This window comes from Pseudomonas sp. JL3, assembly GCF_031570575.1.
Classification (GTDB): domain Bacteria; phylum Pseudomonadota; class Gammaproteobacteria; order Pseudomonadales; family Pseudomonadaceae; genus Aquipseudomonas; species Aquipseudomonas cucumis.
Genome location: NZ_JAKWJK010000008.1, coordinates 111,747 through 167,677 on the forward strand (window position 1 = coordinate 111,747; position 55,931 = coordinate 167,677).

The following is a 55,931-nucleotide window of genomic DNA, read 5'->3' on the forward strand; positions in this document are numbered from 1 at the left end:
GGGGCCATCGAACTGGTTCAGGACAAAGCCACCCGCAAACGTTACGAAGGCAAGGGCGTCGGTATGATCTGCCGCACGTTCTGCTTCGAAAACGGCCTGATCATGCGCGCCGTCGGCGATACCATGATCATTGCTCCGCCACTGGTGATTACACCGGCTGAAATCGACGAGTTGGTGACCAAGGCACGCAAGTGTCTGGACCTGACCCTGAGTGCGTTGCAGGGCTAAGTGCTAGGCTCTGAGCGAGGTGCGAAGATTGCACTTCGCTCAGTGCAAACAAAGGACGGGTCTTTCCTTGAAAGCCTGCCTTGGATCTTGCCAGACTACCGGTTGTTCGGATGCCCAGTAACAGGCCGCTGAGCACGTGGTTAAAAAGAAAAATTGGAGCATTACCCATGAAGGCATTAGGTATGAAGATAGCTGGCAAGACCCTCCTCGCCATGTCCCTGATGGGCGTGATGGCGGGCGCCGTTCAGGCTGACGACAAAGTGCTGCACGTGTACAACTGGTCCGATTACATCGCACCGGATACCGTCAAGAAGTTCGAGGCCGAGTCGGGTATCAAAGTCGTCTACGACGTGTTCGACAGTAACGAAACCCTTGAAGCCAAGTTGCTGGCGGGCAAGTCCGGCTACGACATCGTTGTGCCGTCGAACAACTTCCTGGCCAAGCAGATCAAGGCCGGCGTTTACCAGAAGCTGGACAAGTCCAAGCTGCCTAACTGGAAAAACCTGAACCCGGACCTGCTCAAAGCGGTATCGGTGAGCGACCCGGGTAACGAACACGCGTTCCCTTACATGTGGGGTTCGATCGGTATCGGTTTCAACGCCGAGAAGGTCAAGGCTGCACTGGGTGCCGATGCGCCAACCAACTCCTGGGACTTGCTGTTCAAGCCTGAAAACGCTGCCAAGTTGAAGTCGTGCGGTATCAGCTTCCTCGATTCGCCAACCGAGATGATTCCAGTGGCGTTGCATTACCTGGGCTATCCAACCGACAGCCAGGACAAGAAACAACTGGCTGAAGCCGAAGCGCTGTTCCTGAAGATTCGTCCTTCGGTGGGCTACTTCCACTCGTCCAAGTACATCTCCGACCTGGCCAATGGCAACATCTGCGTCGCCGTGGGTTACTCGGGTGACATCTACCAGGCCAAGGCTCGCGCTGCTGAAGCCGGTGACAAGGTGAAAGTCAGCTACAACATTCCGAAAGAAGGTGCCGGCAGCTTCTACGACATGGTCGCCATCCCTAAAGATGCCGAAAACGTCGAAGGCGCCTACAAGTTCATGACCTTCCTGCAGAAGCCGGAAATCATGGCCGAGATCACCAACGCCGTGCGTTTCCCGAACGGTAACGCGGCGTCTACTGCGCTGGTCGATAAAGAAATCACCAGCGATCCAGGCATCTACCCGCCAGCGGAAGTACTGGCCAAGCTGTACGCGATTGCCGACTTGCCGGCCGCGACCCAGCGGATCCTGACTCGCAGCTGGACCAAGATCAAATCCGGTAAATAAGCCGGTTTGAGGCAACTACCTGTTGCCGTCGTCTGCGCGACGGCGGCAACAGGAATAATTAAATGCGAGAAAGTTTTGCTGGAACGGTTTTTCGAGGGTAAGTTGCGCGCCGGTTTTGTTGTCAGGCAGCCATGGCTGTCATGTAACGCGGGGCAACTTGGGCCCAACTAATTTTAGAGGACCTCCACGTGCCTATTTTTTCTTTGTTGCGCAATGCTCTGCTGGTCGGCGCCGGGCTGACACTTGCTGTCAGTGTTCAGGCCGCTGGCACAGTGCATATTTATAACTGGTCGGACTACATCGGTGAGACCACCCTGGCCGACTTCCAGAAAGAAACCGGCATCAAGCCGGTGTATGACGTATTCGATTCCAATGAAACCCTGGAAGGCAAGTTGCTGGCCGGGCGTACCGGTTATGACGTGGTCGTGCCGTCCAACCACTTCCTTGGCAAACAGATCAAGGCCGGGGCTTTCCAGAAGCTCGACAAGTCGAAGCTGACCAACTACTCCAACCTCGATCCGGTACTGCTCAAGCGCTTGGAGAAGAATGATCCGGGTAATCAATACGCCGTGCCGTATCTGTGGGGCACCAACGGCATCGGTTACAACGTCGAGAAAGTCAAAGCCGCACTGGGCGTCGACAAGATCGACTCGTGGGCCGTGCTGTTTGAGCCGGAAAACATCAAGAAACTTTCCGGTTGCGGTGTGGCGTTCCTCGATTCAGGGGATGAAATGCTTCCGGCCATGCTGAACTATATGGGCCTGTCGCCAAACAGCGAGGACCCTGAAGACTACAAGAAAGCCGAAGCCAAACTGCTGGCGATTCGGCCTTATGTGACCTACTTCAACTCGTCCAAATACATCTCCGACCTGGCCAATGGCGAGATCTGTGTGGCCGCCGGTTTCTCCGGTGATGTGTTCCAGGCCAAGGCGCGGGCCGCCGAAGCCAACAAGGGCATCGACATTGCCTACGTGATTCCCAAAGAGGGCGGCAACCTCTGGTTCGACATGCTGGCCATTCCCCGGGACGCTACCAATGTCAAAGAGGCTCATGCCTTCATCAACTATCTGCTCAAGCCTGAGGTGATCGCCAAGGTCAGTGATTCCGTCGGCTACGCCAACCCCAACCCGAAGGCGGGCGAGTTGATGGATCAGGCCGTACGCACGGATGAGGCGGTCTATCCCTCGCAGGCTGTCGTCGACAAGCTGTATGTCAACACAGAGTTGCCACCCAAGATTCAACGACTCATGACGCGCAGCTGGACCAAGGTCAAGTCGGGCAAATAGCTTCAACCTATCCAGGTTCGCCACCTTGAGCGAGCTGCACATTCTGTTGGGAGTTTCGTAAATGGCAGTTGCCTCCGGCGCCTATAAGAAAGCCCTCGAGGGCGACCAGACACCTAAACAGGTGCTGGTCAAAATCGACCGGGTCACCAAAAAGTTCGACGAGACGATTGCCGTGGACGACGTGTCCCTGGAAATCAAGAAAGGCGAAATCTTCGCCCTGCTCGGCGGCTCGGGTTCGGGCAAATCCACCTTGCTGCGGATGCTGGCAGGTTTCGAACGGCCCACGGAGGGGCGCATTTTCCTCGATGGCGTAGACATCACGGACATGCCGCCGTACGAGCGGCCGATCAACATGATGTTCCAGTCCTACGCCCTGTTCCCGCACATGACGGTGGCGCAAAACATCGCCTTCGGCCTCAAGCAGGACAAGATTCCGTCGGCTGAAGTCGACGCTCGCGTGGCCGAGATGCTCAAGCTGGTGCAGATGAGCCAGTACGCCAAGCGCAAACCCCATCAATTGTCCGGCGGTCAGCGTCAGCGTGTGGCGCTGGCGCGTTCATTGGCCAAGCGGCCGAAATTGTTGCTGCTCGACGAACCAATGGGCGCGCTGGACAAGAAACTGCGCTCGCAAATGCAACTGGAACTGGTCGAGATCATTGAGCGGGTCGGCGTGACCTGCGTGATGGTGACCCACGACCAGGAAGAGGCCATGACCATGGCCGAGCGCATCGCGATCATGCACCTGGGCTGGATCGCCCAGATTGGCAGCCCGATCGACATCTACGAAACCCCGACCAGCCGTCTGGTCTGCGAGTTCATCGGCAACGTCAACATCTTCGAAGGCGAAGTGGTGGACGACGCCGAAGGCCATGCGCTGATCACCTGCAAGGATCTGGACCGCAGCATCTATGTGGGTCACGGTATCAGCACCTCGGTGCAGGACAAGTCCGTCACTTACGCGATCCGTCCGGAAAAGCTGCTGGTGACGGCCGACATGCCGACCTGCGAATACAACTGGTCCAGCGGCAAGGTGCATGACATCGCCTACCTCGGCGGCCACTCGGTGTTCTACGTCGAATTGCCGAGCGGCAAACTGGTGCAATCCTTCGTCGCCAACGCCGAGCGCCGCGGCCAGCGGCCAACCTGGGGTGACCAGGTTTACGTGTACTGGGAAGACGATAGCGGCGTGGTGCTTCGCTCATGAACCTGCGCAAATTCAAACGCCGGCTCAATCGAATAATTCCCGGTGGCCGTCAGCTGGTCATCGGGGTTCCGTTCATCTGGCTGTTCCTGTTCTTCATGCTGCCGTTCTTCATCGTATTGAAGATCAGCTTCGCCGAAGCCGACGTGGCCATTCCGCCGTACACCGAGATCTACAGCTTCATCGACCAGAAGCTCCAGGTGCTGCTTAACCTGAGCAACTACGCGATGCTGGGCGATGACGAGTTGTACATCGCCGCTTACCTTGGCTCGCTCAAGATGGCGCTGATCAGCACCGTCCTCTGTTTGCTGATCGGCTATCCGATGGCCTACGCCATTGCCAGTGCCCGTAAAGAGCTGCAAACGGTGCTGGTGCTGCTGATCATGATGCCGACCTGGACCGCGATCCTGATCCGCGTGTATGCGTGGATGGGCATCCTCAGCAACAACGGCCTGCTCAATGGTTTTCTGATGACCATGGGCTGGATCGACGAACCGCTGCAGATACTCAATACCAATCTGGCCGTGTACATCGGCGTGGTGTATTCGTACCTGCCGTTCATGATCCTGCCGCTCTACGCCAACCTGGTCAAACACGACACCAGCCTGCTGGAAGCCGCGTCGGACCTCGGTTCGAGCACCTTCAACAGTTTCTGGAAGATCACCGTGCCGCTGTCGAAAAACGGCATCATCGCCGGCTGCATGCTGGTGTTCATCCCGGTGGTGGGTGAGTTCGTGATCCCGGAACTGCTCGGCGGTCCGGAAACCCTGATGATCGGTAAAGTGCTCTGGCAAGAATTCTTCAACAACCGTGACTGGCCGGTGGCGTCTGCCCTGGCTGTGGTGATGCTGGCAATCCTGATTGTGCCGATCATCCTGTTCAACCGTAGTCAGGCCAAAGAAATGGAGGGCAAGGAATGAAGCGCTTCCGTTTCTCAAGTTTCATGCTGGTAGCGGGTTTGCTGTTCATCTACGCGCCGATGCTGATCCTGGTGATCTACTCGTTCAACGCCTCGAAACTGGTGACGGTGTGGGGCGGCTGGTCGATCAAGTGGTACGTGGGGTTGATGGACAACACCCAACTGATGGGCTCGGTGGTGCGCTCGCTGGAAATCGCCTGCTACACGGCGATTGCCGCAGTGGCACTGGGGACGCTGGCGGCCTTCGTGCTGACCCGTATCACCCACTTCAAGGGCCGCACGCTGTTCGGTGGTCTGGTCACCGCGCCGCTGGTAATGCCGGAAGTGATCACCGGCCTGTCGTTGTTGCTGCTGTTCGTGGCCATGGCACAGATGATCGGTTGGCCACAGGAACGCGGCATCGTCACCATCTGGATCGCCCATACCACCTTCTGTGCAGCGTATGTGGCAGTGGTGGTATCGGCGCGCTTGCGTGAGCTGGACCTGTCCATCGAAGAGGCAGCCATGGATCTGGGCGCGCGGCCGTGGAAGGTGTTCTTCCTGATCACCATCCCGATGATCGCGCCGTCGCTGGCGGCGGGTGGCATGATGTCGTTCGCCTTGTCGCTGGATGACCTGGTGCTGGCGAGCTTCGTGTCCGGCCCCGGTTCCACGACCCTGCCGATGGAAGTGTTCTCGGCGGTGCGCCTGGGCGTGAAGCCCGAGATCAACGCCGTGGCCAGCCTGATTCTGCTGGCGGTGTCGCTGGTGACGTTCCTGGTCTGGTACTTCAGCCGTCGTGCCGAAGAAATTCGCAAGCGTGCGATCCAGCAGGCTATCGAAGAAGGCGCCGCCGACTCCTGGAAACAACCGGACGTGCGCCGGGCGCAGGCGCCGGAAGCGGCTTGATCCACGCATGATCGTTCCCACGCTCTGCGTGGGAACGCCTCAACGGACGCTCCGCGTTCGGCTCTTGATGGGACGCGGAGCGTCCCGGGCTGCATTCCCACGCAGAGCGTGGGAACGATCGGGTCAAACGACCCAAGGTGATTTGCGGATGATCTCGACAAAGTTCATCGGCTTGAAGCCCGGCTCGCTGTCCACCAGTACATCCGCGTTCACGGTGCCAAACGTGCTGTCCGGCTTATGTTTGAAGCCATTGGCGAACGCACACAGAATGCACTCCTTGAACCCTTCTCCCCGTGGATGCGCATGCACCACTGCTTCACGCTGCACGGTCGAAAACCGGGTCGTAGGTCAATTGCTTGCGCTCACCGCTCAAGGCTCCGAACAGAAACACCCGGCGTGAGTGGTGGAACAGCAGATCGGACTCGACGTCGCGAATGTATTCCGTGGTGGTCCTGGCCAATGCGCTGTCGGGGATGTTGATACCGGCGATGATGCTGCTCATGGTGCTGTCCTCATGGGGAACGCCGTGGCGGCGCTGATGGGGTCAGTCTGTTCGCGCAGCCGAAACCGGACAATCGATCCATGGCTGCGATCTTTTCAATGTGAAGGTGAACGTTAACCATGAGTAAAACCATTGCCATCGTGGTGTTCCCAGGCGTCCAGTCGCTCGACGTCACCGGCCCCATGGATGTATTTTCCGAAGCCAACCGTTTCCTGGCCCCGGAGGATCACTATCGGCTGGAGGTGATCGGTGTCGAGCATGGGGTGATGGCGTGTTCCAATGGTTTGTCGCTCAACGCCCACCGGCACTTCAGTGAAGCGCTGGAGGCTTATGACCTGCTGTTGGTGGCGGGCGGGCCGCAGTTGCCGTTCATGAATTTTGGCGCGGCGTTCGATGCCTGGTTGGGCGATGCCTGTGCGCGGGCGCAACGGTTTGGTTCGATCTGCAACGGCGCCTTCATGCTCGCCCGGGCCGGATTGCTCGACGGGCGAACCGTCACCACCCACTGGGGCGATGCCGCGGCGCTGGCGCAGTTGTGCCCATCGACTCAGGTCGAGGCCGATCGCTTATACGTGCAGGACGGCGAGCTTTACACTTCGGCCGGGGTCACTGCAGGGATCGATCTGTCGCTGTATCTGCTGGCCCGGGATCACGGGCCGGACGTGGCACTCAGCGTGGCCAAGCGGCTGGTGGTGTTCACCCAGCGCTCGGGCGGGCAATCGCAGTTCAGCCCGTTCCTCACGCCCCATGCCGAACCGACTTCGGCGGTGGCGTTGGTCCAGCTCTATGTGTTGGCCAACCTCAATGGCGACTTGACTATCGCTGATCTGGCCAACGCCGCCAACATGAGCACGCGCAACTTTTCCCGGGTGTTCGCCAAGGAGGCGAAAATCACCCCGGCGGAATTCGTCGAACGGGCGAGGGTGGACGCAGCGCGGGTGATGCTCGAAAGCACTCATGCGCCGCTGAAAACCGTAGCGTACCAGTGCGGGTTTCGCGATGCCCAGCACATGCGCAGTGTGTTCAACCGCAGGCTGGGAGTGACGCCGCAGCAGTTCAGGTTGAATTTTGCGGTGATGGTTTAGCGGCAATTTGTGTTGCTTGTCAGGGCCTCTTCGCGAGCAGGCTCGCGATGGGGCCCGCCGGGCCAACAAAAAATCTACTGGGTAGCCCGCGCCGGCAACAGCTTCAACGTACTGCGGGTATTGGCCGTCACTTCTTCATCATTGAAATGCGCCTGGTAATAAACCCCTTCGATATACGCCTCGGCCTGATCGGCATAGTGGCCGTCGAACGGCACGCCGCTCTGGCCGACCGGGTTGATGGTCAGGCTGTGGGCCGGGTCGGCGAAGTCGATCAGCCGTCGTGTCGACGGGCCGTAAGTCACAGGCCACGGCGCCGGGCCGATCTTGGCCGAGAGGTTATTCGGCACTTCGTGGGTGCCGGGCGCCGCGAATGGCCCGACGTTGAAGATGCGCTCCAGCGGTTTCTGCATCCCCAGTGGATGGCCGTGAGTCAAGGTATGCGCCTTGCCCCACTGCCATTGTATGGAATCGGCGCCCAGGGTCGTCTTGAGATGAGCCATGCTCGCTTGCCAGGCCACCTTGACCGTGTCGGCGCGGGTTTCCTTGCCGGGGGTGTTGCGGTTGTCCCACCACGGCGAATCGGCGGAGGCCGCCAGGCGCGGCAGTGCGGCATCGATCACCCGGGTCGGGAGCAGTGTTTCGAAGAAGTCATTGCCCAGTTCATCGCGCATCGCCGCGTCGGTGAGATTGAACAAGAACTGGTTGAACAGCGTGGCGCTGATGGAGTCCAGCGGGTAATCGCCGCTCCACTGCGCCAGTTGCTCCACTAGTTTGAGCTCGGCGGGATCGCTCACCACTTCACGCAGTACCGGCAGCAACGGTGCCAGCAAACGCGGACCGTAGTCGGTGGTGGTGCCCAGTTGCAGCTTTTGGTTGGAGTCGTTGTCCCACTTCACGTTCTTGTCGCTGAGTTGACGATTGAGCTGCTGACCGCGATCGGCGAGGTTGTAGTAACCGGGAATTTCCATGCCGGTCGGCGACACCGGCTGGAAGTTGGCCGAGACGATATAGCCCCGCGCCGGGTTCTCTTCCTGTGGGTTGGCGCTGAACGGGTAAAAACCTTCCTTGTCCGCCTGAGGGGTGCTGCCGTCGAGGATGAAACCGGGCTTCACCCCGGCCGGGCGCTTGGGCAGCAGCGCCGAGGCCCACCAACCGATGTCGCCCTTGGCGTTGGCGTAGACGATGTTCAGTCCCGGAGCCTGAACCTTGGCCGACGCAGCGCGAGCCTTGGCCAGGGTGTCGGCGCGGTTGAGCTGGTAGAAGCCGTCGAGGATCGGATTCGGGGTCTCGAGGAAGGCCCACCACATGGCGACCGGCGTCTTGCCGGCGGCGGTGCCGAGTGCATCGTTGATGATCGGGCCATGGGGCGACTGGCGCAGGGTCAGCGTGACCGGTGACTGGCCTTTGACCGCGATCTGTTGTTCGGTGTTGACCATGTCGACCCACTGGCCGCGATACCAGACCTGGTTCGGGTTGTCCGGGTTGACCTTCTCGGCGATCAGGTCCAGATCGTCGTTCTGGAACATCGTCAGGCTCCAGCCGAAGCCCAGGTTGTGGCCAAGAAACGCAAACGGCACCAGCGCCTGATGGTAGCCATACAGCTCGAAACCCGGCGCTGACAGATGCGCTTCGTACCACACCGACGGCACCGAGAAGCGAATGTGCGGGTCACCGGCCAGCAGTGGCTTGCCGCTTTTGCTGCGGTTGCCGGAAATCACCCAGGCATTGCTGCCTTCGAATTGCGGCAGGCCATTGTCGGCCAGCGCCTGCTCACTCAAGCGGGCGAGGGCGTTCAGACCCTTCCAGTCATTGGCGGTAAGGGCCGGTGCAGGGTTGGCGCGCCCTTTGTCCAGCACGCCCTTGGGCTGCCAGTCGAGGTCGAAGATGTTCAGGTACTCGGCGCTCAGTTGGTCGCGCACGTAAGTCAGCAACGGTTCGGTGCGAAACGCCGCGGCAAAGCTGTAGGCCATGTAGCCGGCGATGCTGATGCTGTCTTCGGCGGTGAAAGGGCGCTTGGGGATCCCCAGCACGTCGAACTCTACCGGCGCAGCGTGGCTGTCCTGATATTGATTGATGCCATCCAGATAGGCTTGCAGAGCCTTCCACGCCGGCGACTGACGATCCAGCGCGGCCACATAGCTTTCAGCCCGTTCGCGAATGCGCAGGCTGCGAAACAGTTTGTCAGTGTCGATCAGTTTCGGGCCGAGGACTTCGGCCAGCTCACCACGGGCCAGGCGCCGCATGGCTTCCATCTGGAACAGTCGGTCCTGGGCATGCACGTAGCCGAGGGCTCGGTAGAGGTCGGTTTCGTTTTCGGCCCGGATATGCGGCACGCCGCGCACGTCGTAGCGCACGGTCACCGAGCCTTGCAGGTGCTGCAATTCAACCCGGCCCTGGCGCGTCGGTTGCTTGCTGTACACATACCAGCCGCCCCCGGCGACGAGTACGACGATCAGCAAGGCAAGTACGGTGAGGACGCGTTTCATGCTGACTCCTTGTTCTTTCGGGATTGCCGCCCGTGTGGGCTGCAAACGTGTAGCACAGACCTCCTGTGCCGGGCATCGCGGTCCTGGAAAAGTCAGGAATGCCTTACTTCACCTCAGCAGGCCACGGGCAGTAGCAACCCACCGCCAGCGTGTGGGTGGCGTTCACCGCCCGGCCTTCATTCAGCGCTTGCAGAATAGGCTCGATAAGGCTGTTGCTCGAATTGCAGGTCAGGCCTTCGCTGTACGGACCGAAATACGCCAGCCTGCCACTGCGGTCCCAGATCGCTACCGCCGGGCTGGCGGGGATCTGTTCGGAACCTGGCAGGACAGTAATGGTTTTAAGGCGACTCAACGTGCTGGGCAATTGACCGTGGCTGCCGGGCTTTTGGACCGCATAGAACTCGACGCCCTGCGGTAGATACTGCTCAACCAGTTCGGTCAGGTGTTGTTGGTTGCCGACATTGCATGGGCAGGCCGGGTCCCAGAAGTGCACCAGGCGGATGGCGCCGGGGCCGGCGAGTTCGTCCGGCAGGCGCAATGGGTCGCCGGAGAACACCGCGGTGTGCGAACTGAAGGCGCGCAAGTAGCGCCCCTGAAACCAGTCATAAGCGGCCCACAGCACGCCGGCACACACAAGGGCGAGCAGGCTGGCAAGCAGTGTGGTGCGGTAGGCCGGACGCATGGGTTTCAATCCTCGAAGGTCGGCTAGCTTGCCATGCTTGCCGCGACAGATGAATATCGCAGGCCTATAAAGTCCGTTTCGCGCTCTGGAATAGCCCATGTCCGCCACTTTCGACCCCGATCATTTGCGTGCCAGCCTGCGGCCATTGGCCGAGTGGCAGCCGCTGTCGACGGAGGCCATGGCCTATCAGCATTTTTATGGGCTGGATTTTCCCCTGCGAACCTTGCGCAGTGGCCTGGGGCGTTTCGAGGTCGATGGCTATGAAGTGGTCAGCCAGCTCTGGTGGCCCGAGCGGGCGAAGGCGACGCTGTTTTTGTTTCATGGCTTCTACGATCACACCGGGCTCTATCGGCATGTGATCGAGTGGGCGCTGGGCCAGGGTTTTGCGGTAATCGCCTGTGACCTTCCAGGGCATGGCCTGTCCAGTGGCGAACGGGCGAGCATCAAGGATTTCGCCGAGTATCAAAGCACACTGCAAGGGCTGTTGGCCGAGGCGCAATCGCTGGCCCTTCCGCAGCCCTGGCACTTATGCGGGCAAAGCACTGGTGGGGCGATCGTGATCGATCATGTGCTCAATCAGGGCGCGAACAGTCCCGCTCAGGGGCAAGTGATTCTGCTGTCGCCACTGGTGCGGCCGCGAGCCTGGGGCTGGTCGCAGCTCAGTTATTACTTGCTCAAGCCGTTCGTCAAAGGCATCGCCCGGCGTTTCAGCGAGAACTCCAACGACCCTGAATTCCTGACGTTCCTGCAAGCCGATCCGCTGCAACCGCTACGTCTGCCCACGGCGTGGGTCGGTGCGCTGGGACGGTGGATCAAGCGCATCGAAGCGGCACCGAGCAGCCCTCGGCGACCGCTGATTGTGCAGGGGCAGGCGGATATGACCGTGGATTGGCAGCACAACCTTGACGTATTGCGAGGCAAGTTCGATCGGCCTCAGGTGCTGATGTTGCCTGAGGCACGGCATCATCTGGCGAATGAGTCACCGGGATTGCGGCAGGAGTATTTCGGGTTTTTGACCAAGCGGATGAAGGGACGGAATCTGTAGCGGCCATCGCTGCAGATTACTGGGCAAGGCTCGACGTACTCTGCCCCACCGCCAACCCCGCCCGAATCGCCGCCAGTGCCGCTTGATAGTAAGCCTTGCCTTCAGTGGACTCGGCAAACGTGGCGAACTCTTCCAGTTCTTCATCCGACAGGTCGCGATAGACATACAGCAGCGTGTTGTTCAGGTCAGCGCCGATCTGCTCCATCAGGCGCTGGCGCTGACCGTTCAACATGCCTTGAGCCTGACCGCCGTCGAGCAGGCCGGGGATCATCGAGCTCAGGCTGTCAGCCGCCACGCCCGCGATCGCCAGGCTGACTTCGGCGCCGGCCTCGCGGGCGGGCAGGGCCTGGGCCAGGTGACCGATGATGAGTTGACGGGTATCGCTGGCCTGCATTTTCGGCAAGCCCTTGGCGTTTTTCGCCAATTGATCGCGACGGGTCGCCAGCAGTTCGGCGGCGACGATTTTCTTGCCCAGGGGCGATTGAAAGAAGGTCAACGCAGGTTTCGGATCGGCAAGTTTTTTGCGCAGCTGCGCTTCGGCACGCTGGTCCATGGCCTTGGGGGCGAAACGCTGATTACTGTTGTTGACCAGGGCCTGAAACACCGCTGGCGGCAGGCTATTCTGGTAACGCTGCTGAGCAGCCAAGAGAGCATCGTTGAAATGCGCGCGTTGTTCTGGCCAACCGGCGACCTTGTACAACTGGTCGTGGCCGTCCGCCCAAGCGGGCAAAACGCAGAACATCAGCAGTGAAAAAAGCAAGCGACGCATAGGGACTCCTGTCAGCAGGCGACTATTCTCCGTGCGGCATTCGTACTTGTCGAGAATTCGTATCAGGTTGCGTGCCTTATCCGACCAATCCTCCGCTGCGCGGCTCTGTCGGATTTGCGGGCACAGGAATACTATGCGCGCCATGCAAATATCCTCTGATCATCCGCTGCTGTTACGTATCGTCGACGACCTGGCTGAGCGCGGCTGGTCGCAGCAGAATATTTTCCTGCCTCTGGATCTGACCCGGGCGCTGGCGGCCGAGTGCCGCAAACGTGCCGCTGAGGGCGAACTCGCCCCTGCCGCCGTGGGGCGCGGGCCGTTTTCGGAGATCCGCGAGGGCATTCGCGGTGACCATATCCAATGGCTCGAACCCGGTCAGGTCGAGGCCTGCGACAGCTATCTTGGGTTGATGAACAGCCTGCGTGAGGCGATGAATCGCGGTTTGTTTCTGGGCCTGGAAGATTTCGAGAGCCATTTCGCCCTGTACCCACCTGGCGCTTTTTACCTCAAGCATGTCGACCGGTTCCGCGATGACGACCGGCGCATGGTCTCGGCGGTGATCTACCTCAATGACGGCTGGCTGCCCGAGCATGGCGGGCAGCTGCGCATGTACCTCGACGAAGGCGTCGAGCACGATGTGGTGCCTACCGGCGGATGCCTGGTGGTGTTCCTGTCGGGCGAAGTCCCCCACGAAGTCCTGCCCGCGACCCGAGATCGCCTGTCGTTGACGGGCTGGTTCCGCCGTCGTGGCAGCGAGCCGTTCTGATCATGCAAAAGATTCTGGTAAGCCGCTGTTTGCTCGGTCACCGCGTCCGTTACGACGGTGGCGCCAGTGGACCATTCAATCTGTTGGAACAGTGGATTGCCGAAGGCCGGGTGGTGCCGTTATGCCCGGAAGTCGCCGGTGGTTTACCGACGCCAAGGGCCGCGGCGGAGATTCCGGGTGGGCAGGGCGGTGAAGTGCTTGATGGCCTTGCATCGGTCATCACCACCGAGGGCGAGGACGTCAGTGCCGAGTTTCTTTCGGGGGCTTGTCAGGCGCTGGAGCTGGTGCAACAGCACGGCATTCGTATCGCCGTGCTCAAGGCCAACAGCCCGTCTTGCGGGAATCTGTTGACCTATGACGGGACGTTCAGTGGCGTGAAGGTCAGCGGTGAGGGGGTTACCGCAGCATTGCTCAAGCGCAATGGTGTTCAGGTGTTCAGTGAGCTGGAGTTGCCACAAGCGGCGCAGGCCTTGGCAATACTCGACTAACAATCCACGAAACAACCCTGTGGGAGCGGGCTTGAATCAGGGTTTCGGCGCCACGCTCGTATCCGCCCCGAACCACTTCTGCGACAACGCTTCCAATCGCCCATCTCCCTTGATCCGCTGCAACGCGTTTTCGAGGCTGGCGTGAAATGCCGGGTTGCCCTTCTGAAATGGAATCGCCAGGCTCACCGGGCGGCCGGCCTTCGGCTCCTCTTCCTTCAGTGTCTGCACCAACATGAGTGGGCGCGGCTGCTCTTCTTTTTGCGCTAACAATTGCGCGTCGGCGTAGCTGTAAGGTGCGCTGAAGTCGAAACGATCCTTCAAGTCCGGGGTCAGTGCTATGTGGTTGATGGCCACGTCGTACTTGCCGCTTTCGACACCAGCCAGCAAGTCGACAGAATCGGTGACGACGAAGTCGGCCCTTACATCCAGTTCATCGGCCAACAATTGACCCAGCTCGACCTCGAAGCCGGTCAGTTTGCCGTCATCCTTGAAATTGAAGGGGGGTGTATTGGCCTCAAGGGCAATACGCAATTCGCCGCGGTCGTTTACATCGTCAATCAGTTCGGCATGAGCCAAAGGGCTCAAAAGGGGTAGCAGGCAGATCAGGCCAGGCAAAAAGCGCATGGTCACTCCTTTGAGTTCATTTATTGCGACGCGCTGTTCAGGCTCGCTTTGCTATGGTTGTCGTGTGCCTTCGACAACGAATGGCCGTGAAGTTGTCACGGTCGAGCGAATTTTACGGAAAAACTGGAGAAGAGAATGAAAAGCTTTATGTCACGTGCAGCGTTGGCTGGCCTGTTGATGGGTGCATCGATGCTGGCAACGGCTGCTACACCGGCTCCCAAAGGTGCAGAAGTGTCCATCGTTTCTCCTGCGGACGGAGCCACGGTTCCGCAAACCGTCGTCGTCAAGTTCGCTGTCAAGAACATTGCGCTAGCGCCTGCGGGCGATGTCACCAAAAACACCGGCCATCACCATTTGTTGATCGATGTCGATAAACTGCCAGCCGCCGGTGCACCAATCCCCAACGATGCCAACCACCTGCACTTCGGCAAGGCGCAGACCCAGGCTGAAGTAAAGCTGACGCCGGGCAAACACACCTTGCAGCTGGAGCTGGGTGATAGCGGCCACATGCCGTTCGATCCGCCTATCGTGTCGGAGAAAATCACCGTCAACGTTAAGTAACATTCGTCACACCCATGAAAAAGGAGACCCGAAGGTCTCCTTTTTTTGTCACTCAAGTCTCTATCAGAACAACACGCGGCAACGAATGGTGCCGTTGATGTGCTGCAGCTTCTCTTGCGCCATTTCCGAGTATTCGGCATCGACGTCGATCACGACGTAGCCGACTTTTTCGTTGGTCTGCAGGAACTGACCGGAAATATTGATGCCGTTTTCGGCGAACACCTTGTTGATTTCGCTCATCACACCCGGAATGTTCTCGTGGATGTGCAGCAGGCGGTGCTTGCCAGGGTGAGCCGGCAGCGCCACTTCCGGGAAGTTCACGGACGATACCGAAGTACCATTGTCGCTGTACTTGACCAGTTTTTCCGCCACTTCCAGACCGATGTTGGCCTGCGCTTCAGCGGTGGAGCCACCGATGTGCGGGGTCAGGATCACGTTGTCCAGGCCACGCAGCGGGCTTTCGAACTCTTCTTCGTTGGAGCGTGGCTCCACCGGGAAGACGTCGATGGCCGCGCCGATCAGGTGCTTGTCCTTGATCGCGTCCGCCAGGGCGTCCAGTTCGACCACAGTGCCGCGAGCAGCGTTGATCAGAATGCCGCCCTTCTTGATGGCGCGGATTTCCTTCTCGCCGATCATCCACTGGGTGGCAGCGGTTTCCGGAACGTGCAGGGTGACGATGTCGGACATGCCCAGCAGTTCGTGCAGGTTGCCGACCTGGGTGGCGTTACCCAGTGGCAGCTTGGTCACGGTGTCGTAGAAATACACCTGCATGCCCAGACCTTCAGCCAGGACCGACAGTTGCGTACCGATCGAGCCGTAACCGACGATGCCCAGCTTCTTGCCACGGATTTCGAAGGAGTTGGCGGCGCTCTTGATCCAGCCGCCACGGTGGCAGGAAGCGTTCTTCTCAGGGATGCCGCGCAGCAACAGGATCGCCTCGGCCAATACCAGCTCGGCAACGGAGCGAGTGTTGGAGTACGGCGCGTTGAATACCGCGATGCCGCGTTCGCGAGCCGCGTTGAGGTCGACCTGGTTGGTGCCGATGCAGAAACAGCCGACAGCCACCAGTTTCTTCGCGTGATCGAAGATCTCTTCGGTCAGTTGAGTGCGGGAGCGAATGCCGATGAAGTGCGCATCAGCGATCTTTTCCTTCAGCTGGGCTTCCGGCAGAGAACCGGTGAGGTACTCGATGCTGGTATAGCCCGCCGACTTGAGAACGTCGACAGCCGATTGGTGGACGCCTTCGAGAAGAAGGAACTTGATCTTGCTCTTATCGAGAGAAGTCTTGCTCATCTGCGTAAACCTGTATCCCGGAGAAAAATGGCAGGAGATAGCCAGCAGACGCTGACCCGGACGGCAGGAAAGCCGTCGCCGCAGAATGGCCGTTGGGCACGATGCTGCGGGGTCGGTATGCTAGCATATGCACCCCGCTAAACACTCATTCCTGCGACGTGAAGCGTTCTCAGGATGACCATGAATTGTTCGAGAGTTCTGTCGATGACCAATCCTGCGCTGATTGATGAGCTGAAGACCTTGGTTGAGCCTGGCAAGGTGCTGACCGACGCCGACTCCCTGAATGCTTACGGTAAGGATTGGACCAAACATTTCGCCCCGGCCCCGACGGCCATTGTGTTCCCCAAGACCACCGAGCAGGTCCAGGCTATTGTCCGCTGGGCCAATGAACACAAGGTGGCGCTGGTGCCGTCCGGCGGTCGTACCGGGCTTTCGGCCGCGGCCGTGGCAGCCAATGGCGAAGTGGTCGTGTCTTTCGACTACATGAACCAGATCCTCGATGTGAACCTGACTGACCGCACGGCTGTTTGTCAGCCAGGCGTGATTACCGAGCAATTGCAGAACAAGGCCGAAGAGCACGGTCTGTACTACCCGGTGGACTTCGCGTCGGCAGGTTCCAGCCAGATTGGCGGCAATATCGGCACCAATGCCGGCGGGATCAAGGTGATTCGCTACGGCATGACCCGCAACTGGGTGGCCGGCATGAAAGTCGTCACCGGCAAGGGCGATTTGCTGGAACTGAACAAAGACCTGATCAAGAACGCTACTGGCTACGACCTGCGTCAGCTGTTCATTGGCGCCGAAGGCACCCTCGGCTTTGTGGTCGAAGCCACCATGCGCCTGGACCGTGCGCCGAAAAACCTCACCGCGATGGTCCTCGGCACCGCCGATTTCGATTCGATCATGCCGGTGTTGCACGCATTTCAGAGCAAACTTGACCTGACTGCCTTCGAATTCTTCTCCGATAAAGCCTTGGCCAAGGTCATGGCGCGCGGTGATGTGCCGGCACCGTTCGAATCCGATTGCCCGTTCTACGCGCTACTGGAATTCGAAGCGACCACTGAAGAAGTGGCCAACCACGCCCTGGAAACCTTCGAGCACTGCGTCGAACAGGGCTGGGTGCTGGACGGCGTGATGAGCCAGAGCGAAACCCAGTTGCAGAACCTGTGGAAGCTGCGCGAATACATCTCCGAAACCATTTCCCACTGGACGCCCTACAAAAACGACATTTCGGTCACGGTGTCGAAAGTCCCGGCGTTTCTGAAGGAAATTGACGCGATCGTCGGCGAACACTACCCGGATTTCGAAATCGTCTGGTTCGGCCATATCGGCGACGGCAACCTGCACTTGAACATCCTCAAGCCGGATAACCTGAGCAAGGACGAGTTCTTCGCCAAGTGCGCGACCGTCAACAAGTGGGTGTTTGAAACCGTCGAGAAGTACAACGGTTCGATTTCCGCCGAACACGGCGTGGGCATGACCAAGCGTGACTACTTGACCTACAGTCGCTCGCCGGTTGAGATCGAATACATGAAAGCCGTCAAAGCGGTGTTCGACCCGAACGGCATCATGAACCCGGGCAAGATTTTCGCTGTTTGATTCTTCGAACTTTAAGAGCACGAAGCAGGAGTCGGTAATGAGCTATCAGCACCAGTATGTCGACGGTACGCGTATTCATTTCCCGCTGGGGAAAGTGGTATGCATCGGCCGCAACTACGCCGAACACGCCAAGGAACTGGACAATCCGGTGCCTACCGAGCCACTGCTGTTCATCAAGCCGGGCAGTTGCGTGGTGCCGCTGGAAGGCGGTTTCAGCATTCCGACCGAGCGTGGCTCGGTGCATTACGAAGCGGAAATCGCCGTGTTGATCGGCAAGCCATTGTCGACCAAGCCGAGTCGTGAAGAAGTGCTGGACGCCATCTCCGGCATCGCCCCGGCTCTGGACCTTACCCTGCGCGACAAGCAGGCCGAGCTGAAAGCCAAGGGCCTGCCATGGGAAATCGCCAAGTCCTTCGACGGTGCGGCAGTGATTGCGCCGTTCGTGGCTGGCAGCACCTTCGCCGACCTGACCGACATCGGTATCCGCCTGACCATCAATGGCGAAGTGCGCCAGGATGGCAACAGCAAGGACATGCTCAATCCCATCGTGCCGATGATCCAGTACATGGCCGGCTGCTTCTCGCTGCAGGCCGGTGACGTGATCCTCACCGGTACGCCGGTGGGCGTTGGTCCGCTGAATGTCGGTGACGAACTGGTGCTCGAATTGCCGGGCGCCAGCCGCTTCACCAGCAGCGTGCGCTGACCCGACGCAAAACCCTGTGGGAGCGGGCTTGCCCGCGATGAGGCCGTAACAGTCAACATTGATGTTGAGTGTCAGACCGCCATCGCGGGCAAGCCCGCTCCCACAATGGTTTCTAGTGGTCGCAAATTTCTGTATCCACACAGGGCAATCCCGCCATTTCCCGTTTTTTTCACATCATGTCCGGATAATTCCAGGGCTTCTGGCGTCTGAGCCAGTCCCAATGTGCTATTACCCATAGCCTGAATTTCTGGAACGCATCCCTGCATGGCCACCCCACCGTTGTCCAAGCTGAAAACTGCCCGCCGCTCGCGCTTTGTAATGCGTTGGTATTCCTGGCTTTTGCTGGTGGCGGCTGCCGTGTATGGCCTCGTGTTTGCGATGCACTGGGATGATCGCGGCGTGCTCTGGGTGATGGAGCGCTTCGAAAGTCTGGCCGAACGAAAAGAGAGTATCTGGCTGCCGGATTACCGAGTGGTCATCGACGCCAAGCGGCTGCCAGGTATGGAAAAGGACGAAGCGTCAGACGTGTCTTATGACCCGCAGACCAAAACCCTGTTTGCGGTGATGGGCAAGAACCCGTTTCTGGTCGAGCTGACGTTGCAGGGCGATGTGTTGCGCAAAATGCCGCTGGTGGGTTGGAGCAACCCGGAAGGGGTGGCGGTCATGGGCAATGGTTTGCTGGCGATCACCGATGAGCGCGCGCACCTGCTGTCCATCGTCAAGGTCGATGCCGATACTCGCGAACTGAATATCGCCAGTTTCCCGAAATACGACCTGGGCCCGTCGAAAGACCAGAATAAAGCCTTCGAAGCGATCGTGTGGGATGCGCGCAACCAGCAACTGCTGCTGGGAGAAGAGCGTCCGCCAGCGCTGTTCAGCTGGAAAAGCGACGGCAGCCAAATCCTCAAGGGCGACAAGCAAAAGCTGTCCAGCGACGAACTGGATATCCGCAACCTGTCGGCCCTGGCCATCGATTCGCGCACCGGCCATACCCTGGTGCTGTCCGCCGATTCGCATCTGTTGCTGGAGTTGGACGAGAAAGGCGATCAGGTCAGTTTCATGACCTTGCTGGGTGGTTTCAATGGTCTGAAGAAAACCATTCCCCGTGCCGAAGGTATGGCCATGGACGAAGCGGGCACGCTGTACATAGTGAGCGAGCCGAACCTGTTCTATCGCTTTGAAAAACAACGGTAGGAGCAGCCTTCGGCAGCTCCTGCGAGTTCGGTCATTGTGGTCGAAGGCCACTGGCCATTAAGCTTGAATTCATGCAGCCGTGGTATTTCATCCTCCCGTCTTGTTTCCGAGCTCGCCTGAATGCGCCGACTTGCCCGTCCCAAACCCTTGATGCTGATCTTGTCGGTAATTGCGCTGATTGTGCTGGTTGCCGTCGGCCAGTACCTGCGTCTGTTCGAGCGCACCTGGTTCAATGTGCAGACGCTATGGCAGCCGATGAATGCTCAGTCGATTGGCCTGGATCAGTATCAGGTAGCGATCGAGGCGCGAGTCATTGACGGTCTGGACGATGATGTTTCGGCGCTGACCTTCGATCCCGTGCGCAAAAGCCTGTTCACGGTCACCAACAAAAATGCCGAACTGATCGAATTGTCCCTGGAGGGCAAAATCCTGCGGCGTGTGGCGCTGATCGGGTTTGGCGATCCGGAGGCGGTGGAATTCATCAGCGCTGACACTTACGTGATCACCGACGAGCGCGAACAGCGGCTGATCAAGATTCATCTGGAGAAGGACACGATGTTCCTCGATGCCGCCGACGCCGAACAGATGACCCTCGGCGTGCACATGAGTGGCAACAAGGGGTTCGAAGGGTTGGCCTATGACTCGGTGGGCAAGCGCTTGTTTGTCGCCAAAGAGCGCGATCCGATGCTGATTTACGAAGTGCAGGGTTTTCCGCATTACAACCCGGAGAAGTCGTACGCGGTGCATGTGGTGAACAACCCAAAACGCGATGCCGGAATGTTTGTTCGAGACCTGTCGAGCTTGCAATACGACGAGCGCAGCGGCCATCTGCTGGCGCTGTCCGATGAGTCGCGGCTGATTCTGGAGCTGGATGTCGACGGGCGGCCGCTGACCACCCTGTCATTGAGCAAGGGCCGCCAGGGATTGCAGAAAACTGTGCCGCAAGCAGAAGGCATCGCCATGGATGACGACGGCACCCTGTACCTCGTCAGCGAGCCGAATCTTTTCTACGTCTTCAAAAAGCCAGCACAACCCTAACCAACATCCCAAAACACTGTGGGAGCGGGCTTGCCCGCGATGGCGGCCTTTCAGTCAACATCAATGTTGAATGTGACGGCCTCATCGCGGGCAAGCCCGCTCCCACAGGTATTTCATTTGCCCACAAATCGGGGCGATTTCGCTTACTGGGCGCGCAGGGTTTTCACACCTTCGCTCGTCCCCAGCAGCAACAAATCAGCCGGGCGGGCTGCGAACAAACCGTTGGTGACCACGCCGACGATGGCATTGATCTGTGCTTCCAGTTCCACCGGGTTGGTAATCTGCATGTTGTGCACGTCGAGGATGATGTTGCCGTTGTCGGTCAGCACGCCTTCACGGTAAACCGGGTCGCCGCCGAGCTTCACCAGTTGGCGGGCCACGTGGCTGCGGGCCATCGGGATCACTTCCACCGGCAAAGGGAATGCACCGAGGACCGGCACCAGTTTGCTGGCGTCGGCGATGCAGATGAAGGTCTTGGCCACGGCCGCGACGATTTTCTCGCGGGTCAGGGCCGCGCCGCCGCCCTTGATCAGGTGCAGGTGCTCGTCGCTTTCATCGGCGCCATCGACGTAGAACTCAAGGTTGCTGACAGTATTTAGCTCATACACCGGAATGCCATGGCCCTTGAGGCGGGCGGCGGTGGCTTCGGAACTGGCGACCGCGCCATCGAACGCGCCTTTGTGCTTGGCCAGGGCATCGATGAAACAGTTGGCGGTGGAGCCGGTGCCGACCCCGACGATGCTCTTGTCGTCGAGTTTTGGAAGGATGAAGTCGACGGCGGCCTGGGCTACGGCCTGTTTGAGTTGATCCTGGGTCATGCGGGCTCCGAAGTGCCGAAAGGGGACGAAAGGCCGGCATTATAGGCTTCGCGATGGGGAAGGTCATTGCCCGATTGGCGGGTCAAATGCGCACATCGCTCGACTCCTGTACCTGTTGGAGTGAGGTTTGCCTACGCGAAAGCGATCTAACCGCCAACATTTATGTTGGATGTTAAGACCTCTTCGCGGGCAAGCCTCGCTCCTACAAATGTCATGATCCTCCCTGGTGAACCTAAAACCTCTTGATTCGTATGGTCGCCCGCCCAAAAGCCGGGTTAGACTCCTTGGCCCTGCCCAACCCGCTCAGTGATGCTTTCCGATGCTCGAACAGTACGTCAAAAAGATCCTCACCTCGCGCGTTTATGACGTTGCCGTAGAAACCCCATTGCAGACTGCCCGCCAGCTCTCCGAGCGGCTGGGCAACGATATCTTGCTCAAGCGTGAAGACTTGCAGCCGGTGTTCTCGTTCAAGATTCGCGGCGCCTATAACAAGCTGACGCAGTTGAGCGATGAAGAACGTGCTCGCGGCGTGGTCACCGCGTCGGCGGGCAATCATGCGCAAGGCCTGGCCCTGGCGGCCAAAGTACTGGGCGTGAAAGCGACCATCGTGATGCCTAAGACCACCCCGGAGATCAAGGTCGAAGGCGTGCGTTCGCGCGGCGGCAAAGTGTTGTTGCACGGGGATTCGTTCCCGGAAGCCCTGGCCTACTCGCTGAAACTGGTCGACGAAAAAGGCTACGTCTACATTCACCCTTACGACGATCCCCACACCATTGCCGGGCAGGGCACGGTGGCCATGGAGATCCTGCGCCAGCACCCGGGGCGCCTGGATGCGATCTTCGTTCCGGTGGGCGGTGGCGGGCTGATCGCCGGTATTGCGGCGTACGTGAAATACCTGCGCCCGGACATCAAAATCATCGGCGTCGAACCGGATGACTCCAACTGCCTGCAAGCCGCCATGGCGGCCGGCGAGCGCGTGGTGTTGCCAACCGTGGGTCTGTTCGCCGATGGCGTGGCGGTGGCGCAGATCGGTCAGCATACCTTTGACATCTGCAAAGATTACGTAGACGAAGTCCTCACCGTCAGTACCGACGAGATCTGTGCGGCAATCAAGGATATCTACGACGATACCCGCTCGATCACTGAACCTGCTGGTGCTTTGGGCGTGGCCGGGATCAAGAAGTATGTCGAACAACGCGGCATCACGGGTCACACCTTCGTGGCCATCGATTCCGGTGCCAACGTCAACTTCGACCGCTTGCGTCACGTGGCCGAGCGTGCCGAGCTGGGCGAGGGGCGCGAAGCCATCATCGCCGTGACCATTCCCGAGAAACCAGGCAGTTTCAAGGCGTTCTGCGAAGCCATCGGCAAGCGCCAGATCACCGAATTCAACTACCGCTACAACACCGGCAGCGAAGCGCACATTTTTGTCGGCGTGCAGACGCATCCGGACAGCGACCCGCGCAGTGTGCTGCTCGCCAGTCTCACCCAGCAGGGTTTCCCGGTGCTCGACCTGACCGACAACGAGCTGGCCAAGTTACACATTCGCCATATGGTGGGCGGCCGTGCTGTCCATGTGGTCGATGAAGTGGTGCTGCGCTTCGAATTCCCGGAGCGTCCGGGCGCGTTGTTCAACTTCCTCAACAAGCTCGGCGGGCGCTGGAACATTTCGATGTTCCACTACCGCAACCACGGCGCGGCGGATGGCCGAGTGGTCGCGGGCCTGCAAGTGCCGCACGACGAGCGTCATCTGGTTCCGGCCGCGCTGGAAGAAATCGGCTACCCGTACTGGGACGAAAGCGACAATCCGGCCTATCAGCTGTTTCTCGGCTGAGCGGCTACGCTGACGAGCAAGCCAAAAGGAAATCGAACAATGGAAACGTTAACCGCCCTTAAAATCGCTCACATGGTGGCGACGGTGGTGCTGTTGATCAGCGCACTGGGGCTGGCGATCTGGGTCTGGCGCACACGCCGTAACGGCGACGCGACGGCTCATACCCGTACCTTGCAACGGCCGCAGGTGTTCATCTGGCTGTTGATGGGGCTGGCATTGCTAAGCATGCCGTTCACCGGTTGGTGGATGGTGCATCTGGTGGGCTGGCCGTTGGGGCAGACCTGGCTGCTGGCTTCCAGTGTGCTCTACACCGTGGCGGCGCTGGGCTGGTTCTGGTTGGTGGTACGGCTGAATCGGCTGCGCAAGGCGCCCGCTGGGGGGAATGGGAAGTTTACGTTTGCGTTGGCGTTGTTCAGTTTTGTCTGTTTCGTCGCCATTGCGGGGTTGATGGGCGCCAAGCCGGTATAGCGCGGAATCTGTAGCAGCTGCCGAGGTACGAGGCTGCGATGGGCTGCGAAGCGGCCCCAAAGGGCGGTCCTGCGGACCGCAACGCAGCCTCGTACCTCAGCTGCTACAGGCTTAATCAATCGCGCAGAGTAATCACCGGCCAGCCACGTTTCTCGGCCTCGGCGCGCAAGTTAGGATCCGGATCGACCGCGATCGGATTCGTCACTTGCTCGAGCAACGCTAAGTCATTCATCGAATCGCTGTAGAAATAGCTGTCCTCCAGGCTGTGGCCTGTCTCTTCCAGCCAACGAATCAACCGGGTCACCTTGCCTTCACGAAAGCATGGGACATCGGTGCTGCGCCCGCTGTAACGGCCGTCGATCATTTCGCATTCGGTGGCGATCAGGGTTTCAACGCCTAAACGTGCGGCAATCGGCCCGGTCACAAAGCGGTTGGTGGCGGTGATGATCACCAGCTTGTCGCCGGCCTCACGGTGTTGGGCCAACAGTTCAATGCCCTTGGGCAGCACGATCGGTTCGATGCAGTCGCGCATGTAGTCCTGGTGCCATTGATCCAGCGTAGCCATTTCGGTGCGACCGAGGACTTCCAGGCAGAAGTTCAGGTACGCGTCGTTATCCAGCTTGCCGGCCAGGTAATCCTGATAGAACTCGTCGTTGCGCGCCTTGTAGGCGACGGCGTCGAGGAAACCGCGTTCGCACAGATAATCGCCCCAGGCGTGGTCACTGTCACCGCCCAGAAGCGTGTTGTCCAAGTCGAATAAAGCCAGCCGCATTGCAGTTACTCGCTGAAAAGTCTGTAGAAAGGTCTCCAGAATACGGACTTTTCACAAGAGTGCACATAAGGTAGGTCGGCTCGTTGCTGCTTTCACAACCTTTGTGGAACAATGCGACGACATGCGTTTGCGAGGTTGTTGCCGTGATCGACCCCGATGGTTTCCGCCCCAATGTCGGGATCATTCTGACGAATGATGCCGGCCAGGTGCTATGGGCTCGCCGTATCAATCAAGATGCCTGGCAGTTTCCACAGGGAGGGATCAACCCCCAGGAGACGCCGGAAGACGCCTTGTACCGCGAGTTGAACGAAGAAGTGGGCCTGGAGCGCGAAGATGTTGAAATACTCGCCTGCACCCGGGGCTGGTTGCGCTATCGTTTGCCGCAACGTCTGGTCAGGACGCACAGCCAACCGCTATGCATCGGCCAGAAGCAGAAATGGTTTCTCCTGCGCCTGATCTCCAACGAGCAGCGGGTGCGGATGGATTTGACCGGTAAACCGGAATTCGATGGCTGGCGCTGGGTCAGTTATTGGTATCCGTTGGGCCAGGTGGTGACATTCAAGCGCGAGGTTTATCGCCGCGCTCTCAAAGAGCTTGCCCCGCGCCTTTTAGCGCGCGACTGACGACGGAGTTCGACCCCGAGCCATGCTCAATACGCTGCGCAAGATCGTCCAGGAAGTTAACTCCGCCAAGGATCTCAAGGCGGCGTTGGGGATTATTGTGTTGCGCGTCAAAGAGGCCATGGGCAGTCAGGTCTGCTCGGTCTACCTGCTTGACCCAGAGACCAACCGCTTTGTGCTGATGGCCACCGAGGGCTTGAACAAGCGCTCGATCGGCAAAGTCAGCATGGCACCCAACGAGGGTCTGGTCGGCCTGGTCGGCACGCGTGAAGAACCCCTGAACCTCGAAAACGCCGCGGATCACCCGCGCTACCGTTACTTTGCCGAGACCGGCGAAGAGCGCTTTGCCTCGTTCCTCGGAGCGCCGATCATTCACCACCGCCGCGTCGTCGGTGTGTTGGTCATTCAGCAGAAAGAACGCCGCCAGTTCGATGAAGGTGAAGAAGCCTTCCTCGTGACCATGAGCGCGCAGCTCGCCGGCGTTATCGCCCACGCCGAGGCCACTGGTTCAATCCGTGGCCTGGGCCGTCAGGGCAAAGGTATCCAGGAAGCAAAGTTCGTCGGTGTACCGGGTTCGCCGGGCGCGGCGGTCGGAACCGCGGTCGTCATGCTGCCGCCGGCCGATCTGGACGTGGTGCCGGACAAGACCATCACCGACATCAACGCAGAACTTGGCCTGTTCAAGACCGCCATCGAGGGCGTGCGCGCCGACATGCGTGCCTTGTCCGCCAAGTTGGCGACCCAACTGCGGCCTGAAGAGCGGGCACTGTTCGACGTTTACTTGATGATGCTCGACGATGCCTCGCTCGGCAGCGAAATCACCACGGTGATCAAGACCGGTCAGTGGGCTCAGGGCGCGTTGCGTCAGGTGGTCACCGAACACGTCAACCGATTCGAATTGATGGACGACGCCTACCTGCGTGAACGCGCCTCGGACGTCAAAGACCTCGGTCGGCGCTTGCTGGCTTATCTGCAGGAAGAGCGGCAGCAGACGCTGGTCTACCCCGACAACACCATTCTGGTCAGCGAAGAACTGACGCCGGCGATGCTCGGCGAGGTGCCGGAAGGCAAGCTGGTGGGTCTGGTGTCGGTACTCGGTTCCGGCAACTCCCACGTGGCGATCCTGGCGCGCGCCATGGGTATCCCGACGGTGATGGGCCTGGTCGACTTGCCGTACTCCAAGGTCGACGGCATCCAGATGATCGTCGACGGCTACCACGGTGAGGTCTATACCAACCCGAGTGACGTGCTGCGCAAGCAGTTCGCCGATGTGGTCGAGGAAGAGAAACAACTGGCCCTTGGGCTGGACGCATTGCGGGACCTGCCGTGCGTAACGGTCGATGGTCACCGCATGCCGCTGTGGGTCAACACCGGCTTGCTGGCGGACGTGGCGCGGGCGCAGAAGCGCGGTGCCGAAGGCGTGGGTCTGTACCGCACCGAAGTGCCGTTCATGATCAATCAGCGCTTCCCGAGTGAAAAAGAGCAACTGGCGATCTATCGCGAGCAACTCGCCGCGTTCCACCCGCAGCCAGTGACCATGCGCAGTCTGGACATCGGCGGCGACAAGTCGCTGTCGTACTTCCCGATCAAGGAAGACAACCCGTTCCTCGGCTGGCGCGGCATTCGTGTGACCCTCGACCACCCGGAAATCTTCCTTGTGCAGACCCGTGCGATGCTCAAGGCCAGCGAAGGCCTGAACAACCTGCGGATTCTGCTGCCGATGATCTCCGGCACCCACGAGCTGGAAGAAGCCCTGCACCTGATTCACCGAGCCTGGGGCGAAGTCCGCGACGAAGGCTGCGACGTGCCTATGCCGCCGATTGGCGTGATGATCGAGATTCCGGCGGCGGTGTATCAGACCAAGGAACTGGCCCGGCAAGTGGACTTCCTGTCGGTCGGTTCCAACGACTTGACCCAATACCTGCTGGCTGTGGACCGTAACAACCCGCGGGTGGCCGACCTCTACGACTACCTGCACCCGGCAGTGTTGCAGGCCTTGCAGAGCGTGGTGCGCGATGCCCATGCAGAAGGCAAGCCCGTGAGTATCTGCGGCGAAATGGCTGGTGACCCGGCGGCGGCGGTGTTGTTGATGGCGATGGGTTTCGACAGCTTGTCGATGAACGCCACCAACTTGCCGAAAGTGAAGTGGATGCTGCGTCAGATCAACCTGAGCAAGGCCAAGGAATTGCTGGCTGAGCTGATGACCATCGACAACCCGCAAGTTATCCACAGTTCGCTGCAGTTGGCGCTGAAAAACCTTGGGTTGGCGCGGATGATTAATCCGGCTTCGGTTAAAACCCTCTAAAACGCTGATGGCCTCATCGCAGGCAAGCCAGCTCCCACAGGAATTTGGGTCGATTTACTGATTTGTGATCAACACCAAAACCTGTGGGAGCTGGCTTGCCTGCGATGGGGCCAGTCCAGGCAGCACAAAATTAAGCCCTGACTTCCACTTCCCCCAAATGCCCCCCATACGGCCCGAAACTCCGTTCAACCATATGCCGCACCCCGTCCGCCTGAACAATCAACGCCGTGCTCGCCCGTGTCCCGTAAGTCGGGCTCTGGATAAACACGCTCGACAACAACGTCTCGGTAGCCTGCCCCACGCCAGTGTCCGGTAATTCGGCAAGCGGCGCCGTCTGCGGGTCGCTCAGCAAGGCCAATAGCGCCTGCGGCTGCGGATCGCCCAACACCTCGCTCAATGCCGCCTTGGCCTTGAGCACTTTCGGCCACGGCGTATCCAGCCCCGCGTTCGATAATCCATAAATGCCCGGTTGGAGCATCACCGCCTCCGTCTCCCGGGCATTGAAGTGCCAGAGCTCGTTGGTATGGCCGATCAGCAGGTTAAACCCGGCATATTCAGACGAACGTCCGACAACGTCCGTTAAATAGTCGTCAATCGACATGTCTCCGCTGAGAAACTGCGCCACCAGCTCACCTCGTGATTTAAGCGCCGGCGGTCGAAGGGGGTCACGGATATTAGTCAGCGCGGCAAAGCGCCCGTTGGCGCCGACACCGAGCCACGTGCCGCCAGCCTCAAGGTCGCGACCGGCGTATACATGCGGGGCATGCGGCCATTGCGCCAGGGGCAGGCTAGGCCGGGCATAGAATTCGTCGCGGTTGGCCGCCACGATCAGTGGCTGGGCATGGCCCGGCCGCCAGGCAAAAACAATCAGGCACATAAGGTGGTCCTTGTGTGTTTTTTGCTCACTCTACGCAGACATCGCTCATCGATCCATCGCCATCCACAGTGGAGCCCGAGGCCATGCTTCCGTTACCATGCCGCTCCTGTTTTGGGATGACTGGGGATGCGGACATGGAATTTCTGCTTTATCTGGCGCTGGGCGCCTGTGCCGGCGTGCTGGCCGGGCTGTTCGGGGTAGGTGGCGGGATCATTATCGTCCCGGTGCTGGTGTTCAGTTTCACCTTGCAGGGGTTCGATGCATCGATTTTGACGCATCTGGCCGTCGGCACCTCCCTGGCGACGATCATCTTTACGTCGATCAATTCGGTTCGCGAGCACCATAGCCGTGGCGCCGTGCGTTGGCCGATTTTTGCCTGGATGACCCTCGGCATTCTGCTCGGTGCCGGTTTCGGCGCGCTGACCGCCGAAGCGATCTCCGGGCCGAATTTGCAGAAGATCATTGGGGTATTTGCGCTGATCATCGCCGTTCAACTCGCTTTGGACTTCAAGCCCAAGGCCAGCCGAACGGTGCCGGGAAAAGTCGGTCTGACCGTGGCTGGCAGTGTCATTGGCTGGGCCTCGGCGATTTTCGGGATTGGCGGCGGTTCGTTGACCGTGCCGTTCCTGACCTGGCGCAGCGTACCAATGCAGCAGGCGGTGGCCACTTCATCGGCCTGTGGCCTGCCCATCGCCCTGGCCAGTGCATTAAGTTTCATGATTCTGGGGTGGCACGATCCACTGCTGCCGGCCCATAGTCTCGGTTTTGTGTATTTGCCGGCGCTGCTGGGGATCGCCCTGACCAGCATGGTCTTCGCCCGCCTAGGTGCGCGACTGGCCCACAAACTGTCGGCGCGCTTGCTGAAAAAACTGTTTGCCGCTTTGCTGTTTTGCGTCGGCTTGAGCTTCTTGCTCTGACGCGCAGCGCAATCCTGGCTTAATCCTGGCGTGACAGCGTCGCCCGGGAATTTGAAGGTTTCAACTCTAACGAGGAGTCGCAATGCTGCCTTACCCGCAGATCGACCCGGTGGCCCTGGCCATCGGTCCGCTGAAAATCCACTGGTACGGCCTGATGTACCTGATCGGCATCGGCGGCGCGTGGTGGCTGGCATCACGCCGGCTGAACCGCTTCGACCCGACCTGGACCAAGGAGAAACTCTCCGACATGGTGTTCTGGATGTCGATGGGTGTCATCGTCGGCGGCCGTTTGGGTTATGTGTTGTTTTACGATCTGAACGCCTATCTGGCCAACCCGACCCTGATCTTCGAAGTGTGGAAGGGCGGCATGTCGTTTCACGGCGGGTTTATCGGTGTGATGCTGGCGGCGCTGTGGTTCGGTAAAAAGAACGGCAAGTCGTTCTTCCAGCTGATGGACTTTGTTGCGCCGATGGTGCCGATCGGCCTGGGTGCCGGGCGCATTGGCAACTTCATCAACGCTGAATTGTGGGGCAAGGCGACCGACGTGCCGTGGGCGATGGTCTTCCCGACCGATCCGGCGCAACTGGCGCGTCATCCGTCGCAGCTGTACCAGTTCGCACTGGAAGGCGTGGCGCTGTTCGCGATCCTCTGGCTGTTCTCGCGCAAGCCGCGGCCGACCATGGCGGTGTCCGGGATGTTCGCGCTGTTCTATGGCATCTTCCGCTTCATCGTCGAATTCGTTCGTGTACCGGACGCGCAACTGGGTTATCTGGCCTGGAACTGGCTGACCATGGGTCAGTTACTATGCCTGCCGATGATCATCGGTGGTCTAGTATTGATCTGGCTAGCGTATTATCGCGCCCCGACGGCTCCGGTTACCAAAGACGCCGCGCTTTAAATTCGAATCGCGAGGCTCCGGCCTCGTATTCAAGGATGCATGACTCATGAAGCAATATCTCGATCTGGTCGCCCACGTCATCAAGAACGGCAGCAAACAGGCCAACCGTACCGGCGTGAACACCATCAGCTTTCCGGGCGCGATGCTGCGCTTCGATCTGCAGGAAGGTTTTCCGGCGATCACCACCCGCAAGATGGCCTTCAAGTCGGCCATCGGCGAGATGTGCGGTTTTCTGCGCGGGGTGAACAACGCCGCTGAATTCCGTGCGCTGGGCTGCAAGGTCTGGGACCAGAACGCCAACGAAAATGCCCAGTGGCTGGCCAACCCGTTCCGTCAGGGTGAGGACGACCTCGGCGAGATCTACGGCGTGCAATGGCGCAAATGGCCGGCGTACAAGCAAATCAATACCAGTAATGAACCCGCTATCGAGCTGGCATTGAGTCAGGGTTACCGGCAGGTTGCCGATGGTCGAGAAAATGGTCAGACCTTTGTGGTGCTGTACAAGGCGATCGACCAGATCCGCCAGTGCGTCGACACCATCATCAAGGACCCGGGCAGCCGTCGCATCCTGTTCCACGGCTGGAACGTCGCGCAACTCGATGAAATGGCCTTGCCGCCGTGCCATCTGCTGTACCAGTTCCACCCGAACGTCGAGACCAAAGAGATCTCTCTGACCCTCTACATCCGCTCCAACGATCTGGGCCTGGGCACGCCGTTCAACCTCACCGAAGGCGCCGCGCTGTTGAGCCTGATCGGTCGCCTGACCGGTTACACACCGCGCTGGTTCACCTATTTCATCGGCGACGCCCACGTCTACGAAAACCACTTGGACATGCTCAACGAACAGCTCAAGCGCGAGCCGTTCGCCATGCCGAAACTGGTGATTAGCGACCGCGTGCCGGAGTTTGCCAAGACCGGTTTGTATCAGCCGGAGTGGCTGGAGCAGATCGAGCCGAGCGATTTCTCGCTGGAAGGCTATGAACACCACGCGCCGATGACCGCGCCGATGGCGGTTTAAGCCTTAACGCCGACCAAATGTCCTGATCGTTCCCACGGTCTGCATGGGAACGATCACGGGCTGCTAATGCCCGTGGCTTCTCCCGACATGGGAATGCTCAATCTCCGTCGCCACAACCCCGCCGCTCACTTCCAACCGCTGCAAAATCCCACACTGATCGATATCCGGCCCTTCGCTGCAGCGTTGGCGCAGGTCGAGCAATTGTGTCTGCAAGGCCAACAAACCATCGATACGAGCCTTCACATGGTGAATGTGTTCGTCGATCAACGCGTTGACGTTTTCGCATTGATCCTGCGGGCTGTCGCGCAGGGCCAGCAGGCTGCGGATTTCCTCGAGGGTCATGTCGAGGGTGCGGCAGTTGCGGATGAAGGTCAGGCGCTCGGCGTGGGCCTGGGTGTAGACGCGGTAATTGCCGTCGCTGCGGGCCGGTTCCGGCAGGAGGTTTTCGCGCTCGTAGTAACGGATGGTTTCCACGGCGCAGTCGGTGAGTTTCGCCAGTTCTCCTATCTTCATCGCGACCATCTCCAAAAGGGTGCTTGACCCTATAGTGGCTACAGGGTCTTTACTTGGCAACAGGCACCTTCATGGACGCGACCAATGAGCGATTCTCTTCACACCCACAAACCCGAGGCTGATCACAGCCACAAGCTGCAGCCTGTGCAGACACACCAGCATGGCAGCCACGGGGATTCCTGCTGTTCCTCCAAAGCCGCATCGCCGTCGTTGATCAAGTTGAACGAGACGCCGACCGCCGGCGCCCGGCTGAGCAGTTTTCGCATCGAAGCCATGGACTGCCCGACCGAGCAGACGCTGATCCAGAACAAACTCGGGAAGCTGTCGGGTGTGCAGCAACTGGAGTTCAACCTGATCAACCGGGTGTTGGGCGTGACCCATGACCTGCCAAACACCCTGCCGATCATCGATGCGATCAAGTCCCTCGGCATGCACGCCGAGCCGATGGAGCAGGGCGCTGAAGCGCCAGCGTCGAGCCCCGTACCTGCGAAAAAGCCTTGGTGGCCGCTGGCGTTGTCCGGCGTCGGGGCGCTGGCCGCCGAGCTTATCCACTTCACCAATGCGGCGCCGAACTGGGTGGTGGCGGTGATTGCGCTGATCTCGATCCTCAGCGGTGGCCTCAGCACTTATAAAAAGGGCTGGATCGCCCTGAAAAACCTCAACCTGAACATCAATGCGCTGATGAGCATCGCAGTGACCGGCGCGATTCTGATCGGCCAATGGCCGGAAGCGGCGATGGTGATGTTCCTGTTCACCGTGGCCGAGTTGATCGAGGCCAGGTCTCTGGACCGGGCGCGTAACGCCATCGGCGGGCTGATGCAGATGACCCCCGAGCAAGCCACGGTGCAGCAGGCCGACGGCAGTTGGGTCGCACAACCGGTTAAAAACATCGAACTGGGTGCTCGGGTGCGGGTGCGTCCCGGCGAGCGGATCGGTCTGGACGGCGAAGTGCTGTCCGGCAACTCGACCATCAATCAGGCGCCGATCACCGGTGAAAGCCTGCCGGTGGAGAAAACCATCGGTGACAAGGTGTTCGCCGGCACGATCAATCAGTCTGGCTCGCTGGAATACACCGTGACTGCCGAGGCCAGCCACTCAACCCTGGCGCGCATCATTCATGCCGTGGAACAGGCCCAAGGCGCGCGGGCGCCGACCCAGCGTTTCGTCGACGCCTTCTCGAAAATCTACACCCCGGCGGTGTTCATCCTGGCCTTGGCCGTAGCGGTGATCCCGCCGCTGTTCATGGATGCGCTGTGGTTCGACTGGATCTACCGGGCGCTGGTGTTGCTGGTGGTCGCCTGCCCGTGTGCATTGGTGATTTCCACCCCGGTGACTATCGTCAGTGGCCTCGCGGCAGCGGCGCGCAAAGGGATTCTGGTCAAGGGCGGCGTTTATCTGGAGCATGGCCACAAACTCGATTACCTGGCCCTCGACAAGACCGGCACCCTCACTCACGGCAAACCGGTGCAGACCGACTATTTGTCCCTCGACCCGATCGCTGATGAAATAGCGCCGGCCATTGCGGCGGCACTGGCCGGTCGTTCGGATCACCCGGTGTCGCTGGCCATCGCCGATGCGGCTGTGAGTGCAGTTGTGGATAACCAACGCGCGCCGCTGATTGTGGATAACTTCGAAGCCCTGGCAGGGCGTGGTGTGCGCGGCGAGATCAACGGTGAGCTCTACCACTTGGGCAACCACCGCCTGGTGGAAGATTTGGGCCTGTGTTCTCCAGCGCTGGAGGAGCAACTGTTTGCTCTGGAGAAACAGGGTAAATCCGTGGTGCTGTTGCTCGATAAATCCGGTCCACTGGCATTGTTTGCCGTCGCGGACACGGTGAAAGCCTCCAGTCGCGAAGCGATCCAGCAATTGCATGAGTTGGGCATCAAAACCCTGATGCTGACCGGCGACAACGTTCACACCGCTCAGGCCATCGCCGCCCACGTGGGCATCGATCAGGCGCAGGGCGATCTGTTGCCGACCGATAAGCTGCAAGCCATCGAAACGCTGTATGCACAAGGCCATCGGGTCGGGATGGTCGGCGACGGCATCAACGACGCCCCGGCACTGGCGCGAGCCGAGATCGGTTTCGCCATGGCGGCCGCCGGTACCGATACCGCCATCGAAACCGCCGATGTCGCCCTGATGGACGACGATCTGCGCAAGATCCCAGCCTTCATCCGCCTGTCGCGGCAGACCTCGAGCATCCTCAAACAGAACATTGCCCTGGCATTGGTCATCAAAGTGATCTTTCTTGGGGTAACCTTCGCCGGAATCGCCACCATGTGGATGGCGGTGTTCGCTGACATGGGCGTGAGCCTGTTGGTGGTGTTCAACGGTTTGCGCCTGTTGCGCAAATAGACGATGAGGGAAGGGTGTGCTGAGTGCCGAGCTGAAGGCGTTTTACATGGTTGCCCGGTTGGGCAGCATTACCCTGGCGGCGAAAAAGCTCGGCCTGAGCCAACCGACGGTGACGACCCAGATTCGGCATCTGGAAAGCCAGTATTCGGTTGAACTGTTCTACCGTGGCGGTCGCCGCCTCAGCGTCAGTGACGAAGGCGCGCGGTTGCTGCCGATGGTCAAGGCGCTGTTGCAGCAGGAAGCCGATATCGAGTTCTTCCTGCGTAACAGCGGTCAGGTCCAGGGCACATTGCGCATCGCTGCCACGGCGCCGTATTACATCCTTGATCTGGTGAAGACCTTTCGCGAACGCTTGCCGCAAGTGGAGGTGTCGGTGGAAATCGGCAACTCCCAACAGGTGCTCGAAGCGCTGGAGGATTACCGGGTCGATGTCGCTGCGTCCTCGCAGTTGCTGGACGATGCGCGGCTGATTCGCCGGGTGCTCGGCAGCGATCCGCTGGTGCTGGCGGTGCACCGCAATCATCCGCTGGCGATGCATGATCATGTGCCGCTCAGTGCGTTGGCGGGGCATACCTTGTTGATGCGTGAATCGGGCTCGACCACTCGGCGCTTGACCGAAGAGTTGCTGGCCAGCGCCGGGGTGAGTTTTGGACCATTGCTGGAGATTGGTAGCCGGGAGTCGATTCGTGAGGCGGTATTGCGCAACATTGGTATCAGCATCATTGCTCGGCAGGAAGTGCCGCATGATCCGCAATTGCGGGTGTTGACCATCGAGAATGCACCGCAGATTCCTGAGTATCTGTACTGCCTCAAGGAGCGAAAAGGCGCACGGCTGCCGGCGGCGTTTCTGGGGTTGGCGCAGGAAATGGCCCCCGCGTACTGATCGTTCCCACGCGCAGCAAAGGAATGCAGCCCAGGACGCTCTGCGTCCCAAGAACCGAACGCGGAGCGTCCGTTGAGGGTGGGAACGATCAGGGCTGAACCCAAATCCCCGAATACCACTATCGGCCGTTTTTGCCTCATTGCCACATGACGGACGCATTGCAAACCTAGGATGGCCCTCATCTGCTTGATGAGGTCTGTCCATGAACCACTCGACTGAAACTGCCCTGACCAACCCCGGTGCGCCGATGAAAGTGCGCGGCGTGCAGAAACGCTTCGGCGCGTTCACCGCGCTGGATAACGTTTCCCTCGAGGTGGCGGCTGGTGAGCTGGTGTGCCTCTTGGGGCCGTCGGGCTGTGGCAAAACCACCTTGCTGCGCTGCATCGCCGGCCTTGAGAAACAAGACAGCGGCGAGTTGTACCTCGGCGATCGCGACGTTTCCCACCTGGCACCTCAGGCACGGGACTACGGCATTCTCTTCCAGTCCTACGCACTGTTCCCCAATCTCAGCGTCGAAGCGAACATCGCCTACGGCCTTGCCGGCAGTGGTCGCGATGAAGTGCGTCGGCGCGTCGGTCAGATGCTGGAACTGGTCGGCCTGATCGGCAGTGAGAAAAAATACCCCGGCCAGTTGTCCGGTGGTCAGCAGCAACGGGTGGCACTGGCTCGAGCCTTGGCACCAGCCCCTTCATTGTTGCTGCTGGACGAACCGATGTCGGCGCTCGACGCCCGGGTCCGCGAGCATCTGTGCACCGAACTGCGCCAATTGCAGCGCAACCTCGGTGTCACCACCCTGATGGTCACCCACAATCAGGACGAAGCTATGCTGATGGCCGACCGCATCGCCGTGATGAACAACGGCAAGGTTGAGCAGTACGCAACGCCGCAGGAAATCTACGACCGCCCGGCCACACCGTTTGTGGCGGAGTTCGTCGGTCAGGGCAACTGGCTGCCATTCCACCGCAGCAGCGACAGTCATGCCCAGGTCGGCGGGATGAACATGCGCCTGGCCGAAGGCAGCGCTAAAACCGCCTCGGGCCGTTTGTTCTGCCGCCCCGAGGCCATCAACGTCAACCCGCCGGTGCATGAAGAAAACCTGTTCCCGGCCAAGGTTCGCGAGATCACTTTTCTCGGCAACCGTTGCCGCATGAGCTTCGAGCTTGATCAACTGCCGGGCCATGCGCTATTGGCGGAGTTGGCGCCGGAAGCCATGCCGCGTCTCGGCGCGCAGCAGATCATGGTCGCCTTGCCGCCGCGCAGCTTGCAGGTGTTTGCCTGATGAGCGCGAACGTCGCGCTGCCGATACCGCACAAGCAGGTTCGGCAGACCTCCCGTGCCGAGATCGGCGATCGGCTATTCGTGGTCGGCGGCAAGGTTCTGTTGCTGGTGTTGCTCGGCGTTGCGGTGTTGATGCCGTTACTGGCGATCTTCTGGCGCGGTTTCAGTTCTGAAGCCGGGCAGGGCGGTGGACTGATTGCCGCTCGCGAACTGCTGAGCAGCGCAAATTTCCACTGGTTGCTGGGCAACAGCCTGAAAGTTTCTCTCAGCGTCGCGGCCATTGTCGTACCGCTGGCCTATCTGTTTGCCTACGCTCTGCAACGTACGTTGATTCCCGGTAAAGGCATCTGGCGCGGCATGTCGCTGCTGCCGCTGATGGCGCCGTCGATGCTGCCGGGAATAGCGCTGGTTTATCTGTTCGGCAATCAGGGCATGCTGCGCGGGTTGCTCTCGGACAATATCTACGGCTTCTGGGGCATCGTGCTCGGCGAGGTCATCTACACCTTCCCACACGCCTTGATGATTTTGCTGTCGGCGCTGTCCCTGGCGGACGCGCGACTATTCGATGCTGCTTCAAGCATGGGCGCTAGCCCGGCGAAAGCCTTTCGTAGCATCACTTGGCCGGCGACTCGTCAGGCGGTGTTCGCGGCGTTCTGCCTCGTCTTCACCCTGACCATCACCGACTTCGGCGTGCCCGTGGTGGTCGGGGGTGACTATCAAGTGCTGGCGCTGGAGGCCTACAAAGCGGTGGTCGGCCAGCAACAATTCGGTCGCGGCGCGCTGATCGGCATGGTCTTGCTGCTGCCGGCGCTGTTCAGCTTCGGCGTCGACGCCTGGCTGCGTCGGCGCCATGGCGATTCCATGAGTGGTCGGGCGCAAGTGTTTCAACCGGTTCCATCGAAGCGGCGCGACGCTTGTTATCTGGCCATCGTGCTGTTGATCTGCGCGGTATTGCTGCTGGTGTTCGGCATGGCGGTGTACTCGTCGCTGGTGAAATTCTGGCCGTACAACCTGTCGCTGTCGCTCAACCATTACCAGTTCAACGACACGGCGGGCGGCGGCTGGCTGGCCTACGGCAACAGCGTGAAGATGGCGTTGTGTACGGCGTTGATCGGCAGTGTGCTGATCTTCACTGGCGCTTACCTGATGGAAAAAACCAAGGGCCAGCGCGGACTGAATCTGACACTGCGCATGCTCAGTTTCGTACCGATGGCGGTACCGGGTCTGGTGCTGGGCCTGGGTTACGTCTTCTTCTTCAACCTCACCGGCAACCCGCTGCATGTGCTTTACGGGACCATGACCCTGCTGGTGGTCTGCACCATTGCTCACTATTTGACCACCGCGCAAATGACCGCCACCACCGCGCTGCGCCAACTCGATGCCGAGTTCGAAGCCGCCGCGCTGTCGCTCAAGGCGCCGCTGTACCGGCACTACCTGCGGGTCACCGTGCCGATCTGCCTGCCGGCATTGCTGGACATCGTGCGCTACCTGTTCGTCTCGGCCATGACCACCGTCTCGGCGGCGATCTTCCTCTACAGCCCCGACACTATCCTTGCGGCAGTGGCGGTGCTGAACATGGACGACGCCGGCAACGTCGGCGGCGCGGCGGCGATGTCGACCCTGATTCTGTTCACCTCGGCGGGCGTGTCCCTGCTGCTGGCCTGGGCTTCGCGCGGTTTGTTGCGTCGCTCCCAGGCCTGGCGGCAGACCGCGCCCGGTCATTGATTTGCCCCCATACCTCAACTCAAACAGGAAACGATCATGTTCAAGCCTTTGGCCCTGGCCGCTGCTGTCCTCACCGCTTTCAGCCTGAACGCCTTCGCGGCGAAAACCGAGTTGACGGTGTACACCGCCCTCGAAGCTGAACAGCTGAAGACCTACAAAGAGGCCTTTGAAAAGGCCAACCCGGAGGTCGAGATCAAGTGGGTGCGCGATTCCACCGGCATCATCACCGCCAAACTCCTGGCCGAAAAAGCCCGCCCGCAAGCTGACGCAGTGTGGGGCTTGGCGGCGTCGAGCCTGGCGATTCTCGATCAGCAAGGGATGCTGCAAAGCTACGCACCGAAGGACCTGGGCAAGATCGGCGGCAACTACCGCGACGCGGCCAACCCGCCAGCCTGGATCGGCATGGACGTCTGGGCCGCGACCATTTGCTTCAACACCGTCGAGGCCGAAAAGCAGGGTTTGAGCAAGCCCGTGAGCTGGCAGGACCTGACCAAGCCTGAGTACAAAGGCAAGATCGTCATGCCCAATCCGGCTTCGTCCGGCACCGGTTTCCTTGACGTCAGCGCCTGGCTGCAAACCTTCGGCGAGAAGCAGGGCTGGCAGTACATGGACGACCTGCACCAGAACATCGGCCAATACGTTCACTCCGGTTCCAAGCCGTGCAAACTCGCCGCCGCCGGGGAATTCCCGATCGGTATTTCCTTCGAATATCCGGCCGTTCAGTTGAAACGCCAGGGCGCGCCGCTGGACATCATCCTGCCGAAAGAAGGCCTGGGCTGGGAGATCGAAGCCACCGCCGTGATCAAAGGCACACCGCACGAAGACGCGGCGAAGAAGCTGGCTGATTTCTCTGCAAGCCCGGCGGCGATGGAGCTTTATAAAGAGAACTTCGCCGTGCTCGCGCAACCGGGTATCGCCAAGCCGCAGACTGAGCTGCCGGCGGATTATGAGCAGCGTTTGATCAAGAACGACTTTGCCTGGGCCTCGAAGCATCGCGACGAGATCCTCACCGAATGGCGCAAGCGTTATGACGGCAAGTCCGAGAAAGTGGCTGCCAAGTAAGCACCGCCGATCGTTCCCACGCTCTGCGTGGGAATGCAGCAAAGGACGCTCCGCGTCCCCTGTGGCACAGAGCGTCACGGGATTCATTCCCACGCGGAGCGTGGGAACGATCATTGGGGAACTCCATGACTCAACACAACGACATGCTGATCGTCGGCGCCGGCATTCTCGGCCTGTCCCACGCCTATGCCGCCGCCAGACGCGGTCTGAAAGTCACCGTTTTCGAGCGCAGCGAAACGCCATTCGGCGCTTCGGTGCGCAATTTCGGCCAGGCACTGGTTACCGGCCAGCCCCCCGGCCCAATGCTGGAACTGGCCAAGGCCAGCCGCGACATCTGGGGCCAATGGGCGCAATTGGCCGGCTTGCAACTCAAGCGCAACGGCTCTTATCTGTTCGCCCGTACCGAAGCGGAAGAACACCTGCTCGAAGCCTTCTGCGTCGGTCGCGCCGTGGAACACGGTTACCGCGTCGACCTGCTGCGCAGTGCGGCATTGCGCGATTTATACGGCGGCCAGTTCAGCCATCACCGCGCTGCGTTGCACGGCATGGACGACCAGCAGCTGTATTCCCGCGAAGCAATTCCGGCGTTGATCGACTACCTGCGCCGCGAATTGGGCGTCGAGTTTCACTTCTCCACGCTTGTGCGCGACATCGAGCCGGGTCGACTGCACAGCACCGCCGGTACCTTCAGCGCCGAGCAGATCATCGTCTGTTCCGGTCACGACTATCAGACCTTGCTGGCCGAGCCGATTGCTGCACTTAACCCGCAAATCTGCCGCCTGCAAATGCTCCGCGCCCGCCCGCAATTCAACCTCAACCTGCAACACGCGCTGCTCACCGGGTTGAGTTGCGTGCACTACGGCGCCTTCGCCGATCTGCCGGAAGCGGCGGCGGTGCAGGCGCAGATTCTGCGCGAGGCGCCTCATCTGCATGAAAACGGCATTCACCTGCTGATCAGCCCGACACCGTACGGTGAGTTGATCATCGGCGACTCCCACCATTACGGCAGCGATCCGTCACCGTTCAATGCCGAGCAGGTGGACGACTGGATGCTCGAGCTGGCCGAGCAGACGTTGGGCTGCAAGGTGCAAGTGATCGAGCGCTGGCAGGGTGTTTACGGTTCGCGCGGGTCGGGGCCGTTCTCCTTTCTGCGGCCGATGCCGGGTGTGAGCGTGGCGCTGATGCACACCGGTGTCGGCATGAGCGTCGGGCCGGCGCTGGCTGAGCGTAACGTCGCGACCTTATTGGGAGACAGTTGATGGACCGCCATGAGCAAGTGATCGCCGAGGTGTTCGGTCTGTACGAACGGTTTGGCGATAACGACTACATCGGTGAACCGGTGTCGCAGATCGAGCACATGTCGCAAGCCGCCGAACTGGCGATGGCCGAGGGCTTCGATGATGAAGTGGTGCTGGCGGCGTTCTTTCACGACATCGGGCACCTCTGTGCCGAGGGGGGCGAGAGCATGGGTGGCTTCGGGGTGGTCAGCCATGAGCGTTTGGGCGCCGATTATTTGCGTCGCGCCGGTTTCAGCGAACGCATGGCGCGGCTGGTGGAATATCACGTGCAGGCCAAGCGTTATCTGACGCTCAAAGAGCCTGGGTACTACGAGCGTTTGAGTGAAGCCAGTCGGCGGACGCTGGAATATCAGGGTGGGGTGATGAGTGCTGAAGAGGCTGAGGCTTTTGAGTGCGATCCATTGTGCGAGGTCAGTCTGCGGATGCGTCAGTGGGATGAGCGCGCCAAGGACATGGACGTGCCGGTGATGGACCTCGACGTCTTGAAGCGCAAGGTTGCGGGCCTGTTGTCCGGCGCTCTGCGCTGAGTTGTCTGACACACGATAGGGAATCGGTTTATGGATCAACGCGCGTCGAAGCATCAATCTGGCCTTTTCGCAAAGGAGTGTATGGATGCATTTTTTGAAAGTGATTGCACAGGATCGAAGCGGGAACGGCTCGGCAGATACCGTCGCTTTCCAGTTTTTTGAAGGTGAACAGTTGCAGCGCGAGGCGACAGACGCGGATCGTCAACAGCTCAAGTCTTTTGGCAAAACGTACTTGAAGTGCGCCTGGTATAACGCGGATGAAGCTGAGGAGCGGCACTTGCGCATCTTCTCGCAGAATCCATCCGCTGACGGTACGCCTGAGACGGTACGACTGCATTTTCATGACGGACCGAGGATTGCCTACAAGGCTGCGGTCCGCGATCTGGATAACGATGGGGTTTTTGAGTGGGTATTGAGCTCGGATGTGGACAATGACGGGCGAGCGAACAGGACCGATCGTAGCCGCGTGAAGGCATTGGCCAAAGAGTTTCTGAAACTGGATTGGCGCTGACGATCATTGGTTAAAGCTGCTGCGCCAACACCTCAACCTGATCCTGCCGCTCCGCCTGATTCACCTTCGAATGAGGATTGAGCGACGACCACTGCGGATGCGCCCGTGCCTTGTTCAGCGCTTCGGGCAGTTTGCCTTCGCGCCAGGTTTTGTCCTGCGGCGTGGCGACCTGAATACTGTCCATCGCCGCGTGGCCACGGGAATTCAGGGCCTGCAGCAATTGCCGTTGGCGCAAGGCCAACAGCCGCAGCACGCTGTCGTCGACGGTCAGTTCTCTCTGGCCTTTGATCTTGCCCAGCAGGCGGCTGCCGTAACTGCGGGCGGTTTGCAGGGCGCCGCCGGCAATTGCTCCGGCCAGCGCCGCGGCGCCGAGGGTCAGGCCGCCCACCAGCAAGTCGACCCCGGCCCCGGCTGCCGCGCCAGCCGCGATGCCACCGCCGACCCGCACACCGAGCTGTTTCAGGGTTTCCGGGTTGAACAGGTCATCGCCCCAGCGGCCATCGAGCAACGGCAAGTCACTGGCCGCCGCATCTTGTGGGCGGAAGGCGTAGAGCTTGAGCAAGGCCTCGACGCAGCGTTGTTCGCGCTGACGCACTGCTTTGCGCAGTTCGCTGATCGCTTGCTGTTCCTGCGCCGCCTCGCTGGCCACACTGCGCCGGCAGGCGGCGCAATCGATCAATAAATCGGCAATCAGCCGCGCTGCACTCTGCTGGCGGGCCAGGCGTTGGGCTTGCTGGTCGGCGATCAATCGCTCCAGTTGTGCGCGGGAATTTTCCAGCAGCAGCGCGAGGCTTTCATAGAGTCGACGCTCGCCATCTTCCGGTGGCGCGACGCTGTCGAAACGCACCAAAGCATGCAAGCCCAATCGCGCCAGGGCTTCACGCCAATCAGGTTCACGATGCTGGGCGCTGCTGACAAAATTCAACACCGGCAGCAGCGGTTTGCCGCAACTGGCCAACACTGCCAGTTCGTCGCGGTACTTGGCCAGCACCGGCTCCCGGGCGTCGATCACATAGAGGCCGGCGTCCGAGGCGAGCAGTTGCCGCAGCACCTTGGCTTCCTGTTCGAAGCGCTGCCGGGCTTCGCTGCCCTCAAGGAATCGTGCCAGTCGTGCCGGACCATCGAGACGTTCGCCGGGACGTTCCAGGCGCTCGAGGTAGTCGAGCAGGGCGATGGCGTCTTCCAGGCCCGGAGTGTCGAAGAGATCAAGCAACGGCTCGCCGTCTACCGACAATCGCGCGCCTTCGACGTGGCGCGTGGTGCTGGGGCGATGGGACACGTCGCCGAAGCCGACATCTCGGGTCAGCGTTCGCAGCAATGAGGTTTTGCCGACGTTGGTGTGGCCGACCACGGCGAGCTTCAAGGGCTGTTTCCAGGTATCAGTCATGACCCGTCTCCAGCCAGTTCAACGGCGCGCAATCGGCGAACGGCAGGTCCAGTTGTTTTAGCGCGACATGCCAGTCGCCCAGGCGTTCGGCATCCAGCGCTTCGCCGGGCGGCGCTTGCAACAACCACACGCGGGTGGCGCTGGCGCTGCGAGCCAATTCGGCAATCAGCGCCAGGCTGCCACGGTCCGGCGAACGTCGGGGGTCGCAGGCGATGGCCAGACGAGCCGGTGGGAAACGACTCAGCTGTTCGAGCAGTTTGTGCCGGGATTCGCGGCTGTCGAGGACGCCGGCGTTGTTGACGTTTTTCGGTAACTGCGGCGGCCAGGGGCGTTGGTCGTCCAGTTCGATGGCCACCAACAGCGCGCCATCGCTTTGCAGATCGCTGGCAGCATTTTCAACCCGATGAAGTTGTTCTGGCGCGGCATCGCTGATGCCCAGGCGTTCGCTGGTGGGCATCAGCCGTTCGCGCAGTTGGGCGTAGCCGGGCAGGTTCAAATCCAGATGCAGGGCTGCTTGACCGGTTTTCCAGCGCCACAGGCAGAACAATGCGAGCAATAAGCGCGGCAAAACGCCGTATACCAGCAGCACCCCAACCAGCCACGCCGCCCAGGCCTGGCGGGCGCTTTCTATGTTCAGCGCGGCATCACCGCTGGCCTGGATCATTTCCACGCTGGGCACACTGAAACCGAGCAAGGCCGGCAGAGCACCGAGGGCCTGGGTCATGGCGACGAAGGTGTCGCCGCCGAGAATGGTGGTTTCCCAGACGAAGCCGTAACGCCGGGTCGCCATCAGCGTCAGCACCATCACCAAGGCGTTAAGCATCGCCAACAACCACAATCCATTGACCAGTACACCAAGCGCCCAACGATTGAGTTTTTGCCGTTGCAGCAACAGCAGCAGGGCCGGCGCCAATTGCGCAGCATTGGCATCGCGGGCGAGTTTTTCACTGAGCCACAGCCACAAGCGCCCGAGGGCGGCGCCTTGTTCACCGGCAAACACCAGGCCCAGGGCCCAACTCAGCAATAAAATCAGATTCAGCCCGAGCAGGCTGCCCAGCGCCCAGAACACATTGACCGGGGCCTGGCCGTCGCCTAGCGCGGCAAACGCCAGGCCGGCGCCGCTGATTACGGCCAGAACGGCCAGCACGATCAGCGCCAGGCGCGCACCTTGCAGCCAATGTTTGAGGGCGTGGGTCTGCCCGTCGCGCTCGGCCAGCCACAGGGCGCGGCGTTGAATGCGCGTAGGCAGGTCGCCGCCGACGCTACGGGCGATTCGGTTGGCTTCCAGATCATCCAAGGGGCCTGCGTGTTCTTCACGCAGGCGTATGGTTTCGCTCAACCAGAGGTTTTGCAGTGGAGTCAGTTCAGTCACGCGGCTTCCCGTCGCTTAATTGAGCGGTGAGCATAACCGCTGTGACGCTTATCGGGGTAAGGGAGGCTCTGGTATCCTCGCCGACATGACTAAATCACTCCCCCTCAGCCTGATCGCAGCCCTCGGTGAAAACCGTGTGATCGGCGTCGACAACAGCATGCCCTGGCACTTGCCGGGGGACTTCAAATACTTCAAGGCCACCACCCTCGGCAAGCCGATCATCATGGGTCGCAAGACCTGGGATTCCCTCGGTCGTCCGCTGCCGGGCCGGCTGAACATCGTGGTCAGCCGTCAGGTGAATCTGCAGCTGGAAGGCGCGGAGGTTTATCCGTCGCTGGAAGCAGCGGTGGTTCGGGCGCAGGAATGGGCGAACGAGCAGGGCGTCGATGAGGTGATGCTGATTGGCGGGGCGCAGTTGTATGCGCAAGGTCTGGAGCAGGCCGATCGGCTGTACCTGACCCGCGTGGCGCTGAGCCCGGAAGGGGATGCGTGGTTTCCGGCGTTTGATGTGAACCAGTGGAAGCTGGTGTCGAATGTTCCGAACCCGGCGGAGGGTGACAAGCCGGCGTATAGCTTTGAGGTGTGGGAGCGCACATAGATCGTTCCCACGCTCTGCGTGGGAATGCAGCCCGTGACGCTCCGCGTCACTGGACGCGGAGCGTCCCTTGAGGCATTCCCACGCCGGAGCGTGGGAACGATCGGTACGGGTTAAGCGTGAGCCAACTCCGAATGCTCATCCGCATCCAGCAGCGCTTTATCCGTCTGCTGCATCATCTGGCTGGTGATCGCCCCAGCGGTGATCGAGCCACTGACGTTCAACGCCGTACGACCCATATCAATCAGCGGCTCAACCGAAATCAGCAACGCCACCAGTGACACCGGCAAACCCATGGCCGGCAGCACGATCAACGCGGCGAAGGTCGCGCCACCACCGACCCCGGCCACACCGGCTGAACTCAGCGTCACTATCGCCACCAACGTCGCGATCCACAGCGGATCCAGCGGGTTGATGCCCACGGTCGGCGCGACCATCACCGCCAACATCGCCGGGTACAGACCGGCACAGCCGTTCTGGCCAATGGTCGCGCCAAACGAAGCGGCGAAACTGGCGATGGACTGCGGAATGCCCAAACGGCGGGTCTGGGCTTCGATGCTCAGCGGAATGGTGGCGGCGCTGGAGCGGCTGGTGAAGGCAAACGTCAGCACCGGCCAGATCTTGCGGAAGAAGCGCAGCGGGTTGATCCCGGCCGCCGACACCAGCACGCCATGTACCACAAACATCAAGCCCAGGCCGATGTAGGACACCACCACAAAACTGCCGAGCTTGATGATGTCTTGCAAATTGGAGCCGGCAACCACTTTGGTCATCAGCGCCAATACGCCGTACGGGGTCAGCTTCATCACCAGACGTACCAGACGCATCACCCAGGCTTGCAGGGTGTCGATGGCGTTGATCACTTTCTGACCTTTCTCGACATCATCCTTGAGCAGTTGCAGCGCCGCGACTCCAAGGAATGCCGCAAAAATCACCACACTGATGATCGAAGTCGGTTTGGCGCGAGCGAGGTCGGCGAACGGATTTTGCGGGATGAATGACAGCAGCAGCTGCGGCACATTCAGGTCAGCGACCTTGCCCGCGTAATCGTTCTGAATGGTTTGCAGGCGAGCCATTTCCTGGGTGCCGGCGACCAGGCCTTCGGCGGTAAGGCCGAACAGGTTGGTCAGGCCGATACCGATCAGCGCCGCGATAGCGGTGGTGAACAGCAAAGTGCCGATGGTCAGGAAGCTGATCTTGCCCAGCGACGAAGCGTTGTGCAGGCGCGCCACGGCGCTGAGGATCGAGGCGAACACCAGCGGGATCACGATCATTTGCAGCAACTGCACGTAACCGTTGCCCACCAGATCGAACCAACCGATCGAGGCTTTCAGTACCGGGTTGCCCGCACCATAAATCGTGTGCAGGGCGACACCGAATACCACGCCAAGAACCAGCGCCAGCAACACCTTTTTCGCCAGGCTCCAGGTGGTGTGGCGGGTTTGCGCCAGGCCGTAAAGCAAGGCGAGGAATACCAGCAGATTGAGGATCAGCGGCATATTCATAGAGGCTCCATAGACTTGTGCCAGCCACCTTCGTGTGTGACTGCGAACCGGCAAGCCTAACAGCTTGATATGTAATGAATTAATATCAAAAATAGCGGTCGACTGTCGTTTTTGGAATAAGCCGATGGCGCTGTAAGGAATGCGGCTGACGGAATCAGGATGCAAGCAGTCGCGGGCAGGCGGGGACTGTCATACAGATTTGTTAGCGTCGAATCTCTTTGAATCAGGGAGAAACGCCGATGAAGCTTGCACCGAAATTTTTGGCTGCCGTATTCTGCTTGGGCCTTGCCGGCCAGGCGCTCGCTACTGACCTGAAGCACTGGCCAGCCGATCAGGCCAAGGCGCTGGACGCGATGATCGCAGCCAATGCCAACAAAGGTAACTTCGCGGTGTTCGACATGGACAACACCAGTTACCGCTACGACCTCGAAGAGTCGTTGCTGCCGTTCATGGAAAACAAGGGCTTGATCACCCGCGAGAGCCTCGATCCCTCCCTGAAATTGATCCCGTTCAAGGACACCGCCGACCATAAGGAAAGCCTGTTCAGCTACTACTATCGCCTCTGCGAAATCGATGACATGGTTTGCTACCCATGGGTCGCCCAAGTGTTTTCCGGCTTCACGCTTCAGGAACTCAAGGGCAACGTTGATGAGCTGATGGCGTCTGGCAAACCGGTGCCGAGCACTTATTACGAAGGCGACGTGGTCAAGACCATCGACGTCAACCCGCCGAAAATCTTCACCGGTCAAAAAGAGCTCTACAACAAGCTGATGGAGAACGGCATCGAGGTCTATGTTATGACCGCCGCCTCTGAAGAATTGGTGCGCATGGTCGCCTCCGATCCGAAGTACGGCTACAACGTCAAACCACAGAACGTGATCGGCGTGAGCTTGCTGCTCAAGGACCGCAAGACCGGCGAGTTGACCACGACGCGCAAGCAGGTCACCGCTGGCAAGTATGACGAGAAGGCCAACCTGGGCCTCGAACTGACCCCGTACCTGTGGACCCCGGCCACCTGGATGGCGGGTAAACAGTCGGCGATCCTGACGTACATCGATGAATGGAAAAAACCGGTCCTGGTGGGTGGCGATACCCCGACCAGCGACGGCTACATGCTGTTCCACAGCGTCGATGTGTCCAAGGGCGGCATCCATTTGTGGGTCAACCGCAAAGACAAATACATGACCCAGATTAACGGCATGATGGCCAAAAACGCAGCAGCCCAGGCGAAAGAAGGGTTGGCGGTGACGGCTGACAAGAACTGGGTGATCGTGAAGCCTGAAGATATCCAGTAGGAATTGATCGTTGATCGTTCCCACGCTCTGCGTGGGAATGCAGCCCTTGAGGCATTCCCACGCGGGAGCGTGGGAACGATCAGCCCCGCACTCGGCGGGGCATTTTTTTGTCCAACGGTTAAGTATTACAGCCCGTCGAGCATCGCCTTGTTACGTACCGCACCCTTGTCGGCGCTGGTGGCCAACAGGGCATAGGCTTTCAGCGCAGTGGTCACTTTACGTGGACGCACTTCCACCGGTTTCCAGCCTTTCTTGTCTTGCTCGGCACGGCGCGCGGCCATTTCTTCATCGCTGATCAACAGGTTGATCGAGCGGTTTGGAATGTCGATCAGTACCTTGTCGCCATCCTGCACCAGACCGATCGCGCCGCCGGCGGCGGCTTCTGGCGAAGCGTGGCCGATGGACAGGCCCGAAGTACCGCCAGAGAAACGGCCGTCGGTGAGCAGGGCGCACGCTTTGCCCAGGCCTTTGGATTTCAGGTAAGACGTCGGGTACAGCATTTCCTGCATGCCCGGGCCGCCTTTCGGGCCTTCGTAGCGAATGATCACGATGTCGCCGGCCTTCACTTCGTCGGCGAGGATGCCGCGTACGGCGCTGTCCTGGCTTTCGAAGATCTTCGCATTGCCTTCGAAGACGTGGATCGACTCGTCGACGCCGGCGGTTTTCACCACGCAACCGTCCAGCGCGATGTTGCCGTACAGAACGGCCAGGCCGCCTTCTTTCGAGTAAGCGTGTTCGACACTGCGGATGCAGCCGTTTTCACGGTCGTCGTCCAGGGTTTCCCAACGGGTCGACTGGCTGAACGCGGTTTGCGTCGGGATGCCCGCCGGGCCGGCCTTGAAGAAGTGATGCACGGCTTCGTCGGTGGTCTGGGTGATGTCCCACTTGGCGATGCCTTCGGCCATGGTCTTGCTGTGCACGGTCGGCAGGTCGGTGTGCAACAGACCGCCACGGGCCAGGGAACCGAGGATGCTGAAGATCCCGCCGGCACGGTGGACGTCTTCCATGTGGTACTTCTGGATGTTCGGCGCAACTTTGCACAGTTGCGGTACATGGCGGGAGAGGCGGTCGATGTCGCGCAGGTCGAAATCGATCTCGGCTTCCTGGGCCGCGGCCAGCAAGTGCAGGATGGTGTTGGTGGAACCGCCCATGGCGATGTCCAGGGTCATGGCGTTTTCGAACGCCTTGAAGTTGGCGATGTTGCGGGGCAACACCGACTCATCGTTCTCCCCGTAGTAACGCTTGCACAGCTCGACGATGGTGCGACCGGCTTGCAGGAACAGCTGTTCGCGGTCGCTGTGGGTGGCCAGGGTCGAACCGTTGCCCGGCAATGCCAGGCCCAGGGCTTCAACCAGGCAGTTCATCGAGTTGGCGGTGAACATGCCAGAGCAGGAGCCGCACGTCGGGCAGGCGCTGCGCTCGTACTCGGCGACTTTCTCATCGGATGCGCTGGAGTCGGCGGCGATCACCATGGCATCGACCAGGTCGAGACCGTGGCTGGCCAGCTTGGTCTTGCCGGCTTCCATCGGGCCGCCGGACACGAAGATCACCGGGATGTTCAGGCGCAGGGAGGCCATCAGCATGCCTGGGGTGATCTTGTCGCAGTTGGAGATGCAGACGATGGCGTCGGCGCAGTGGGCGTTGACCATGTATTCGACGGAGTCGGCGATGATCTCGCGGCTCGGCAGCGAATAGAGCATGCCGTCGTGGCCCATGGCGATGCCGTCATCCACGGCGATGGTGTTGAATTCTTTGGCGACACCGCCGGCCCGTTCGATTTCGCGAGCGACCAGTTGCCCCAGATCCTTGAGGTGCACATGGCCCGGTACGAACTGGGTAAAGGAGTTGGCAATGGCGATGATCGGCTTCTTGAAGTCGTCATCTTTCATCCCCGTGGCGCGCCACAGTGCGCGGGCACCGGCCATGTTGCGGCCGTGGGTGGATGTTTTCGAGCGGTAATCAGGCATGAAGCACTCCGGGCGGCTAATCAGGTAACAAAGGGGAAGTGAGCTTCTATTGACGTCTGGAACACTCAGAAATGGCCGTGTGTCCGGAAGTTGCCGATAACTTTGCGGGATCGCCGCGCGCTTCAGCTTCAGCTCATAAACCCGCCGGGGGATGAATGGCGATGAATCTCGCGATTCTACACCGCTGGCGTCAGGAGGGAATGCCGGAAAGTGTTGATCCGGCACTGACGAGGCGTGTGGGATGACGGCCGGTGGGATTATTCGACGCTTGGGCTGACTCCCAGGCTTTTGGCTCGACTGTTGATATGGCTGTTAAGTACCAGCGCCACGCCGCTCAGGATGATGAAGCTGTATCCCAGGGTGGATTGCAAATTGGCCGGGCTCAAGCTGATAAGTGCACTGATCAAACCGCCGCAGATGAAAATCACCGTGCTGCCGGCCGACGCCGAGGTTCCTGCATTTTCAGGGAACAGGCTCATGGCTTTTGAGGTGGCGGCCGGTCGGACGATAGTGGTACCGGCGGTACAGACGAGCATCGGTACAAGGACGGTGGCTGCTGACAGCGCAAAATGACTTGAAAGATAAAGCATGATCAGGCCGGACAGCAGGATCAGGCTCAGCCCGCTGATGATCTGATGACCCTGACTCATGTATCTACCCAGCACAATCGCAACGCTGCCGCCGACGATGTAGGCGCCGCCATATACCAGCAGGATCAACGAGAAGTCATAGGGCGATAGCTGGAGTTGATCCATGAAAATCAGTGGTGAAATCACGATGAAAGAAAAATGGCAGGCGAAAGCAAAGGCTGAAATCAGCCAGTAGGACAGGAAGTCGAAATTGCACAAGACCCGGCGGTAGGGCTGGAAGATATTTGGTCGCGCTCCAGTTGCCGTCGGCCGAGTGTTTTCGAGAAGAAAACAGGCTTTGAACAGCACTATCCCAGCCAGTGCGGTAAACACCCAGAAGCTGCCCTGCCAATCCAGGGTGGCTTGCAGGAACGTACCGGCCAACGGTGAGACCGAGATGAAAATGCCGGTGGCGGTGACCATCAGAATCCGCAATCGGTCGCGTTCCTCACCCTTGAACAGATCCTGAACCAGAGCCTGTGACAGGACGAAACACCCGCAGCCGAGCGCCTGAATGACACGGAACAGCAGGAAATGGACATAGTCCGTGGTCAGAATGCAGCCCACTGCACCGAGCATCGAAACGGCTATTCCGGCGAGTAACAGTCCTTTACGCCCGATCACATCCGACAGCGGCCCGATCAGCAGTTGAGAGGCCGCTATACCGACAGCAAACAGACTGATCGACAGCGCGATGTCGGCCGGCGTGCTGCGAAAGTGTTCGGCGAGCGCTGGGAACGACGGAAGCAGGACATCCAGCGGGAACACGCCAAGCAACACCATTGCCAACAACAGGCTGACCGCCCCTCGACGTTGTTTGACGGTTGGCTCAGATCGTCCTTCATCCATCGATAAGTCCTGCCTTCATGAACAGTTGCTGGTTGTAAGGCAGGTCGAAGAAACCGGCCTTTTTCAAAGCCTGAAGCGTCGCCCCGGCGCCGGATCGCGCACGCAGAAGGGTGGCTTGGGGGCTGGTCAGTTTGCCGAGAACCTCCGTGGCGGCGGTCTCGCCGATACCCGCGCCGTACAGGCTTTCCCGCAGCCATCGCTCATCGACCTCGAAGAAAATCCGGATGATGTCCAGCAGCAGCCTGGCAGCGAACGTGCGTTGGCGGCTGTTCATCGTCAGCCACAGGTAATGGAACACTTCAGAGAAATAGCGACTGTGGCGAGCCTCGTCCGCGAGATGCTCCCTGAGCATTGCCTGGACGCTGGACACCAGATCGTCACGGCAGACGTCGAGCAGTTCTTTGGCAATGATCGTCTCCGACACGAACCCGACGAGAAACCAGGCCAGCGCCCGGTGTTTGTCAGGTGTGCGCTCGAGCAAAGTATTCAATCGCGTGATGCGGTGCGGCATGACCGGGCGCAGGCTGATCCCGTAGACCCCGGCAATCTGTTCGGCGAGGCTATTGGAGAACAGGGCGTGATAACCCTCGTCGGTATAAAGCTGAAGTGCAGCGGTCTTCATCCGTGGGGGAATGTTGACCTTCAATTCACCGTGGATGATGGTCTCCACGGCGCGGTTGACGATGCGATGTTCGAGCACGGTGGTGTAGTCGAGGAAGTACACCAGATGATTGGCCGACAGCCGATGGATGACGGTTTTCCCCAGCGCTTCGATAGCCGGGTGATTCAGATAAGCCAGGAAGCCTGGGGGAAACCAGTGACGTGTTTCCAGTTGCTGTTCCAGATCTGGGGGCAATAGATAGTCATGCTCGCTGGTGCGCACCGACGCGCGGGTATTCCAGTCGCCGAGGGTGAAGCGCAGAGACCAGGAAACGGGACGGTCTGACGGGGCAATGATGGCGGCGGTCATTGTTGCGGCTCCCGACGGCTGAGCAGATCTTTCAATTCCTTGCACATCACCTGTCCGTCGCTGTGGCCACAGCCGACAAAAAACAAGGGTTGTTCTGCGTTGTCCTCGAGCCCCAGCAATGTTTCGACCTGATCGTCCGTCAGTGCTCCGGTCAGCCACGTGTTCAGCCCCAGTGCGGTGGCCACGAGTTGAAAGGTCTGGGAAATATGGCCTGCCTCGACGTAAGCCATTCGGTAGGCTCGTGAGTGTTCATATTTCCACCACAACTTGTCGAAGCGAGCAGTAATGAACAGGCCCACGGGCAGGTTATTGATGAAATGTTGCCCACACAGCAACTGCCCCAGTGGCGAGTCAGGTGCCGGGTTGACGAAGCTCAGGGCATGATTGGTGGAATGGTAGGCGTAGAGCCCGGGGGGCAGGCCGCTGACGTTCTGTACATAAAGAAAGCCTTCGCAAGCATTCAGGCCTCCACCGGACGGGCTGCTGCGTCGGGCACCGAGGCCTTCGACAATGGTTTCGTCGACGTCGTTTTCGCGCTCATGCAAGTAGCCCAGGGACAGGTAAAGCAGTGTGCCGACATCTTCCAGTGAAATCGCTTCATCCGTGAAGGTGCGGCAGGTTTTTCGGCCGATCAGGACGTTGGCAAGAGAATCCTTCGGCAGGCAGGAAGGTTCTGGCAGGGCAATCAGCTCGCGTGCCTGACGTTCTGTGAGTCTGGCGTTCGGTGCGGGTGCTTCCAGTACTTCGGTGCAATGGTCCAGATAGTGTCTCGACCATTCATGAATATTCTGAGGAACATGTTCGCAGGGAATGTTTTTGGTGCCGATATGGAATATTTTCGACAGTTCATCCCAGCCCCATTCAATAGTGTCTTGTATTGAGGTGGTCAATATTCCGGAGTTTAGAAGTTGAGTGTCTACTATGTTGCTGTCGTTATACAGTTCTGGGTTGTTGATAAGTTGTGCAAGCCGGGTTGAATGTTCCAGATTAAGTTCAAATTGTTTGTGGTTTTTGTAATCCCAGACTATTTGGCCGGGCGTACGGGGAAGTATGAACAGGTATGAATTTATCTGCATGATGGGCGGTTTACTCTGGGCTGTGTCATAGAAAACGCTGGGTAGCCGGCACTCCCCAGCGTCTCATTTACTTAACGGGCTTTTGGCGCAACCAGAAAAGCCAGATTAGCGATCTTGTTAGCTTCCAGAGTAATTGCTTTCATGTTTTAAACTCCTTGTCATTGATAGTAAGTGTCACTTCGCGGTGACAACTTAATCATAGGCTGTAATGGGCTCTTATCAAGGGGATGTTAAGTAGGAATGCTCCAGTAATTTTGTCGGAACGATCTGAGGGTTAAAGCAAGTTTGTAGGTTATTTGCTTTTAAGTAAGAGATGCAGGGAAACGTCCTGCAAGTCAGTAGGACCGCAAGAGTAAGAAGCCAGGATTGAAGAGTGGATGTCGTGGCGTTAAAACGGCTGACGGAGAGCCTGTTGGCTCCCCGTCAAACCAGCGTACTCAGCTGTTTGGCAGCAGACGGCAGGTGATGCTCTTGATGTAGCGGGTTTCGGCAATCGCTGGGTGTACCGGGTGATCCGGGCCCTGACCGCCGCGCTCCAGCATCTGGATGTTGCGATCCAGGTGACGGGCGCTGGTCAGCAGAATGTTTTGCAGATCGTCTTCCGGCAGGTGCATTGAGCACGAAGCGCTGACCAGGATGCCGTCCTTGCTGAGCAGGCGCATGGCTTGCTCATTCAGGCGACGGTAGGCGCCTTCACCGTTTTTCATGTCTTTCTTGCGTTTGATGAAGGCAGGAGGGTCGGCCACGATGACGTCGAAACGCTCTTCGCTGGCTTTCAGTTCTTTCAGGGCTTCGAACACGTCGCCTTCGATGCAGGTCATTTTTTCGGCGACGCCGTTCAGTGCGGCATTGCGCTCCACGCCGTCGAGGGCGAAGGCCGAAGCATCGACGCAGAACACTTCACTGGCGCCGAAGGCAGCCGCTTGAACGCCCCAGCCGCCGATGTAGCTGTACAAATCCAGTACGCGTTTGCCTTTGGCATAAGGGGCCAGACGCGCGCGGTTCATGCGATGGTCGTAGAACCAGCCGGTTTTCTGCCCCTGGATGACTGGCGCTTCGAATTTCACGCCGTTTTCTTCCAGCGCGACCCATTCCGGTACCAGGCCGAACACGGTTTCGACGTAGCGGTTGAGGCCTTCGGCATCACGGGCAGCGGAGTCGTTCTTGAACAGAATGCCGCTTGGCTTGAGCACTTGGGTCAGTGCCGCGATCACGTCGTCTTTGTGAGCTTCCATGGTCGCCGAGGCGATCTGGACTACCAGGATGTCGCCGAAACGGTCGACCACCAGGCCTGGCAGCAGGTCTGAGTCGCCATAGACCAGGCGATAGAATGGCTTGTCGAACAGGCGATCGCGCAGGGACAGGGCAACGTTCAGGCGATGCACCAGCAGCGACTTGTCCAGCGGCAACTTGATGTCGCGCGACAGCAGGCGGGCGCAGATCAGGTTGTTCGGGCTCATGGCAACGATGCCCAGCGGCTTGCCGCTGGCGGCTTCGAGAATCGCCTGGTCGCCGGCCTTGAAACCGTGCAAAGGCGTAGCAGCTACATCGATTTCGTTGCTGTAAACCCACAAGTGGCCGTTTCGCAGGCGACGGTCGGCGTTGGCTTTGAGGCGCAGGCTAGGCAGGGACATGACGTCGCTCCGGAAAAAAGAGCGGGAGTATAGCGTGTTGCGCAAGGCCTCGGCTTGGCGGATGGACATGCGGTGAGGGGGCCTGCAACTTGTGGGAGTGAGCCTGCTCGCGATGACGGCGGTACATTCAGCATCAATGTTGGCTAACCCGACGCTATCGCGAGCAGGCTCGCTCCCACAGGGCGTGCATTTGTTCTGGGCAATAAATGAAATTTCGGCGACATAGCCGCGGGTGTGTCAGACCCATCTTCTTAAGGGTTAGAATCCCCGCCTGACCCGGAGTGTGTACTTATGTCCCAAGAGTTGACGACCGAACAGATTCAACAGTCCCTGCAAGGCATCAGCGTGCCGCCCCAGCCGCAGATCATGGTGGATCTGCAGATGGAGCAGTACATGCCCGACCCGGATCTGGAAGTGATCGCGAAGCTGATCTCCCAGGACCCAGGCCTTTCCGGTGCCTTGTTGAAAATCGTCAACTCGCCGTACTACGGCTTGAGCAACAAAATCACCGCGATCCAGCGGGCAGTGAACCTGTTGGGCAGCCGTTCGATCATCAACTTGATCAATGCTCAGTCGATCAAGGGCGAGCTGAACGACGACGCCATCGTCACCCTCAACCGTTTCTGGGACACGGCGCAGGACGTGGCGATGACGTGCCTGACCCTGGCCAAGCGTGTTGGTATCCAGGCCGGTGATGAAGCCTATGCGCTGGGGCTGTTCCACGATTGCGGCATCCCGTTGATGCTCAAGAAATTCCCCGACTACATGAAAGTGCTGGAACAGGCCTATGGCAACGCCAGCGCCGAATGCCGCGTGGTGGATACCGAGAACAAGCAATACAACACCAATCACGCCGTGGTCGGGTATTACACCGCCAAATCCTGGCGCCTGCCGGAGCACGTCACCCAGGCCATCGCCAACCATCACAATGCCCTGGCCATTTTCAGCGACGAGTCGTCCCGCAACACGCCGCTGAAAAATTTGCTGGCGATCCTGAAGATGGCCGAGCACATTTGCGCCTCCTTCCGGGTACTGGGCAACCAGTCCGAAGACCATGAATGGAACAGTGTCGGGCCTCTTGTGCTCGATTACATCGGTCTGTCGGAATACGATTTCGAAACCCAGAAGCAAGAGATTCGCGACCTCGCCACTCGTTGAGTGTCGAATCTCGCCTGATACGAGAGCCCCATGCCTGAACTGCCGGAAGTCGAAACCACCCGCCGCGGGATTGCACCACACCTGGAAGGCCAGCGCGTCAGCCGGGTGATTGTGCGTGAGCGCCGTCTGCGCTGGCCGATCCCCGAAGACCTGGATGTGCGACTGTCCGGCCAGC

Annotated in this window: 51 protein-coding genes and 1 pseudogene (2 of these 52 cut by a window edge); 34 read left to right on the forward strand and 18 right to left on the reverse strand. The window is 59.7% G+C overall.

Features of this window, described 5'->3' with window-relative positions:
- From MMG91_RS15970 to MMG91_RS15995, 6 genes are all read left to right on the forward strand, one after another.
- Positions 1–228 carry the final stretch of an aspartate aminotransferase family protein gene (locus tag MMG91_RS15970; RefSeq protein ID WP_305503730.1) on the forward strand. The gene continues 1,137 nt to the left of window position 1, outside the view, so the window shows 228 of its 1,365 coding nt (coding positions 1,138–1,365); the start codon falls outside the window, past its left edge; it ends in the stop codon at positions 226–228.
- 182 nt (positions 229–410) lie between these two features.
- The gene (locus tag MMG91_RS15975) at positions 411–1,508 is read left to right on the forward strand and encodes a polyamine ABC transporter substrate-binding protein (protein WP_052964627.1); all 1,098 of its coding nucleotides are present in this window, start codon (positions 411–413) and stop codon (positions 1,506–1,508) included.
- 188 nt (positions 1,509–1,696) lie between these two features.
- Positions 1,697–2,794, forward strand: a complete 1,098-nt coding sequence (locus MMG91_RS15980) for a polyamine ABC transporter substrate-binding protein (RefSeq protein WP_305447326.1) — start codon at positions 1,697–1,699, stop codon at positions 2,792–2,794.
- Between the two features lie 61 nt (positions 2,795–2,855).
- Positions 2,856–3,998 carry an ABC transporter ATP-binding protein gene (locus tag MMG91_RS15985; RefSeq protein ID WP_253546340.1) on the forward strand — a complete coding sequence of 381 codons (1,143 nt, stop codon included), beginning with the start codon at positions 2,856–2,858 and terminating at the stop codon, positions 3,996–3,998.
- A 35-nt stretch (positions 3,999–4,033) separates the two neighbouring features.
- Entirely contained in the window at positions 4,034–4,915 is an 882-nt protein-coding gene (locus tag MMG91_RS15990) for an ABC transporter permease subunit (protein ID WP_310660173.1), read from the forward strand.
- A complete protein-coding gene (locus MMG91_RS15995) occupies positions 4,912–5,802 on the forward strand; it encodes an ABC transporter permease subunit (RefSeq protein ID WP_007897694.1) in 891 nt (296 codons plus the stop codon). The genes MMG91_RS15990 and MMG91_RS15995 overlap by 4 nt, the downstream gene beginning before the upstream one ends.
- Before the next feature lie 123 nt (positions 5,803–5,925).
- Here the strand turns inward: MMG91_RS15995 and MMG91_RS16000 are convergent.
- Positions 5,926–6,304: pseudogene (locus MMG91_RS16000) on the reverse strand (hypothetical protein).
- Between the two features lie 119 nt (positions 6,305–6,423).
- Between MMG91_RS16000 and MMG91_RS16005 the strand changes: the two are divergent.
- Positions 6,424–7,389: a GlxA family transcriptional regulator gene (locus MMG91_RS16005; RefSeq protein ID WP_305503728.1), complete on the forward strand. Its 966-nt coding sequence runs from the start codon at positions 6,424–6,426 to the stop codon at positions 7,387–7,389.
- A gap of 74 nt (positions 7,390–7,463) precedes the next feature.
- On the opposite strand, the gene MMG91_RS16010 is transcribed toward MMG91_RS16005, so the two are convergent.
- Both MMG91_RS16010 and MMG91_RS16015 read right to left on the reverse strand, forming a co-directional pair.
- The gene (locus MMG91_RS16010; protein ID WP_310660116.1) at positions 7,464–9,875 is read right to left on the reverse strand and encodes a penicillin acylase family protein; all 2,412 of its coding nucleotides are present in this window, start codon (positions 9,873–9,875) and stop codon (positions 7,464–7,466) included.
- Positions 9,876–9,978: 103 nt separating this feature from the next.
- Positions 9,979–10,557, reverse strand: coding sequence for a DUF6436 domain-containing protein (locus MMG91_RS16015; RefSeq protein WP_310660117.1), 579 nt, complete (start codon positions 10,555–10,557; stop codon positions 9,979–9,981).
- A gap of 97 nt (positions 10,558–10,654) precedes the next feature.
- Here MMG91_RS16015 and MMG91_RS16020 point away from each other — a divergent pair, with 97 nt between their 5' ends.
- The gene (locus MMG91_RS16020; protein ID WP_310660118.1) at positions 10,655–11,602 is read left to right on the forward strand and encodes an alpha/beta hydrolase; all 948 of its coding nucleotides are present in this window, start codon (positions 10,655–10,657) and stop codon (positions 11,600–11,602) included.
- A 16-nt stretch (positions 11,603–11,618) separates the two neighbouring features.
- Here the strand turns inward: MMG91_RS16020 and MMG91_RS16025 are convergent, their stop codons facing one another.
- Positions 11,619–12,371 carry a DUF2059 domain-containing protein gene (locus tag MMG91_RS16025; protein ID WP_310660119.1) on the reverse strand — a complete coding sequence of 251 codons (753 nt, stop codon included), beginning with the start codon at positions 12,369–12,371 and terminating at the stop codon, positions 11,619–11,621.
- 133 nt (positions 12,372–12,504) lie between these two features.
- On the opposite strand from MMG91_RS16025, the gene MMG91_RS16030 reads away from it, so the two are divergent.
- Together MMG91_RS16030 and MMG91_RS16035 are read left to right on the forward strand one after the other, a co-directional pair.
- The gene (locus tag MMG91_RS16030; protein WP_310660120.1) at positions 12,505–13,137 is read left to right on the forward strand and encodes a 2OG-Fe(II) oxygenase; all 633 of its coding nucleotides are present in this window, start codon (positions 12,505–12,507) and stop codon (positions 13,135–13,137) included.
- 2 nt (positions 13,138–13,139) lie between these two features.
- Positions 13,140–13,625, forward strand: coding sequence for a DUF523 domain-containing protein (locus MMG91_RS16035; protein ID WP_310660121.1), 486 nt, complete (start codon positions 13,140–13,142; stop codon positions 13,623–13,625).
- Between the two features lie 36 nt (positions 13,626–13,661).
- On the opposite strand, the gene MMG91_RS16040 is transcribed toward MMG91_RS16035, so the two are convergent.
- Positions 13,662–14,249, reverse strand: a complete 588-nt coding sequence (locus tag MMG91_RS16040; protein WP_305447316.1) for a transporter substrate-binding domain-containing protein — start codon at positions 14,247–14,249, stop codon at positions 13,662–13,664.
- 135 nt (positions 14,250–14,384) lie between these two features.
- On the opposite strand from MMG91_RS16040, the gene MMG91_RS16045 reads away from it, so the two are divergent.
- On the forward strand, positions 14,385–14,810 hold the full coding sequence (locus MMG91_RS16045; RefSeq protein ID WP_310660122.1) for a DUF4399 domain-containing protein: 426 nt from the start codon (positions 14,385–14,387) through the stop codon (positions 14,808–14,810).
- Between the two features lie 63 nt (positions 14,811–14,873).
- On the opposite strand, the gene serA is transcribed toward MMG91_RS16045, so the two are convergent.
- Positions 14,874–16,103 carry a phosphoglycerate dehydrogenase gene (serA, locus tag MMG91_RS16050; RefSeq protein WP_305447314.1) on the reverse strand — a complete coding sequence of 410 codons (1,230 nt, stop codon included), beginning with the start codon at positions 16,101–16,103 and terminating at the stop codon, positions 14,874–14,876.
- Positions 16,104–16,307: 204 nt separating this feature from the next.
- Between serA and MMG91_RS16055 the strand changes: the two genes are divergently transcribed.
- From MMG91_RS16055 to MMG91_RS16070, 4 genes are all read left to right on the forward strand, one after another.
- A complete protein-coding gene (locus tag MMG91_RS16055; protein WP_305449874.1) occupies positions 16,308–17,702 on the forward strand; it encodes an FAD-binding oxidoreductase in 1,395 nt (464 codons plus the stop codon).
- Positions 17,703–17,739: 37 nt separating this feature from the next.
- On the forward strand, positions 17,740–18,405 hold the full coding sequence (locus tag MMG91_RS16060; protein WP_008007329.1) for a fumarylacetoacetate hydrolase family protein: 666 nt from the start codon (positions 17,740–17,742) through the stop codon (positions 18,403–18,405).
- 264 nt (positions 18,406–18,669) lie between these two features.
- Positions 18,670–19,599, forward strand: coding sequence for an SdiA-regulated domain-containing protein (locus MMG91_RS16065; RefSeq protein WP_310660123.1), 930 nt, complete (start codon positions 18,670–18,672; stop codon positions 19,597–19,599).
- Between the two features lie 120 nt (positions 19,600–19,719).
- Positions 19,720–20,637: an SdiA-regulated domain-containing protein gene (locus tag MMG91_RS16070; RefSeq protein ID WP_310660124.1), complete on the forward strand. Its 918-nt coding sequence runs from the start codon at positions 19,720–19,722 to the stop codon at positions 20,635–20,637.
- Positions 20,638–20,780: 143 nt separating this feature from the next.
- On the opposite strand, the gene rpiA is transcribed toward MMG91_RS16070, so the two are convergent.
- Complete coding sequence (rpiA, locus tag MMG91_RS16075; protein WP_310660125.1) at positions 20,781–21,455, reverse strand: ribose-5-phosphate isomerase RpiA; 675 nt, start codon at positions 21,453–21,455, stop codon at positions 20,781–20,783.
- A gap of 319 nt (positions 21,456–21,774) precedes the next feature.
- On the opposite strand from rpiA, the gene ilvA reads away from it, so the two are divergent.
- Together ilvA and MMG91_RS16085 are read left to right on the forward strand one after the other, a co-directional pair.
- Complete coding sequence (ilvA, locus tag MMG91_RS16080; RefSeq protein WP_310660126.1) at positions 21,775–23,289, forward strand: threonine ammonia-lyase, biosynthetic; 1,515 nt, start codon at positions 21,775–21,777, stop codon at positions 23,287–23,289.
- Positions 23,290–23,328: 39 nt separating this feature from the next.
- The gene (locus MMG91_RS16085; RefSeq protein WP_305447309.1) at positions 23,329–23,757 is read left to right on the forward strand and encodes a DUF2269 domain-containing protein; all 429 of its coding nucleotides are present in this window, start codon (positions 23,329–23,331) and stop codon (positions 23,755–23,757) included.
- A gap of 115 nt (positions 23,758–23,872) precedes the next feature.
- On the opposite strand, the gene MMG91_RS16090 is transcribed toward MMG91_RS16085, so the two are convergent.
- Entirely contained in the window at positions 23,873–24,529 is a 657-nt protein-coding gene (locus MMG91_RS16090; RefSeq protein WP_310660127.1) for an HAD family hydrolase, read from the reverse strand.
- A 143-nt stretch (positions 24,530–24,672) separates the two neighbouring features.
- Between MMG91_RS16090 and MMG91_RS16095 the strand changes: the two genes are divergently transcribed.
- Both MMG91_RS16095 and ptsP read left to right on the forward strand, forming a co-directional pair.
- Entirely contained in the window at positions 24,673–25,152 is a 480-nt protein-coding gene (locus MMG91_RS16095) for an RNA pyrophosphohydrolase (protein WP_007897732.1), read from the forward strand.
- Between the two features lie 22 nt (positions 25,153–25,174).
- A complete protein-coding gene (gene ptsP, locus MMG91_RS16100) occupies positions 25,175–27,454 on the forward strand; it encodes a phosphoenolpyruvate--protein phosphotransferase (protein WP_305447307.1) in 2,280 nt (759 codons plus the stop codon).
- Positions 27,455–27,584: 130 nt separating this feature from the next.
- On the opposite strand, the gene MMG91_RS16105 is transcribed toward ptsP, so the two are convergent.
- Positions 27,585–28,331 (reverse strand): NRDE family protein, encoded by a 747-nt coding sequence (locus MMG91_RS16105; RefSeq protein WP_310660128.1) that lies wholly within the window; start codon positions 28,329–28,331, stop codon positions 27,585–27,587.
- A 134-nt stretch (positions 28,332–28,465) separates the two neighbouring features.
- Between MMG91_RS16105 and MMG91_RS16110 the strand changes: the two genes are divergently transcribed.
- The 3 genes from MMG91_RS16110 to MMG91_RS16120 all read left to right on the forward strand — a co-directional run bounded on the left by MMG91_RS16110 (position 28,466) and on the right by MMG91_RS16120 (position 31,164).
- A complete protein-coding gene (locus tag MMG91_RS16110) occupies positions 28,466–29,248 on the forward strand; it encodes a sulfite exporter TauE/SafE family protein (RefSeq protein ID WP_310660129.1) in 783 nt (260 codons plus the stop codon).
- 82 nt (positions 29,249–29,330) lie between these two features.
- On the forward strand, positions 29,331–30,146 hold the full coding sequence (gene lgt / locus MMG91_RS16115; RefSeq protein WP_310660130.1) for a prolipoprotein diacylglyceryl transferase: 816 nt from the start codon (positions 29,331–29,333) through the stop codon (positions 30,144–30,146).
- A 46-nt stretch (positions 30,147–30,192) separates the two neighbouring features.
- Positions 30,193–31,164, forward strand: a complete 972-nt coding sequence (locus MMG91_RS16120) for a thymidylate synthase (RefSeq protein ID WP_310660131.1) — start codon at positions 30,193–30,195, stop codon at positions 31,162–31,164.
- A 63-nt stretch (positions 31,165–31,227) separates the two neighbouring features.
- Here MMG91_RS16120 and cadR read toward each other — a convergent pair whose 3' ends face one another.
- The gene (gene cadR / locus MMG91_RS16125) at positions 31,228–31,677 is read right to left on the reverse strand and encodes a Cd(II)/Pb(II)-responsive transcriptional regulator (RefSeq protein ID WP_217857504.1); all 450 of its coding nucleotides are present in this window, start codon (positions 31,675–31,677) and stop codon (positions 31,228–31,230) included.
- Between the two features lie 84 nt (positions 31,678–31,761).
- Here cadR and MMG91_RS16130 point away from each other — a divergent pair, with 84 nt between their 5' ends.
- The 8 genes from MMG91_RS16130 to MMG91_RS16165 all read left to right on the forward strand — a co-directional run bounded on the left by MMG91_RS16130 (position 31,762) and on the right by MMG91_RS16165 (position 41,319).
- Positions 31,762–34,035 carry a heavy metal translocating P-type ATPase gene (locus MMG91_RS16130; RefSeq protein ID WP_310660132.1) on the forward strand — a complete coding sequence of 758 codons (2,274 nt, stop codon included), beginning with the start codon at positions 31,762–31,764 and terminating at the stop codon, positions 34,033–34,035.
- Positions 34,036–34,051: 16 nt separating this feature from the next.
- Positions 34,052–34,918: a LysR family transcriptional regulator gene (locus tag MMG91_RS16135; protein WP_310660133.1), complete on the forward strand. Its 867-nt coding sequence runs from the start codon at positions 34,052–34,054 to the stop codon at positions 34,916–34,918.
- 202 nt (positions 34,919–35,120) lie between these two features.
- Entirely contained in the window at positions 35,121–36,197 is a 1,077-nt protein-coding gene (locus tag MMG91_RS16140) for a putative 2-aminoethylphosphonate ABC transporter ATP-binding protein (RefSeq protein WP_310660134.1), read from the forward strand.
- On the forward strand, positions 36,197–37,921 hold the full coding sequence (locus MMG91_RS16145; RefSeq protein WP_305447300.1) for a putative 2-aminoethylphosphonate ABC transporter permease subunit: 1,725 nt from the start codon (positions 36,197–36,199) through the stop codon (positions 37,919–37,921). The genes MMG91_RS16140 and MMG91_RS16145 overlap by 1 nt, the downstream gene beginning before the upstream one ends.
- Before the next feature lie 36 nt (positions 37,922–37,957).
- Positions 37,958–38,983 (forward strand): putative 2-aminoethylphosphonate ABC transporter substrate-binding protein, encoded by a 1,026-nt coding sequence (locus MMG91_RS16150; protein WP_310660135.1) that lies wholly within the window; start codon positions 37,958–37,960, stop codon positions 38,981–38,983.
- A gap of 125 nt (positions 38,984–39,108) precedes the next feature.
- Positions 39,109–40,242: a TIGR03364 family FAD-dependent oxidoreductase gene (locus MMG91_RS16155; protein ID WP_310660136.1), complete on the forward strand. Its 1,134-nt coding sequence runs from the start codon at positions 39,109–39,111 to the stop codon at positions 40,240–40,242.
- Positions 40,242–40,808, forward strand: coding sequence for a phosphonate degradation HD-domain oxygenase (locus MMG91_RS16160; protein ID WP_310660137.1), 567 nt, complete (start codon positions 40,242–40,244; stop codon positions 40,806–40,808). The genes MMG91_RS16155 and MMG91_RS16160 overlap by 1 nt, the downstream gene beginning before the upstream one ends.
- A gap of 85 nt (positions 40,809–40,893) precedes the next feature.
- Complete coding sequence (locus tag MMG91_RS16165; RefSeq protein WP_305503697.1) at positions 40,894–41,319, forward strand: hypothetical protein; 426 nt, start codon at positions 40,894–40,896, stop codon at positions 41,317–41,319.
- A 10-nt stretch (positions 41,320–41,329) separates the two neighbouring features.
- Here the strand turns inward: MMG91_RS16165 and MMG91_RS16170 are convergent, their stop codons facing one another.
- Positions 41,330–42,706, reverse strand: a complete 1,377-nt coding sequence (locus tag MMG91_RS16170) for a GTPase/DUF3482 domain-containing protein (RefSeq protein WP_310660138.1) — start codon at positions 42,704–42,706, stop codon at positions 41,330–41,332.
- Positions 42,699–44,078, reverse strand: a complete 1,380-nt coding sequence (locus MMG91_RS16175; protein WP_310660139.1) for a DUF2868 domain-containing protein — start codon at positions 44,076–44,078, stop codon at positions 42,699–42,701. Before MMG91_RS16175 ends, MMG91_RS16170 begins: the two co-directional genes overlap by 8 nt.
- 85 nt (positions 44,079–44,163) lie before the next feature.
- Between MMG91_RS16175 and MMG91_RS16180 the strand changes: the two genes are divergently transcribed.
- The gene (locus tag MMG91_RS16180) at positions 44,164–44,676 is read left to right on the forward strand and encodes a dihydrofolate reductase (RefSeq protein WP_310660140.1); all 513 of its coding nucleotides are present in this window, start codon (positions 44,164–44,166) and stop codon (positions 44,674–44,676) included.
- 110 nt (positions 44,677–44,786) lie between these two features.
- On the opposite strand, the gene MMG91_RS16185 is transcribed toward MMG91_RS16180, so the two are convergent.
- Positions 44,787–46,178 carry an L-cystine transporter gene (locus MMG91_RS16185; protein WP_310660141.1) on the reverse strand — a complete coding sequence of 464 codons (1,392 nt, stop codon included), beginning with the start codon at positions 46,176–46,178 and terminating at the stop codon, positions 44,787–44,789.
- Positions 46,179–46,417: 239 nt separating this feature from the next.
- Between MMG91_RS16185 and MMG91_RS16190 the strand changes: the two genes are divergently transcribed.
- On the forward strand, positions 46,418–47,473 hold the full coding sequence (locus tag MMG91_RS16190; RefSeq protein WP_310660142.1) for a haloacid dehalogenase-like hydrolase: 1,056 nt from the start codon (positions 46,418–46,420) through the stop codon (positions 47,471–47,473).
- A gap of 125 nt (positions 47,474–47,598) precedes the next feature.
- Here MMG91_RS16190 and ilvD read toward each other — a convergent pair whose 3' ends face one another.
- The 5 genes from ilvD to MMG91_RS16215 all read right to left on the reverse strand — a co-directional run bounded on the left by ilvD (position 47,599) and on the right by MMG91_RS16215 (position 54,598).
- Positions 47,599–49,440: a dihydroxy-acid dehydratase gene (gene ilvD / locus MMG91_RS16195; protein ID WP_237885674.1), complete on the reverse strand. Its 1,842-nt coding sequence runs from the start codon at positions 49,438–49,440 to the stop codon at positions 47,599–47,601.
- 257 nt (positions 49,441–49,697) lie between these two features.
- Positions 49,698–50,918, reverse strand: coding sequence for an MFS transporter (locus MMG91_RS16200; RefSeq protein ID WP_310660143.1), 1,221 nt, complete (start codon positions 50,916–50,918; stop codon positions 49,698–49,700).
- Entirely contained in the window at positions 50,911–51,888 is a 978-nt protein-coding gene (locus MMG91_RS16205; protein ID WP_310660144.1) for a diiron oxygenase, read from the reverse strand. Before MMG91_RS16205 ends, MMG91_RS16200 begins: the two co-directional genes overlap by 8 nt.
- Positions 51,885–52,964 (reverse strand): SagB family peptide dehydrogenase, encoded by a 1,080-nt coding sequence (locus MMG91_RS16210; RefSeq protein WP_310660145.1) that lies wholly within the window; start codon positions 52,962–52,964, stop codon positions 51,885–51,887. Before MMG91_RS16210 ends, MMG91_RS16205 begins: the two co-directional genes overlap by 4 nt.
- A gap of 437 nt (positions 52,965–53,401) precedes the next feature.
- Positions 53,402–54,598, reverse strand: a complete 1,197-nt coding sequence (locus MMG91_RS16215) for a class I SAM-dependent rRNA methyltransferase (RefSeq protein ID WP_007897847.1) — start codon at positions 54,596–54,598, stop codon at positions 53,402–53,404.
- A 345-nt stretch (positions 54,599–54,943) separates the two neighbouring features.
- Between MMG91_RS16215 and MMG91_RS16220 the strand changes: the two genes are divergently transcribed.
- Positions 54,944–55,756 (forward strand): HDOD domain-containing protein, encoded by an 813-nt coding sequence (locus MMG91_RS16220; protein ID WP_310660174.1) that lies wholly within the window; start codon positions 54,944–54,946, stop codon positions 55,754–55,756.
- Positions 55,757–55,786: 30 nt separating this feature from the next.
- Positions 55,787–55,931: the start of a bifunctional DNA-formamidopyrimidine glycosylase/DNA-(apurinic or apyrimidinic site) lyase gene (gene mutM, locus MMG91_RS16225; protein WP_008007376.1), read on the forward strand. It continues 668 nt past the right edge of the window; 145 of the gene's 813 nt are visible here — the first part of the coding sequence; it begins with the start codon at positions 55,787–55,789; the stop codon falls past the right edge of the window.

What these genes read in the sequence shown, in the direction of transcription:
- MMG91_RS15975 (WP_052964627.1), top strand. Translation starts at nt 411, where the DNA reads ATGAAGATAGCTGGCAAGACCCTCCTCGCCATGTCCCTGATGGGCGTG.
- MMG91_RS15985 (WP_253546340.1), top strand. Translation starts at nt 2,856, where the DNA reads ATGGCAGTTGCCTCCGGCGCCTATAAGAAAGCCCTCGAGGGCGACCAG.
- MMG91_RS15995 (WP_007897694.1), top strand. Translation starts at nt 4,912, where the DNA reads ATGAAGCGCTTCCGTTTCTCAAGTTTCATGCTGGTAGCGGGTTTGCTG.
- MMG91_RS16005 (WP_305503728.1), top strand. Translation starts at nt 6,424, where the DNA reads ATGAGTAAAACCATTGCCATCGTGGTGTTCCCAGGCGTCCAGTCGCTC.
- MMG91_RS16010 (WP_310660116.1), bottom strand. Translation starts at nt 9,875, where the DNA reads ATGAAACGCGTCCTCACCGTACTTGCCTTGCTGATCGTCGTACTCGTC.
- MMG91_RS16015 (WP_310660117.1), bottom strand. Translation starts at nt 10,557, where the DNA reads ATGCGTCCGGCCTACCGCACCACACTGCTTGCCAGCCTGCTCGCCCTT.
- MMG91_RS16020 (WP_310660118.1), top strand. Translation starts at nt 10,655, where the DNA reads ATGTCCGCCACTTTCGACCCCGATCATTTGCGTGCCAGCCTGCGGCCA.
- MMG91_RS16025 (WP_310660119.1), bottom strand. Translation starts at nt 12,371, where the DNA reads ATGCGTCGCTTGCTTTTTTCACTGCTGATGTTCTGCGTTTTGCCCGCT.
- MMG91_RS16030 (WP_310660120.1), top strand. Translation starts at nt 12,505, where the DNA reads ATGCGCGCCATGCAAATATCCTCTGATCATCCGCTGCTGTTACGTATC.
- MMG91_RS16035 (WP_310660121.1), top strand. Translation starts at nt 13,140, where the DNA reads ATGCAAAAGATTCTGGTAAGCCGCTGTTTGCTCGGTCACCGCGTCCGT.
- MMG91_RS16040 (WP_305447316.1), bottom strand. Translation starts at nt 14,249, where the DNA reads ATGCGCTTTTTGCCTGGCCTGATCTGCCTGCTACCCCTTTTGAGCCCT.
- MMG91_RS16045 (WP_310660122.1), top strand. Translation starts at nt 14,385, where the DNA reads ATGAAAAGCTTTATGTCACGTGCAGCGTTGGCTGGCCTGTTGATGGGT.
- serA (WP_305447314.1), bottom strand. Translation starts at nt 16,103, where the DNA reads ATGAGCAAGACTTCTCTCGATAAGAGCAAGATCAAGTTCCTTCTTCTC.
- MMG91_RS16055 (WP_305449874.1), top strand. Translation starts at nt 16,308, where the DNA reads ATGACCAATCCTGCGCTGATTGATGAGCTGAAGACCTTGGTTGAGCCT.
- MMG91_RS16060 (WP_008007329.1), top strand. Translation starts at nt 17,740, where the DNA reads ATGAGCTATCAGCACCAGTATGTCGACGGTACGCGTATTCATTTCCCG.
- MMG91_RS16065 (WP_310660123.1), top strand. Translation starts at nt 18,670, where the DNA reads ATGGCCACCCCACCGTTGTCCAAGCTGAAAACTGCCCGCCGCTCGCGC.
- MMG91_RS16070 (WP_310660124.1), top strand. Translation starts at nt 19,720, where the DNA reads ATGCGCCGACTTGCCCGTCCCAAACCCTTGATGCTGATCTTGTCGGTA.
- rpiA (WP_310660125.1), bottom strand. Translation starts at nt 21,455, where the DNA reads ATGACCCAGGATCAACTCAAACAGGCCGTAGCCCAGGCCGCCGTCGAC.
- ilvA (WP_310660126.1), top strand. Translation starts at nt 21,775, where the DNA reads ATGCTCGAACAGTACGTCAAAAAGATCCTCACCTCGCGCGTTTATGAC.
- MMG91_RS16085 (WP_305447309.1), top strand. Translation starts at nt 23,329, where the DNA reads ATGGAAACGTTAACCGCCCTTAAAATCGCTCACATGGTGGCGACGGTG.
- MMG91_RS16090 (WP_310660127.1), bottom strand. Translation starts at nt 24,529, where the DNA reads ATGCGGCTGGCTTTATTCGACTTGGACAACACGCTTCTGGGCGGTGAC.
- ptsP (WP_305447307.1), top strand. Translation starts at nt 25,175, where the DNA reads ATGCTCAATACGCTGCGCAAGATCGTCCAGGAAGTTAACTCCGCCAAG.
- MMG91_RS16105 (WP_310660128.1), bottom strand. Translation starts at nt 28,331, where the DNA reads ATGTGCCTGATTGTTTTTGCCTGGCGGCCGGGCCATGCCCAGCCACTG.
- MMG91_RS16110 (WP_310660129.1), top strand. Translation starts at nt 28,466, where the DNA reads ATGGAATTTCTGCTTTATCTGGCGCTGGGCGCCTGTGCCGGCGTGCTG.
- lgt (WP_310660130.1), top strand. Translation starts at nt 29,331, where the DNA reads ATGCTGCCTTACCCGCAGATCGACCCGGTGGCCCTGGCCATCGGTCCG.
- MMG91_RS16120 (WP_310660131.1), top strand. Translation starts at nt 30,193, where the DNA reads ATGAAGCAATATCTCGATCTGGTCGCCCACGTCATCAAGAACGGCAGC.
- cadR (WP_217857504.1), bottom strand. Translation starts at nt 31,677, where the DNA reads ATGAAGATAGGAGAACTGGCGAAACTCACCGACTGCGCCGTGGAAACC.
- MMG91_RS16130 (WP_310660132.1), top strand. Translation starts at nt 31,762, where the DNA reads ATGAGCGATTCTCTTCACACCCACAAACCCGAGGCTGATCACAGCCAC.
- MMG91_RS16140 (WP_310660134.1), top strand. Translation starts at nt 35,121, where the DNA reads ATGAACCACTCGACTGAAACTGCCCTGACCAACCCCGGTGCGCCGATG.
- MMG91_RS16145 (WP_305447300.1), top strand. Translation starts at nt 36,197, where the DNA reads ATGAGCGCGAACGTCGCGCTGCCGATACCGCACAAGCAGGTTCGGCAG.
- MMG91_RS16150 (WP_310660135.1), top strand. Translation starts at nt 37,958, where the DNA reads ATGTTCAAGCCTTTGGCCCTGGCCGCTGCTGTCCTCACCGCTTTCAGC.
- MMG91_RS16155 (WP_310660136.1), top strand. Translation starts at nt 39,109, where the DNA reads ATGACTCAACACAACGACATGCTGATCGTCGGCGCCGGCATTCTCGGC.
- MMG91_RS16160 (WP_310660137.1), top strand. Translation starts at nt 40,242, where the DNA reads ATGGACCGCCATGAGCAAGTGATCGCCGAGGTGTTCGGTCTGTACGAA.
- MMG91_RS16165 (WP_305503697.1), top strand. Translation starts at nt 40,894, where the DNA reads ATGCATTTTTTGAAAGTGATTGCACAGGATCGAAGCGGGAACGGCTCG.
- MMG91_RS16170 (WP_310660138.1), bottom strand. Translation starts at nt 42,706, where the DNA reads ATGACTGATACCTGGAAACAGCCCTTGAAGCTCGCCGTGGTCGGCCAC.
- MMG91_RS16180 (WP_310660140.1), top strand. Translation starts at nt 44,164, where the DNA reads ATGACTAAATCACTCCCCCTCAGCCTGATCGCAGCCCTCGGTGAAAAC.
- MMG91_RS16185 (WP_310660141.1), bottom strand. Translation starts at nt 46,178, where the DNA reads ATGAATATGCCGCTGATCCTCAATCTGCTGGTATTCCTCGCCTTGCTT.
- MMG91_RS16190 (WP_310660142.1), top strand. Translation starts at nt 46,418, where the DNA reads ATGAAGCTTGCACCGAAATTTTTGGCTGCCGTATTCTGCTTGGGCCTT.
- ilvD (WP_237885674.1), bottom strand. Translation starts at nt 49,440, where the DNA reads ATGCCTGATTACCGCTCGAAAACATCCACCCACGGCCGCAACATGGCC.
- MMG91_RS16200 (WP_310660143.1), bottom strand. Translation starts at nt 50,918, where the DNA reads ATGGATGAAGGACGATCTGAGCCAACCGTCAAACAACGTCGAGGGGCG.
- MMG91_RS16205 (WP_310660144.1), bottom strand. Translation starts at nt 51,888, where the DNA reads ATGACCGCCGCCATCATTGCCCCGTCAGACCGTCCCGTTTCCTGGTCT.
- MMG91_RS16210 (WP_310660145.1), bottom strand. Translation starts at nt 52,964, where the DNA reads ATGCAGATAAATTCATACCTGTTCATACTTCCCCGTACGCCCGGCCAA.
- MMG91_RS16215 (WP_007897847.1), bottom strand. Translation starts at nt 54,598, where the DNA reads ATGTCCCTGCCTAGCCTGCGCCTCAAAGCCAACGCCGACCGTCGCCTG.